The following is a 57,333-nucleotide window of genomic DNA, read 5'->3' as shown; positions in this document are numbered from 1 at the left end:
GACCTTGCCGAACAGGCGCCGGGCCATCGCCTGACAGACTGTGTGGTCGGAAATATGGGTAAACAGAGTTGGCCGCGTCACCTTGAGCGAACCCTTCTTTGCCAACACTCCGATATCCATCAACGGCACAGGTCCCGACGCATTGCCGAATGAGATCATCATTCCCAAAGGCTTCAGGCTGTCCAACGAACCGTTGAACGTATCCGCCCCGATCGAGTCCATCACCACATCCACGCCCTTGCCACCGGTGATCTCGGCTACGCGGTCGGCAAAATTCTCTTTGCGGTAGTTGATGCAATGGGCGGCTCCGTTGAACTGCGCCAGGCTGCATTTTTCATCTGTCCCGGCGGTGCCGATCAAGGTGATCCCCTCGGACTTGGCCCATTGGCAGGCGATCAAACCCACCCCCCCGGCCGCCGCGTGAAACAGCACGGTATCGCCACGTTTCAGCGGCGTGGTGCGGTGAAACAGGTATTCGACCGTCATCCCCTTGAGCATCATCGCTGCCGCCGCATCAAAGGAAATCCCGTCAGGCAAAGGGCAGACCTGCGCTGCAGGCATCACTCGCGCATCGGCATAAGCGCCCGAGGGCGCAGCGGCATAGGCGGCGCGCTGGCCGGGTACCAGATGGGTCACACCTTCGCCGACGGCCTCAATCACCCCGGCGGCCTCCATGCCCAAAGCGTGCGGCAGCTCCATCGGGTACAGCCCTGTGCGTTGATAAACGTCTATGAAATTCAGCCCGCAAGCGTGATGGCGGATGCGCACCTCTCCGGGGCCGGGATCACCCACGAGGCGGTCTTCAATCTTCAGAACTTCGGGGCCGCCGTGTTCGTGAATGACGACGGTTCTTGCCGTTTGCTGCATTCTGACCTCCTGTTACTTCAACCCAAGCTAACACGCCTGAAAATAAGGGCAATCGGCACGATTCTGCGCCACGCAACCACAACGCGAAAAAATGTGCTATACTGGGGATCAGGCGTTGCCGGCTGGTCCGGCCACGGGCAACCGATGCCGGATCCACCCTGCTGCGCAGCTACGCATAGGGAGGGGATGACGATGGCCAAGACGATTGGAAATCCGATCAGCTGGACCGCCCAGCATATCGGGGCGACTAGCGATCATATTGCAGAAAGCGTTAACCGTATCGGCAGCGCAGATACACGGCATTTGCCAAAGGTCCAGACTTTGACAATGCAGGATCTGCGCGCCTGTTTGCGGGCAGGCTATAACGATTTTCTGGAAACACGGGCCGATGCCATATTCATCGTGCTGATTTACCCCATCGCAGGATTACTGATGTTCGGGTTAGGCCTGAACCGCAACATGGTGCCGCTACTGGCACCGCTGATTCTGGGGTTCGCCCTTATTGGCCCGATTGCCGCCGTGGGCTTGTATGAAATAAGCCGCAAGCGCGAACAGGGGGGCGAGGTGCACTGGCTGGACGCCTTCGGGGTGTTCCAGTCGCCATCCTTCGGCGCAATCCTAATGCTGGGCTTTTATCTCGTCATGTGGTTGCTGATCTGGTTGATGGTCGCACAGAGCATCTATGTCCACACGCTCGGCCCTGACCTGCCCACATCGCTGGGAGCGTTTATGGCACAGGTTTTCACCACCGGAGCGGGCTGGACGATGATCATCTTTGGAAACGCGGTCGGGTTCCTGTTTGCCCTTGTTGCACTGGCGATCAGCGTGGTCAGCTTTCCGCTGCTGCTGGATCGCAAGGTGGGGCTGCCGGTGGCTGTTGTAACCTCGGTCCGGGTGCTGCGGCACAATCCCGGCGTGATTCTGGCATGGGGGTTCATAGTTGCTGCCCTGTTGGTCCTTGGCGCGATCCCGATGATGCTGGGGTTGATTGTGGTGATGCCGGTTCTGGGCCACGCCACATGGCATCTGTATCGCCGCGCAGTGGCCTGACGGGTGGTGCGCGGGACAGGCCCGCGCAGCCCTGTTACCCCGCGACTTTCAGAACGATCTTGCCGATATGGCCCGAGCTTTCCATCCGTGCATGCGCCGCTGAGGCCTCGGCCAGATCGAATTCGCTGTCCATGACGGGGGCAACCTTCCCGGCCTCCAACAATGGCCAGACCGCTTCGCGCAGTTCCTGAGCGATCTTCGCCTTGGCCAGATCGCTTTGCGGCCGCAGAGTGCTGCCGGTAAGGGTCAGGCGTTTGACCATCATCAACGCGAAGTTCAGTTCAACCTTCGGGCCCTGCAGAAAGGCAATCTGCACCAGACGACCATCCTCGGCCAGCGTTTTGACGTTGCGGGGGATGTAATCCCCGCCCACCATGTCAAGGATCAGGTTCGCGCCGCCTTCCGCCCGCATGGCACCGACGAAATCCTCATCGCGATAATTGATCGCCCGCTCGGCACCCAGTTTGACGCAAGCCTCGCATTTCTCATCTGATCCGGCAGTGGCAAAGACCCGGGCGCCAAACGCATTAGCCAGTTGGATCGCCGTGGTGCCAATACCGCTGGACCCGCCATGGACCAAAAACCGCTCACCAGCTTTCAGCCCACCGCGCATGAAGACGTTGGACCAAACGGTAAAAAAGGTTTCGGGCAGGCACGCAGCCTCTTTCATGCTCATGCCCTTGGGGACCGGCAAACAATGCGCGGCAGGGGTAGCGACGTATTCGGCATATCCACCACCGGGCAGCAACGCGCAAACCTGATCACCAACCGAAAGCCCTTCGACCCCTGTGCCCACGGCGATCACTTCGCCCGAGGCCTCAAGTCCCGGAAGATCGCTGGCGCCCGGAGGCGGGTCGTATGCCCCAGCCCGCTGCAACGCATCGGGGCGATTCACCCCTGCATACGCAACTTTAAGGACCACCTGGCCGTTTTGCGGCTCGGGCACCGGGCGTTCGGTCTGTTGCAGAACATCCGGGCCGCCGGGCTGCGAGATTTCTACGGCGCGCATCGTCTGGGTCATGGGCAAATCCTCCTTTGCCCAATGCCTAGCAGGCAAAATCAGGAAGGCCCAGACGCTTACTTGCGGGGGTTTAGCATCCCGGGCAGATCGGCACGCATTTTCATCGGCGGCTTCACCTGACTGGCGAACCAGTTCGGCACCGCAAGGAACGGCTTAAACAGCGGGTTGCTATTCACCTGTGCTTTGAGCTTTTCGAACTGCATGACGTTGTCGATACGACGGTCCAGAAACGCCCATGTTTTCTCGTGATCGGGCGAATCATCCCCCAGCCAGAACAAAAGGGTCGAGGAATACACCCCCGACAGCGTCGCGCGTTTGGTGTACCAGTTCACATCGTCCGAGGTATCGCCCAGCGTATCCCAGATCAGATCACAGGTCTGCCAAAGGGCCTTGGCCCCGTCCGCCGCATGTGTCGGAAGGGAAAACAGCGTCATACCCCGACGCACCAGTTCCTTGTCCGGTACGGCCTCAAGCCGGAACCGGACACCGGCCGCCACGCGGTCGCGGAATTTCATCTCACTCAGGTCAGTAGATTTCAGGCGCTCCACCATGGCCGCATCGCCCCGCGCATGAAACGCCAGTGCCAGATCGACCGCCCCCCTAGGGCAGATTGCACGCGCCAGACCGTCATCCAGATCGCAATCGGTGATCGCGGCGCGAAAGCTGGCCTCGGACCAGCCATCAAACGGCACATGGATCAGAATGGCATCCAAAAGCTGTTGTTTTGCATCTTCATAGGTGACAGTCATGGCGGTTCTCCGGTTCTCGGGGCCAGTACTAGACAAGATAGACCGGCTTTGCTATACGGCCAACTCCTGCAATTTCCTTGCAACTCTATCTAGAAAGGTGGTGACAACCACATGCAGGTTAGTGTTCGCGACAATAACGTCGATCAGGCGCTTCGTGCCCTGAAGAAAAAGCTGCAGCGCGAAGGCGTGTTCCGTGAAATGAAGCTGAAGCAACATTTCGAGAAACCGTCCGAGAAAAAAGCGCGCGAGAAAGCTGAAGCGATCCGCCGTGCCCGTAAACTGGCACGCAAGAAAGCCCAGCGCGAAGGTCTGCTCTAAGCACCTGACGCTCGTCCAGCTTTGGATGACACTATTTGACGACCCCCGAGGCCCCGCCCGGGGGTTTGTCGTTTCAGACACCGGTTGTATTTCGCCGAATCGGTACCGCGTTAAGCGACAAGCTGCCAGATTTGACCCAGCAACATTTTGCCCGGCATGTTGCAGCGCAGCGAATCTCTAACAGGCAGCACGCCCCTGCCGGATTTCGCCTGAATCACTGCCTCCTCTGTCCGTCCGTTTGGTGCCGCTTGTAACTGGCCCCGTCGAAACAGACGACCACTCAAACCGGAGGCTACCATGTCGACTGCAAGTACTTTCGAGCAACAAATGCTGGCGCTGATCAACCAAGAGCGCACATCCCGCGGATTGGAACCGCTACAACTGGAAACCCGTCTGAACGATTCATCCGAGGATCACAGCGCCTGGATGCTGAACGCGGACACATTCAGCCATACCGGATCGGGCGGCTCAACCGCGACCCAACGTATGCAGGCAGCTGGTTTCGACCTGTCCGGCAACTGGCGCACCGGGGAAAACATCGCCTGGCAATCGGAACGGGGCGCCCCCGGTATCAGCGATGATGTTCAGCAGCTTCACCAAAGCCTGATGAACAGCCCGGGACACCGCGCAAACATCCTGAACCCGGATTTCCGGTATATCGGCATTGGCATCGAAACCGGCGATATGCAGGGTTACGACGCCGTTATGGTGACGCAGAACTTTGCGACAACAGACGCTGAGGTGATGTTGGATTCCGGTGGGAACACCACTCCACCTGCCCCCACTACTCCTGCACCAACACCGCCGGCACCTGCACCTGAAACCCCTGTAGCGGAAACACCGGACACTGAGACCCCTGCTCCGACAACTCCGGAAACGCCTGCACCGACACCTGTCGCAGAAACTCCGGATACCGACACCCCTGCAACGCCGGAACCGGAATCCCCTGCACCAACGCCCGTCGCTGAAACACCGGTGCCCGACACCCCCGCAACGCCGGAACCGGAAGCGCCTGCTCCAACGCCCGTCGCGGAAACGCCAGTGACAGACACACCCGCGACACCGGAACCGGAAACGCCAGCCCCGACGCCCGTTGCGGAAACACCAGTGACCGATAACCCAGCAACTCCGGATGCCGAAGTACCTGCTCCGACACCTGTCGCGGAAACGCCCGACGTCGAACAACCCAGCAATGGTTGCTTTGACATCGAGAGCTTCTTTGCCGAAATCGAAGCGTTCGTTAACTCTCAGTTGGCGCAGCTTGAACAGTTCGACTGGAACACAAATCAAACGAACCAAACTATGTCTGAAACGGATGACTTCATGCTGAGCTGGGGCATGGGGAACGAGCTGCCACCCGAACCCGAAACGTCACCGGAAATGGGCGCGAATCTGCAGAACGATTTGTGGAACATGTTCTCCGTCGATGACGGCTGCATGATGGACTTCGTCTAAACTTGATACCGAGTGGTGGGGCGCCTTCGGGCGCCTCAACTTTACGTGCAGGTTAATCTGCGCGAGATTCCGCACAAATGGGACAGAACCGGCGGTAACAAATTGCTCAGCAGGCAGAAGTGTCCGGTTTGTGACCTTATCCTGCCAAAGTCTCGCCATTAATGTCCCGCCAAAATAACGCGATCCACTGGAGGCAGAATTATGGCAATCGCTAGCAATCTAGAACGGCAAATGCTTGCGTTGATAAACCAGGAACGGACAAGCCGCGGACTTCAGCCTCTGCAGCTTGAACAACGGCTGAATGACTCGGCTGAAGATCACAGCGAATGGATGCTGCAAACAAACACGTTCAGCCACACGGGTCAGGGCAACTCCAGCGCAACCCAACGGATGAGAGATGCGGGTTTCAATTTTTCGGGCAGTTGGGCATCAGGTGAGAACATCGCCTGGCAGTCTGAACGTGGACCGAACGGCGCCAGTGACGATGTCGTGCAGCTTCACCAAAGTCTGATGAACAGCCCCGGCCACCGAGCAAATATCCTCAACCCCGACTTCCGGTATATCGGGCTGGGCGTCGAGGAAGGTAACTTCAACGGTTGGGATGCCGTGATTGTTACCCAGAACTTTGCCGCGACATCCGCACCGGTTGTATTGGACAACGGTAGCCCCGCACCTGCGCCTGCCCCTGCACCCGCGCCTGTAGAGCCGGGACCTGATTATGTGAATGCTGGCACTGTCGGCGATGACGGGGACGACTGGTTCGCCCTGAACCTCGACCAGGCCGGCGCGCTGGAAGGGCGCGGCGGCAACGACACGCTTACCGGTGCAAACGGCGGCGACTTCCTTCACGGCGGTACGGGCAATGACACGGTGATCGGATATGGCGGCAATGACGTCCTGATCGGCGGTCAGGGAACTGACTTGCTCAGAGGTGGTGACGGAAACGACTTTATCCAGGGCAGCCGGGGCAACGACAGGCTGCATGGTGGCAACGGCAATGACATAATGTTGGGTGGCACCGAGGACGACCGGATCCAATCGGGCAACGGCAACGACGTCCTGAGGGGCGAACGTGGTGAGGATGACCTCTTTGGCGGCGCTGGAAATGACATTCTGTTTGGCGGCCGCGATAACGACAACCTGACCGGCGGGTCCGGTTCAGACCTGTTCGTCTTCACCACCGGGACGGACACAGTATTGGACTTCACCAGCGAAGACTATATCGACCTCCGCGGACCGACCTCAATCACGAATTACAACGACCTGATGAACAATCACGTCTCGCAATCCGGCAGCGATGTTGTAATCGACGACGGCAACGGCAACAGCCTTATCCTTGCGAATACGCAGGTGTCAGACTTGGCGCAGGAATACTTCCTGTTCTGATTTTTTGAACAGCGATATGTGAGAACGCCCCCGGTTTTCGGGGGCGTTTTTTTGTGATCAGTAAATCTTAGGCACGTGCAACTCATCCGGCAGAATCCGGCGTTCGTATTCCGGGTTATAGCGCCTGTCCGGCAGGTTGACCTTTTCCTGTGGCACATCCGTATAGGGGATCTTGGTCAACAGATGTTCGATACAGTTCAGGCGTTCGCGTTTCTTGTCATTGCCTTCGACAATGTACCACGGCGCTTCGGGGATGTTGGTTCGGAACAGCATGTCTTCCTTGGCCTTGGTATAGGCCTCCCAGCGGATGCGGGACTCCAGATCCATCGGCGACAGTTTCCACTGTTTCATCGGGTCGTGGATACGCATGAGGAATCGCAACTGCTGCTCCTCGTCAGTGATCGAGAACCAGTACTTCAGCAGAATGATCCCGGACCGCACCAGCATCCGTTCGAATTCGGGAACGTCCTGAAAGAATTGTTCAACCTGATCGTCGCTGGCAAAGCCCATGACCCGCTCGACCCCGGCGCGGTTGTACCACGAGCGGTCGAACAGAACGATTTCACCCGCCGCAGGCAGGTGTGGAACGTAGCGCTGGAAATACCACTGGCTTTGTTCACGACGGCTGGGCGCAGGCAGCGCAACCACGCGGGCCACACGTGGGTTCAGGCGCTGGGTGATGCGTTTGATCACACCCCCTTTGCCCGCACTGTCGCGACCTTCGAACAGGATGCACACCTTGGCACCAGTATGTTGCACCCAATCCTGAACTCTGATCAGCTCAGCCTGCAATCGCAGCAGGTTTCGGAAATAGACTTTGCGATCCAGCATGTCCGGGTGCTGATCTTTGTAGATCTTACGGACTTCCATCGAGAGCATGGGCTCGCTGAACTCAATCTCGAAATCTTCGTCCAGCGTGTCTTCCAACTCGGCTTCCAGCCAGTCTTTGGGGGCATCATTGTTTTCGTAAGCCAAGGTTACATCCTTATCGTCTATCGGGTCCGGACCGTACAGGGCGCGTGTAACCGCCTGATGTCATCAGAGAAATTGATGAAACCCTCGCCAATTATGCGCTGCGGACGCTGATACATGCAACGCAGGCGGGCGTTCGGCCTTCCCCTATTTGAACGCGCAAGCGTTAGGATACAAGCGTCAGAATTGACGCATTGCCAACGGGTTGGTGTAAAGCTGCCGTTTCCACCCTTGCCACGGGCCACAATCCAACGGCAAAAATGGCCCGTCAAAGCATGAGACCACCGTGGCGCATTTTCTGTCCCTTCTGCCCGTTATTTGGCCCTGGTTCATCCTGATTGCCGCGCAAACGAGCGTCGCGTCAGGCTGGCAGAGGCTGGGCCTGACCCTTCTGGCCATGCTTGGCTGCATCACACTGGCGCTTGGGCTGGTCACACCGCTGGCGGTTGGGATTGCAGGCCTTGGGTTGCTGGGGGCCGCAGGACTGCGACACCTGTCCGGGCCGATGGCGCTGGCGGGGCATCTCGCGTTCATTGTGTGGTGCCTTGCGCTTGGGGCGCATCTGGTTCCCGGGTTTCACAACCTGCTGGTTCTGGATCAGTTGCAGGCCGGATCAGACAGCACCTCCTTCACCATGTATCTGAATCTGGACAAGCCGCTGGTATTGTTTGCCGTCCTACTGGTGTGGCCCGGCATGATCCAAAACGCAAAGCCGACCAATACTGCACCGCTGCTGGCCGGCCTGCTTCTGCTACCCGGGTTATTCATTTTGGGACTTGCCACAGGCACGGTCCGACCCGAGATCGGCCTGCCCTATTGGTGGGTGGTTTTCGCCTTATCGAACCTGTTTTTGACCTGCCTGACGGAAGAGGCTTTTTTCCGCGGCTACCTGCAGTCGGCATTCACCTCAAAGTTCGGGGCGATCGTTGGGATCGCAGCCAGCAGCCTGTTATTCGGCCTGGTCCATGCGGGCGGAGGTCCGGCGCTGGTGGTGTTTGCATCACTCCTAGGGGCAGCCTGCGGGTTGGGTTACTATGCCACTGGGCGGCTTTGGGTCCCGGTTCTGATGCATTTCAGTTTCAACGCCCTGCATCTGGCCCTGTTCACCTATCCAGGTCCAGTGTGAACGTCACACCGGCAGTGCGGTGGTCTTGAACACCGTTCGCAACGCGAATGAGCTTTGCATCTGCGCCACACCAGGCAGGCGTGACAGATACTGGCGGTGAATGCGGGCAAAATCCTCGGTGTTTTCGGCAACGACCTTCAGGATGTAATCCGCAGTGCCCGCCATCAAATGGCACTCCAACACGTCAGGAATACGGGCCACGGCTTTTTCGAACGCATCCAAAAGCTCTTCGGCCTGCCCTTGCAAAGTGATCTCGACGAAGACCGTTGTTGGCACATTCATCTTGCGCGCATCCAGTAGTGCCACGTAGTTGCGAATAAAGCCATCCGCTTCCAGTCGCTGTACCCGACGGTGGCAGGCTGACGGCGACAGATTCACCTGCTCGGACAATTCGGCATTCGACATACGACCGTCCCGCTGAAGGGCAGCCAAAATCTTTTTATCGGTCGTATCCAGGCTCATCGACGCAAATCCATTGCAAGTTTTAGCTAAGATACCGGATAATCTCCTGAACAAAACCCCAATAGCGGGCAGAGTTTCACAGAAATTGCGCTCAAAAATGCCCATTATTTAAGCAGTTTATGAATGGAGGAGCAAAATGAAGATCGGTTGCCCCAAGGAAATCAAACCCCAGGAATTCCGCGTCGGCATGACGCCCAACGCCGCGCAAGAGGCCGTCGCGCGTGGCCACGAGGTTCTGATCGAAACCGGTGCCGGGATTGGTGCTGGCTTTGACAACGATGCCTATATCGCCGCTGGCGCTCGCATCATTGATACCGCCGAAGAGGTATTCGCCACCGCCGACATGATCGTCAAAGTCAAGGAACCGCAGGCGGTTGAACGCAAGATGCTACGCGAAGGCCAGTTGCTGTTTACCTATCTGCATCTGGCACCGGACCCGGATCAGACCCATGACCTGCTGGAATCGGGTTGCACAGCTATCGCATACGAGACCGTAACCGACTCAAGCGGCGGCCTGCCCCTGCTGGCCCCGATGTCCGAAGTCGCAGGTCGTCTGGCACCTCAGGTCGGATCTTGGACTCTGCAAAAGGCCAATGGTGGTCGTGGCGTTCTGATGGGCGGTGTTCCCGGTGTTGGCCCGGCCAAGGTGGTCGTGATCGGTGGCGGTGTTGTCGGCACCCATGCGGCTCAGGTTGCGGCGGGCATGGGCGCGGATGTCACCGTGCTCGACCGGTCGCTGCCACGCCTGCGCTATCTGGACGATGTGTTCGGTCGCCAGTTCAAGAACCAGTACTCGACCGCTGGTGCGACCGCCGAACTGATTCAGGATGCGGATATGGTCATCGGTGCGGTGCTGATCCCTGGTGCCGCAGCACCCAAGCTGATCAGCCGCGATCAATTGTCGACCATGAAACCCGGGGCAGTTCTGGTGGATGTAGCCATCGATCAGGGCGGCTGCTTTGAAACCTCCAAAGCCACCACCCACGCCGATCCGATCTATGAGGTCGATGGCGTCATGCACTATTGCGTGGCCAACATGCCGGGCGCTGTCGCACGTACATCCACCATCGCATTGGGCAACGCGACGATGCCGTTCATGTTGTCCCTGGCCGATAAGGGCTGGAAGCAAGCGTGTCTGGATGACGAGCATCTGCTGGCCGGACTGAACGTCCACGCAGGGCAACTGACCTACTATGCCGTCGGCAAGGCCTTGGGGATCGATGTCGTGTCCCCCAACGTGGTGATCAAGTCCTGAGGCACTTCCGCCGCTGAAAGCGCCCTCTGACGAGAGCGTTTGCAGCGTTGAGCCGGGCGCCGCACCTGCAGAGCGGCGTAGTGGCGTGAAGTGCAACCATTCCCACAAACAAAGTGGCGCCGCGCAATTCGCGCGGCGCCTAGCCCAACTGGAGGATGGCGTTTCAATGCCCGATCGACGGGCGGGAGGCTTACGCCTCTTTGTGGATCTCCACCGAATGCGGATACGGGATCGACACACCTTTGGCGTCGAACGCCTCTTTAACCGCTTTGGTAATCTCGAACTTCACGTCCCAGTAATCCGCCGCAGCACACCACAGGCGCGCGGTCAGATCGACTGAGCTGTCGCCCAGATTGGTCACCCGTACCCAGGGCTCTGGGTCGCTGTGAATCCGCTCATCCGCCTTGGCAACGTCCAGAATGATCTGCATCGCCTCATCCGCGTTGTCGCCATAATCGATGCCGAACACCAGATCGACGCGGCGTGTATCATGTGCCGAGTAGTTGGTGATGATTGATCCCCAGCTTTGACCGTTGGGCACGATGATTTGCACGTTATCCGGCGTCACCAGTTCTGTGGTGAACAGGTTCAAATCCTTCACCGTGCCAGCCGTACCGCCAATATCTACATATTGGCCCAGCTTGTAGGGACGGAAAACGACCAGCATGACACCGGCCGCCAGATCGCTGAGTGTGCCCTGCAGCGCCAGACCAATGGCCAGCGATGCAGCACCCAGAATGGCGACGATACTGGTGGCTTCGATCCCGAAAATTCCCAGGACGGCGACCAGAACCATCGCAAGGATGACCCATTTGACCAAGCTGGCTACAAAATTGCCCAGCGTCGGATCGATCTGTGGGGTCGCGTTGATCCGACGGCGCACCATCCCGCCAATTGCTCCGGCTACGATCCACCCCAGGATCAGAACGATCAGTGCCTTGACCGCATTCATGATCAGCGGTGCATACGCATTCACCTGTGTTACGACCTCATCCACGCGTCTCTCCTTTCCACAACAAGAAACCCGCGTCTTTCGCGCGGGATTTTCCGAAGTCTTAGCGAAAATAGCGTTTGGGTCTAGGTGCCAGTTTCCACGGTTTTCCCCGTTATGGGCGAAGGACACCTTCCGAAGGGCCAGATCAACGAGACTGTTTCTGGCCGAACTGGCCGACCAAAGACTGTGTTTTACGCCTCTCAGCCCGGCAGTTTCCCGGTCAGCACGTAACGCAGAACCTCAACCACCTGCGAGGGTTCTTCCGCCACCGCAAGCGCCGCGGCGTCGACCTCTTTCAGCGCGTGCTGGTGATCTGGGCCGTGCAGCACGATCAGAGATTTGCCCAGCGCCGCCGCATAACCTGCATCGAAGGCCGCGTTCCACTGTTTGTACTTCTCGCCAAACCGGACGACGACCACATCGGCATCCGCGATACCTTTGCGAGTACGGATCGCGTTGACCATCGCGCCCTTGTGGTCGTGCCAATACTTGTTCGGCTCGGTGCCCAGAATGGCTACGCCGCAATCATCGCTAGCAGCGTGATCGGTGACCGGGCTGTTGAAGGTGATATCCAGCCCTTGCGCGCCATCGATGATCTGCTCGCGCCAGTCAGTGTGAATTTCGCCAGACAGGTAAACGTTCAGGCCCATGACAATCTCCGCTTTTGTTCCCAAGCCTACTTATGACGTCGTGCGGAAAAGCCCAACGAAAAACGCGCCCGAAGGCGCGTTGATCTGTTTCCGGAAATCAAACTTTAGCCGCGCAGAACGCCGCCGGTCGCCTTAGTGACCTTGGCGATGATCTTCTCAGCCACCGCTTCGATGTCTTTTTCCTTCAGCGTCGTGTCTGTTGGCTGCAGGCGCACGGTGATGGCCAAAGATTTCTTACCCTCACCCAGGCTGCCGCCAATGAATTCGTCAAAGACGCGCACATCTTCGATCAGTGCTTTGTCGGCTCCTGCTGCGGCGTTGACCAGCGTCAGCGCCTCAACGCCCTCGTCCACGACAAAGGCAAAGTCACGCTCGACCGCTTGCAGATCACGCAGTTCCAGCGCGGCGCGGGTGGCGCCTGACTTACGGGGTAGAGGCACCTCGTCCGGCCAGATGGTAAATGCCATCGCCGGACCTTTGATGTCCATCGCCTGCAGAATACGCGGGTGCAGTTCACCGAACACGCCCAGCACCTTCTTTGGGCCAAGGCAGATCTTGCCGTGACGACCCGGGTGCCACCAGGCATCGCCGTCGCGCAGAATCTGAACCTTGGCCGGCGCGCCGATGGCGGCCAGCACTGCCTCGGCGTCGGCCTTGGCATCGAACACGTCAACCGCGCGCGACGCGCCGTGCACATCCTTGGGACCGTTGCGGCCAACCAGAAGACCGGTGATCTGTGTTTTCTGATCGCCGGGCTCTCCGTCATGGAAGACCGGGCCAACCTCGAACAGTGCCACATCTGCATAGCCGCGCGCTTGGTTACGTGCAGCCGCCTGCAGCAGGCCGGGCAGCAGATCGGGGCGCATATGGCTCATCTCTGACGAGATCGGGTTTTCCAGCTGAGTCGCCGCGTCCCCGCCACCGAACAGCGCTGCCGAGGCCTGATCGATGAACGTATATGAGACACATTCGTTATACCTCAGCGCTGCGCAGGTGCGCCGCGCCATAGATTGACGACGCTGCGTCGGCGTCATCACCGGTTTCGGTATACCGTCAGTGATACGCGGCAGTGGCTTGCCTTGCAGCTTGGTCAGGGACGCGATCCGCGCGACCTCTTCGACCAGATCGGCCTCACCCATGACATCCGGGCGCCAGCTGGGCACGTGGGCCATCTCACCTTCCAGCCGGAAGCCCAGACGAGTCAGGGTCTGGCGTTGCTCGCTTTCGGGAATATCCATCCCGACCAGAGACTGAACACGCTCGGCATCCAGCTTGTAGGCGCGCGAGTGATCCGGGGCTTTGCCCGCCTCGACCACTTTCGACACTTCACCACCGCAGATATCCAGGATCATCTGGGTCGCCTGCTCCAGCCCTTCCAGCGTGTATTCGGGGTCGATACCCCGTTCGAACCGATAGCGCGCGTCCGAGTTGATCTTGAGCGCACGACCGGTCAGCGCGATCTGCACATGGTCCCAAAACGCGCTTTCAAGGAAGACATTCACCGTGTCCTCGGTACAGCCGGTTTCTTCGCCGCCCATGATACCGGCGATGGATTCCGGGCCTTTGTCGTCCGAGATCACCATCATGCCGGGCTGCAGGGTGTATTCTTTCTCATCCAGCGCCACCAGCGTCTCGCCACCTTTCGCGCGGTGCACGCGCAGGTTGCCCTGCACCTTGTCTGCATCAAACACGTGCAGCGGGCGGTTCTGGTCGTAGGTCATGTAGTTGGTGATATCCACCAAAGCCGAGATCGGACGCAGACCAATTGCCTTCAACTGGTCCTGCAGCCATTGCGGGCTGGGGCCATTTTTGACGCCTTTGATCAGACGTCCGGTGAAATGCGGCGCGCCGTCCAGCGTGTCCTCGTCAATCGTCACCTTGATCGGGCTGTCGAAATCGCCCGGCACCGGCGCATAATCACGCTGTTTCAGCGTACCCACACCGCGCGCCGCCAGATCGCGTGCAATACCCGCCACGCCCAGAGCATCGGGGCGGTTCGGCGTGATCGCGATCTCGATCATCGGATCGACCTTGGACGGTTCATTCTCGGCCAGCCAGTCGACGAACTTGTCTCCGACTGCGCCCGAGGGCAGCTCGATGATTCCGTCATGCTCGTCGGAAAGCTCCAACTCGCGCTCAGACGCCATCATGCCAAAGCTTTCGACACCCCGGATTTTGCCGACGCTGATGGTCAGGTCCAGACCCGGGATATACATGCCCGGTTTGCAAACCACGACGGTGATGCCCTCACGCGCGTTCGGCGCTCCGCAGATGATCTGCAGTTCGCCCTCATCTGTGTCCACCTTGCAGACACGCAGCTTGTCGGCGTCAGGGTGTTTCTCGGCATGCTTCACGTAGCCCAGCGTAAAGTCCGCCAGCCGGTCCGCCGGGTTCACGATCTCTTCGACCTCAAGCCCGAGATCGGTCAGCGCCTCGGCGATCTCATCAACCGAAGCGTCAGTGTCGAGGTGGTCTTTCAGCCAGGACAGAGTGAATTTCATTGCACGGGGCCTTTTTTGGCAGATATCCAGTCGGCACAGGCAATGGCAAAGATTGCGCCGGGGTGCAAGCGCTGCGCGTCAAGGATAGGTGGGGGTGCGGCCCAAAAGCTCGTCCAATTGCCAGCCGATCCAGCCATGGGGGATAAAATGGCCTCCCGGATGGGTGTCCAGCACCACCAGCCCCTGCGCACAATCGGTCCATTCCACACGGCTGAGCGTCAGGAAGGGTCTCACGCTCCAATCCCCGCGCGGGGTGGCACCGTTGCAGTTGTATTTCTCGCGCCAAAGCGACACCGGATAGGTCGTATCGCCACCCGGGCCAAAAGGGAAATCCATCACCGTGTCGTCCAACCCGTGCACATGGCGCACCTCGCGCGGGGCTTCGGGGCAGACTTCCGTCTGGCGGATGCTGCCCGCAACGGCCAGCAGCGCCGCCGTGTCATTGCCCGACTGGCAGACATAGCGCCACGCCATCGCGCCACCGTAGGAATAGCCTGAGACATAGATACGATCCGGGTCAATTGGATAGCGTTTGGCCACATCTTCCAGCACCCGGTCGGCAAAAGCCACATCGCCGGTATCCGCCGACCAGAAGTTCCAGCTTTTGCCCAGCCCGTTCGGGGCCACCAGCAACACGCCGCGCAGTTTCGTTGCCCCGGCGATGCGTTCATGGTTCACCACCACCGTCCCCTGCCGGGACCAGCCATGGAAATGCAGTAGCACGGGCAGAGCGCTTTGCCCGTCCCAGCCATCAGGTTCCAGCACATGATAAGAACGGTCGCCCAACACACAGGCGGCATCGCCATGACACTCCCGCGCAGCCAACGCCGGAGAGGCCATCAGCATCAGAAAACAAATCAGTCGGTACATCATAGGCCGGAGCCTACCGCCCCCACGCCCGCTGTCACCTCACAACCCCGTGGGGGCGTATAACAAGCCGCGCTGTCGCCAGACCGCGGGGTGGCGATCCTCGGGTTATGGTGGGCAATTCATACTAGCCAAATCCGCGTGACATTCAAACGGAGCGCTTCCGGAGAAAAATCGCCAGCCCGTGCGGGCGGTGTCGTCCATTGGGCTTGAACCAATGGCGCCGCAATAAGCGACCGATAGCGCGGCGGCCTATCGGCCTTTGCTCCGCGCCTTTTTGTGATCAATTGCGCCTTGCACTCTTACAATCTTCTTTAGTTCTTCCCGCTCTTGTCTGAACTGAATCCCCAATCGGATGAATCCTACAAAAAGGCCAGGATAGACAAAGACAATAAGTACAAAGCCTAGTAGCGCCAAAATGACCCCAAACGCCGGCACGGCGGGTACCATGGTTGGTGCCAAAGACAACAATACAGGACCAATAAATAACGCAAAAATCCACCGAACCGGAGCGCTCGCTATTCGATCGCTCCACCAATCGAAGTAGCGCGCCAGATATACACCCAGCGGATACACTTACCTGCTCAAACCACCATGCAGGTTCGGCATATCCAGCGCCGCAAACCCATAGTGCCGCAGCCAGCGCAGGTCGCTGTCAAAGAACGCCCGCAAATCCGGAATGCCGTATTTCAGCATTGCCAGACGGTCGATGCCGATGCCAAAGGCAAAGCCCTGATAGACCTCGGGGTCGATGCCACCGGCGGCGATCACCTTGGGGTGGACCATGCCCGAGCCCAGAATCTCCATCCAGTCGTCGCCCTCGCCGATCTTCAGCTGGCCGTTGTCCCAAGAACAACGGATATCGACCTCGGCCGACGGCTCGGTGAAGGGGAAGTGCGAGGCGCGGAAGCGCAGTTCGACATCGTCGACCTCGAAGAACGCCTTCACGAACTCTTCCAAAACCCATTTCAGATTCGCCATCGAGATGTCCTTGTCGATGGCCAGCCCTTCGACCTGATGGAACATCGGCGTGTGGGTCTGGTCATAGTCGGCGCGGTAGACGCCGCCCGGACAGATCACGCGGATCGGCGCGCCCTGTTTCTCCATCGAGCGGATCTGCACCGGCGAAGTATGGGTCCGCAGGACATGCGGCGGGCGATTGTCGCCCTCGGCGCGGTGCATGTAGAACGTGTCCATCTCGGCGCGCGCGGGGTGGTGGCCGGGGATGTTCAGGGCGTCGAAATTGTACCAGTCATCTTCGATCCGCGGCCCTTCGGCCACCGAGAAGCCCAGTTCGGCAAAGATTGCAGTCAGTTCCTCGGTCGCCTGGCTGATCGGGTGGATCGAGCCCTGACGGCGCGCGCGGGTCGGCAGGGTGACGTCCAGCCATTCGGTGCGCAGACGCTCATCCAGCGCGGCATCGGCCAGAGCCGATTTCTTGGCGGACAGGGCCGAGTTGATCTCATCCTTCAAGGCGTTCAGCGCGGGGCCTGCGACCTGACGCTCTTCGGGGGTCATTTTGCCCAGCTCGCGCATCTTCAGCGCGACCTCGCCTTTTTTACCTACGGCGGCGACTCGGATCGCCTCAAGCGCGTTTTCGTCGCCAGCCTCGGCGATTTGGCCCAGATATTTTGCCTTAAGATCGTCCATGACGCCCTCTGAATTTGGTCGCCAACCTGCTATCGGGCCAGTCCCGCGATTGCAAGCGGGACCGGGCGGATCAATAGCTGTATTCGGGGAAAATCCGGGTCAGATCGCCGTTCCAGTCGCCGTTGTAGTGTTCCAGCAACTCATCAGACGGAACCTTGCCGGTCTCAAGGCTGTCTTTCAGCGCGTTCAGGAAATGCGTTTCATCGGGGACCAGACCGCCCGCACCGGGGAAGGCACGAGATTTCAGACCGGCCTCAGAGATCGCAACAACCTCACGCGCCAGATCGTGCATGTTGATGTTGCCGGCCTGCGCTTGCAGCCCGTCTTTCGCGGCCTCAACGCGAAGGGCCTCACGCGTTTCAGCATCCCACCCTTTGACCAGATCCCACGCCGCATCCAACGCGCCCTGATCGTAAGTCAGACCAACCCAGAAGGCGGGCAGTGCGCACAGGCGACGCCACGGGCCGCCATCGGCGCCGCGCATCTCCATGAATTTCTTGATCCGTGCTTCGGGGAAGGCAGTTGTCAGATGGTCGGCCCAGTCGGACAAGGTCGGCGTTTCACCCGGCAGCGCGGGCAGTTTGCCCTGCAGGAAGTCGCGGAAAGACATGCCTAGCGCATTGATATACTGGCCGTCGCGATATACGAAGTACATCGGCACATCGAGCGCGTATTGCACGTAACGCTCGAACCCAAACCCTTCTTCGAACACGAAGGGCAGCATGCCTGTACGCGCGTCGTCCAGATGCCGCCAGATATAGCTGCGCCAACTTTTCTGGCCGTTCACCTTGCCCTCGAAGAACGGAGAATTCGCAAACAACGCTGTCGCCACCGGCTGCAGGGCCAGCGCCACGCGCAGTTTCTGCACCATGTCGGCTTCGGAGCCGAAGTCAATATTGACCTGAACCGTACATGTCCGCCGCATCATGGCGCGGCCCATGGTTCCGACCTTCTCCATGTAGTCATTCATCAGCCGGTAACGGCCCTTGGGCATCAGCGGCATCTCGTCATGGGTCCAAATGGGAGCCGCGCCCAGACCGATGAACCCCACGCCGATCTCATCAGCGATATCCTTCACCTCGCGCAGGTGGGTGTTCACCTCGTCGCAGGTCTCGTGAATCGTCTCCAGCGGAGCGCCTGACAGTTCCAGCGCGCCGCCGGGCTCCAGGCTGACATTGGCGCCGTCTTTTTCCAGACCGATCAAGTGGCCACCCTCGCGCACTTCGGCCCAGCCGTGGCGATCGCGCAGACCTTCAAGCACCGCCACGATGGAGCGCGTGCCTTCAAACGGCAGCGGTTTCAGGGTGTCTTTGCAATAGCCGAACTTCTCATGCTCGGTCCCGATGCGCCAATCCTGCTTGGGCTTGCAGCCCGATTCCAGGTATTCGGCCAGTTGCTCATGGCGTTCGATCGGCCCGCCGCCGGATTGGGGGATGGACATGAATCGCGCTCCGATCCTGATGTGTCTGTCTAGTTGGTCAGTGGTGGGGGCAAACCGCGCCAGTGTCAATGCAGCCTGAGGTGTGCAGGGCGCGACGGCGTCCGTTCCCAGATCACCACCGGATGGGCCGCGCTGCCGTTCAATTCGGCCAACATCTGTTCGGTTTTCAGCCCCGGCAGAGCCGAAAAGACATCGAACAAAGCCTCAGCCCCTTCCGCATTCACAGGAATGTGAAGCAACGGTTGGCCTGGTTGTTCCAACACCCAATGCGCAGGCGACGCGGTCGGGTCCAGCGCCAGGCGTTCGATTTCCCGCGTGGCGACCATACCGCCATCCAACGGGCCGAGATAGGTGATCTGGCCTTCATCGATGGTTACCACTCCGGGACCGCCGACACCGGTGCGGAATCGGGCGCGCTGAATGCCAATCACGGCCAGCGCCACCGATACGGCCACCAGCACCCAGCCCAGCCAGCCCAGCAGCCCGCCGGGGCCGCTGATCCAGCTTAGGCCGACCAGCAGCACAAGCCCCGCCACCAGCACTTCGCGCCAGCGCCACAGGGTCAGTTTGGCTTCGGGTCGGATGAAACTCATGCCGGGTCCTCGGGGTTGGTGAACAGGATCAGTGAAAACTGCCCTGCGGGTTTGAATCCAATACCCATATAGGCACGCGCTGCGGAATCAGAAGCCGCGAAAAGAACCGCACGAGATGCCCCGGCGTTGCGCGCCTGGATCAGATGTAACCCGACTGCCAACCGGGCATATCCGCGCCCGCGCAGGCTGGGCGGGGTATAGACCCCTCCGATCTGCACAACTTCGGGTAAGCGGGCGTTGAACCCGGTCATCGCAACGGGCTGGTTGTCGACCAGTAAAACCCGGTGCGAGTCGCGATGCTTATAGGCTTCGATGTCTTTTTTTGCCTGCACCTGGGCGCGTTCCGGAGCAAAATCCATTGCCTCGACCAGATAACTCTCGCGCCAGTCTTCGGGAATAGAACGGTGAACATCGCCCAGCGGCACCAAGGTCGCGCCGGTGGTGTCCGGCAGTTCAAGGTCATCCAGTTGCAGGGTAAAGCCGGGTTCATCACTATTCAGGGTGGCGGGACGGTCCTCCCACCCGGCCAGTTGCATGATCCGGCGCGCCTGTGTCGCCTCGGACGCCACCCCGAACAGTTTGCGACCCCGGATCAGATCAATTGCCGCTGCAAGCTCAGCGTCCGAACAATCGGGGCATTGCGCCATCACCATGCCTTCGTTGGTAACCGAGAAGATGGCGCGTGGGCCATCGCCCAACACCCAGATGTTCACCGCGCGCGGATCTTCACCCCGCAGACCAAAGTCGCGCAGATTGGCCAATGGGAACATTGAGGTCTGGATGTGCTGCGACAGGAACGCGTCGATCTTTGGCACGTCGGCATCCGTTGCCAGCCTCCAATTCAAGACCAATCCCCCAACGCCTGTTGCCACATGGTAAGCGAAGCCACCGCCGCCGTATCTGCCCGCAGAATACGCGGGCCCAGACTGACCACATGCGCATAGGGAAGCGCCGTCAGGCGCGCGCGTTCCCGGTCCGAGAATCCGCCCTCGGGACCAATCAGAATCGCCCAAGGCAGACCCTTTTCATTCGCAGCCAAGCGCAGGGCCGAGCCAACCTCAGCCTCGTTGCAGAACATCAGTTGGCGGCCTTCGGGCCACGCGTCCAACACGCGGTCCAGCCGCTGCAGATCAGCGACCTCGGGCACGAAAGTTCCGCCACATTGCTCGGCCGCCTCAACGGCATGGGCCTGCAGACGGTCCTGACGGACGCGTTCGGAATTGGTGAACTCGGTCTGCACCGGCATGATCCGCGCAGCGCCCATTTCCGCCGCTTTTTCAACGATGAAATCGGTGCGCGCCTTTTTGATCGGCGCAAACAGAAACCACAGGTCGGGCGGCAATTGCAGCGGTTTGGTCCGTTCCACACAGCTCAGAACGCCGCCGCGCTTGCCCGCTTCGGCGACCTCGGCCAACCATTCTCCGTCCTTGCCGTTGAACAGGGCCACCTGTCCGCCCACGGCCAGACGCATAACGCCGAACAGGTAATGCGCCTGCTCGCGCGTCAAATCTACCGATTGCCCCTGACCCAGAGGGTGCTCTACATACAGTCTGATCTTTGCACTCATGAGACGTTACATATGCAAGGCAACGCCCCAACACCAGACGGTCAGGTCGCAGATGCGGTCAGTGGCAACTGGGTCGACACATATGCGCCCGCTTTCGCCCGCCCCTATCTGCGGCTTTCCCGCGCGGACCGGCCTATTGGCACGTGGCTGCTGCTGATTCCCTGTTGGTGGGGTCTGGCGCTTGCGATCCTCAGCGATGGCAATCCACGGTGGGAGGATCTGTGGATCGCCATCGGTTGCGCCATCGGCGCCTTCCTGATGCGCGGCGCGGGCTGCACGTGGAACGACATCACCGACCGTAAGTTCGACGGACAGGTCGAACGCACACGGTCGCGCCCGATTCCGTCCGGTCAGGTCAGCGTGCGTCAGGCAGTGATCTGGATGGGCCTACAATGCCTGCTGGCGCTGGGAATTCTACTCAGCTTCAATCAGGCCGCCATCGCCATGGGCGTGCTGTCGCTGTTGCCGGTGGCGGTGTATCCCTACGCCAAGCGATTCACCTGGTGGCCGCAGGTGTTTCTGGGGCTGGCCTTCAACTGGGGCATCCTGCTGGCCTGGGCGGCGCATACCGGCACGGTCGGCGTGCCGGCAATCACGCTCTATCTGGCCGGGATCGCCTGGACGCTGTTTTATGACACGATCTATGCCCATCAGGACGCCGAGGATGACGAGCTGATCGGCATCAAGTCCACTGCCCGCCTGTTTGGCACCGATACCGCACGCTGGCTGAAATACTTCCTTGTAGCCACGGTCTTCCTGATGGGGCTGGCGATCATCGACGGAGCGCTGGCGCAGGCCTCGGTGCTGGCTTTGGCCGTTGCCTTGGGTGGGCCTTGGGCAATGGGCTGGCACATGGCATGGCAATTGCGCGGACTGGATATCGAAGATAACGCGAAACTGCTGCAACTGTTCCGCGCAAACCGGGACACTGGCCTTATTCCGCTGATCTTCCTCTGCGTCGCGCTTCTGCTCTGATTGCACCTGACCGCGCGCCTCTGTATGAGTTCGCATTATCGCTTGAGGAGTCGATAACCCGCACATGCGTTTGCCCTATTTCTTTGCCGTTGGTCTTATCTTCCTCGTGTCGGCGGGTGTTTGCCTGCTTGCCGCCAGCTTTGCGGTAACCAAGGTCGAAGAGACCTCCGAATTCGCAGTGCGCCGGGCGCTGGACCTGAAAGGCCATGACTGGGCCGAGGTGCATTCCGACGGCTTGCGCGTCGTGCTGACAGGCACCGCCACAGATGAGGCAACCCGGTTCAACGCGCTGACCGCGGCCGGCACCGAGGTCGACACCTCGCGCGTGATCGACGAGATGCAGGTGGCCCCGACAACCGAGCTGGCCGCCCCCCGTTTTTCCGCCGAGATCTTGCGCAATGACAGCGGCATCTCGGTGATCGGCCTGATCCCGGTCGGCGAGGACCGCGAGGCGCTGATGGAGCGGCTCAGCGATCTGGATGGCGGCGCCCCGGTTTCGGACCTGATGGAAACCGCGGATTATCCCAAGCCCAAAGGCTGGGACGACGCGATAACCTATGCTGTTGACGCCTTGACGCGCCTGCCACGTGCCAAAATCTCGGCCAGCCCCGGTCTGGTCAAGATCACCGCGATTGCCGACAGTCAGCAGGAGAAGGAACGACTTGAACAGGATCTGACCCGCGCTGCGCCGCCAAGCCTGCGGATCGGTCTGTCGATCTCGGCCCCGCGCCCGGTGATCACGCCCTTTACCCTGCGCTTTTTGATCGACGAGAATGGCGGCCAGTTCGACGCCTGCTCGGCGCAAGACGAAAAGGCGCGCGAGGCAATCATAGCCGCCGCGCAAGAGGCTGGTATGACCAACACCTATAGCTGCACTATTGGCTTGGGCGTACCCTCGCCCCGTTGGTCTGAGGCTGCCGTGCTGAGCATCAACGCTCTGGCCGATCTGGGCGGCGGTTCGGTAACTATGTCGGATGCGGATATCACACTGGCCGCTGCGCAAGGCACCGACGCCGGGGCGTTCGATCGTGTGGTGGGCGAGCTTGAAAGCGCTTTGCCTCCGGTATTTGCTCTGCACGCCATTCTGCCGGAACCGGAAGTTGAAGGCGAGGCTGGTCCGCCCGAATTCACCGCCACACGCAGCCCCGAAGGCCTGGTACAAATACGCGGGCGTCTGGGCGACGACACCCAGCGCGACATGGTCGACAGCTATGCCCGCGCCGCTTTTGGCTCGGAACAGGTTCACACTGCAACCCGCATCGCGCCCGACGGCCTGCCGGTGGGTTGGCCGGTACGTGTATTGACCGGGCTTGAAGCGCTGGCCCAGCTGCATAACGGTGCGCTGACTGTCACTCCGGACGACCTGGTTCTGAACGGCATCAGCCATGACCCCGAGACAAAAGCACAGATCGCCGGGCTGTTGTCTGAAAAACTGGGTGATGCGCAGGAGTTCACACTGTCCATCATCTATCAGGAACCGCCTGAACCCGCCGACAAACTGCCTGACCCCGAGGTGTGCGAAGAACGCATCGCCGAAGTTCAGGCTGGCACCAAGATCGCGTTCGAGCCCGGCTCGGCCACCGTCGCCGCCGACTCGCGCGATACGGTGAATCAGATTGCCGACATCCTGCGCGAATGCGGCCCGATCCGGCTGGAGATTCAGGGCCATACCGACAGTCAGGGCCGCGAAGAGATGAACCAGCAGCTCAGCCAGTCGCGCGCTCAGTCCATCCTGAACGAGTTGCGCGGGCGCCGTGTGCCCACTGCCAGCTTTACCGCAATGGGCTACGGTGAAACGCAACCGATCGCCGACAATGGCACCGAAGAAGGTCGCGAGGAAAATCGCCGGATCGAATTCCGCCTGATCCGTCCCGAGCCGGTGGAAAACACCGAAACCGGGCTGGACGCGATCGAGGCCGAGACGATCGAGGCCGAACAGACGGACACACCCGCCTCAGATGCGGATGCAGGGGACCAGTAAGTTGAACAGAATCGAATTCATCATCGCCACCGCCGTCATCCTTTTCGCGGCGTTCTGCATGGGGTGGTTTGCGAACTGGCTGGCGCATCGCCTGTCCCGCGTGCGTCAAAGCGACGTGGCCGATCTAGACCGCATGAGCCAGGAGTTGCACGAGGCCGAAGAAACCCGCGATCAGGCGATCACCTACCTGCAACAGCGCGAGGCCGAGTTGACCAACCAGCTGACCCAGGCCGAGGCCGAACTGGCCGCTGCCATGGACGGGCTGCGCGCCGCAAGGCAAGAGGCCGAAGAACTGCGCGGACGGATCAACAACGCAGATTGACCCTTACCAGCGGGTCAGCGCGTCCTCATCTTCGTCCTTGGCGGCAACCCATTCCTCACCGGATTTTGTGATTTCCTTCTTCCAGAACGGCGCGCGGGATTTCAGGTAATCCATCAAATATTCCGCCGCCTCGAACGCGTCCTTACGATGCGGAGCTGCCGTGGCCACCATCATGATCCGATCCCCCGGGGCCAGCCGCCCGTGGCGGTGGATCACCAGTACATCCCCAAGCGACCAGCGCATCTGCGCCTCTTGGGCGATCTTGGTCAATGCACGCTCGGTCATGCCGGGATAATGCTCGATCTCCATCACGTCCAGATCGCCGGACGCCAGATCGCGCACGACGCCTGTGAAAGTTACGATCGCGCCGTTGGCTGCGTTGCCCGACGCAAATGCGTTGGCCTCGGCCCCCAGATCGAACGCCTCTTTCTGAACTGCGATGCGCACCTTAGCCACCAGTCATCGGCGGGAAGAACGCAACCTCGCGCACACCAGAAAGCGAAGCATCGAAATCCGACAACTCCTGATCCAGCGCGACCCGCAGCGCGGACAGATCGGCAAAAGCCGCAGCGTACCGGTCTTCACGCGCGCTGAGTTCGGCGACCAGATCGGATACCGTCTCAGCCTGCGTTTCGACCTTTTCTTTCGGCAGGCCGATCCGTTCACGCACCCAGGCGAAATACAGCACGTCCATCGGTTAGCTCTCCTTCAGGTGGGGCATGGCTTTACGTAGGTAGTCATAGCCGGTGATCAATGTCAGGGTCGCGGCAATCCACAACAGCCACAAACCAACGCGGCCCGCCCAGAACATCCCCTCCAGATGCCAGCGGATGTGATTCAGATCCTCGACCTGCCCGGTCAGAACCTGATCAATGATCGTGGGGTCCATCCCGAAGGTGGCCATGACGAAATAGTGTTCGAAGATTCCTTGCGAGAATAAGACCGCAATAGCAAACATCTGCGCGGTGGTCTTCCACTTGGCCAGTTTCGTCACCTTCAGCGTGCCCGCCGTATCACCCAGATATTCACGCAGGCCAGAAACAAACACCTCGCGGAACAGGATCACGGTGGCAGGCAGCACCAGCCACGGCGTCCAGTGTTCAGTCGAATAGCCCACAAGGATCATCAGCGCGATTACCACCATCGCCTTGTCGGCAATCGGGTCCATCATTGCGCCGATCTTGGTTTCCTGTTTCCAGGCGCGGGCCAGATAGCCATCGAACCAGTCGGTGATCGCCGCTGTCATGAACAGGATCAGCGCAAACCAGTCGGCATACGGGCGGGTAAAATACAGAAACATCACGGCCAGACCGGGGGCGGCTAACAGACGCAGCACGGTCAGGATATTGGGCAGGTTCCACTTCATGGACCGACACTACATCGCCGGTTCAGGACAGAAAAGACAGGCAGGTAAAAAACTGACCCGATCACAGGCAGTTGCAGGGCCAAAAGGCAAAGGGTCGCAACCGGGAACTCTCAGCCAGATACTGCTTGGCGCGCGGCGGCTTTGCGGTCAGATTGGCGGACGGCTCAGGAGTACCCAAAGATCATGACCGCACATATTCAAACCGACCCCCGATCCAACCTGATCGGCAGCGCATGGATGATCGCCGGAATGGCGCTGTTCGCGCTGGAAGATGCGCTGTTGAAGGGCGCTTCGGCCACTTTGCCGATCTGGCAGATACTGGTCCTGTTTGGCGCTGGCGGAACGGTGATCTTTGCGGCGGTGGCCTTGCTGCGGGGCACCAACCTGTTTCACAGGGACGTGCTGTCACGCCCGATGAAAGTGCGGGTGTTGTTCGAGATTCTGGGGCGGTTGTTTTATGTGCTGGCCATTACGCTAACACCTTTGTCTGCGGCGACCGTTATCCTGCAAGCTACCCCCTTGGTCGTGGTCGCAGGCGCAGCACTGTTCTTCGGCGAGGCGGTCGGCTGGCGCCGCTGGAGCGCCATTCTGATCGGTCTGATCGGCGTTGTGATCATCATCCAACCGACCGGAGACAGTTTCTCGGCCCTGTCGATCCTTGCGGTGTTGGGAATGCTTGGCTTTGCCGGGCGGGATCTGGCCAGCCGCGCGGCGCCTGCGACACTTGGAACCGAGGTTCTGGGGTTCTACGGCTTTCTCTGCATCATTGTCGCGGGACTGGCCTATCAGTTCTGGGAAGGCGCGCCGTTGGCCTCGCTGGACTCGCACACCAGCCTGCATGTAGGCGGCGCAATCCTGATGGGCACGGCGGCGTATGCAGCGTTGATGAAAGCCATGCGGACCGGGGAGGTCTCGGCCGTTACCCCATTCCGCTATTCCCGTTTGTTGTTTGGCGTCGGTCTGGGCGTGGTTATGTTTGGTGAGCAACTGGATCAGACCATGTGGATCGGCAGCGCGCTGATCGTCGCCTCGGGCCTGTATATCCTGTGGCGCGGACGTAAGACTTAACCCTTGTCGTGGAAGAAATCATAGACCTTTTGCGCCAGCCCGGCTGAGATTCCATCCACCGCTTTCAAGTCCGCCAGATTGGCGCGACCGACAGCTTTCGCACTACCGAAATGGGCCAGCAAGGCACGTTTGCGCGCCGCGCCTACACCGGGGATTTCGTCCAGCGGCGTTGCCCCCACGGCCTTGGCGCGTTTCGCGCGATGCGTGCCGATGGCAAAGCGGTGCGCCTCGTCCCGCAGGCGCTGGATGAAGTACAACACGGGATCGTTGCGTTTCAGCGCAAAGGGGCGCTGACCGATGCGGTGAAACTCTTCCTTGCCGTGGTCGCGGTCGACACCTTTGGCAACACCCACCATCGGGATGTCTTCGACACCATGCTCGACCATAATCTCATTCACCGCACTCACTTGCCCGGCGCCACCGTCGATCAACAGAAGATCGGGCCACATACCCTTGTCGCGATCCGGGTCTTCCTTTTGCAGGCGGGTGAAGCGACGAGTCAAAACCTCTTTCATCATCCCGAAGTCATCGCCCGGGGTCAGGTCGTCACCGCGAATGTTGAACTTGCGATAAGCATTCTTCATGAACCCTTCAGGACCTGCCACGATCATACCGCCCACCGCATTGGTGCCCTGAATGTGAGAGTTGTCGTAGACCTCGATCCGGCCGGGCGGGTTATCCAGATCAAACGCTTCGGCCACACCACGCAGCAGCTTGGCCTGGGTCGCGCTTTCCGACATGCGGCGGGCAAGCGATTCACGCGCATTGCGCAGAGCTCCTGCGACAAGCTCTTGTTTCTCACCCCGCTGCGGAACAAGGATTTCGACTTTGCGCCCTGCTTTTTCAGACAAAGCTTCTTCCATCAGGTCGGCATTCTCGATCCCGTCCGACAGGATCAGCTGCCGTGGTGGCTCCTTGTTGTCGTAGAACTGCCCAAGGAACGCCTCCATTGCCTCAGCCGGGGAAACATCGGCACCAACCCGAGGGTAGAAATCCTTATTCCCCCAATTCTGGTTCGCGCGGATGAAAAACACCTGCACACAGGCCTGACCACTATCCATATAAAGGCCGATCACATCCGCCTCGGCCACACCGCGCGGGTTGATACCCTGCGAGGTCTGCACCTGCGTCAGCGCCCTGATACGGTCGCGCAGACCTGCGGCACGCTCGAATTCCATCGCCTCAGAGGCGGCCATCATCTGCTCGGCCAGTTCCTCTTGCACCTTGGTTGAACGGCCCGACAGGAAACGTTCCGCATCCTTGACGCTTTCGCGGTAGTCGTCCTCGGAAATCAGCCCGACACATGGCCCTGAACACCGCTTGATCTGGTACAACAGACAAGGCCGCGTCCGGCTGTCGAACATAGAATCCGAGCAATTGCGCAGCAGAAACGCCTTTTGCAGCTGATTCAGCGTCCGGTTCACAGCACCGGCACTGGCGAAGGGGCCGAAATAGGCGCCCTTCTCTTTCTTTGCGCCTCGATGTTTTTTGATCTGCGGATAGGCGTGGTTCTTGGCGACCAGAATATTGGGGAAACTCTTATCGTCCCGCAGCAACACGTTGTACTTGGGCTTGAGTTGCTTGATCAGGTTCTGCTCAAGCAGTAGCGCCTCGGTCTCGGTCCGCGTTGTCAGGAACATCATCGAGGCGGTTGAGGCGATCATCTTTTCGATCCGCCCCGAATGACCGGGCCGCGTATAATTCGACACCCGCGCTTTGAGGTTCCGTGCCTTGCCCACATACAGAACCCGGCTGTCTGCATCCAACATCCGGTACACACCGGGTGAGCCGTCCAGCGTTTTCACATGGCGCTGGATGCATGCATAGCCGGTGGGCTGAGTGTCCGGATTCGATTCGTCTTGGGTCGTCATGGGCCTGAGATATGATTCCCTGTCTATGGCTGCAATCTTGAGGGCTTCAGTTCAAGAGAAAACAAATCCACGGTTTCTGTGGATAACTATGAAGATAAGTTTCCGGCAGCGGCCAAATCCCCTTGTATACTTAGGGATTCATTAAATTGCCCAAAAAATAGGCACATACTTAAGACATTGATTTTCAACAATTTTATTTTGTGCACAAGGCAAGTATATGAAAAAAAAGACAATTTTGTAACGGGCAGGTAACAGAAACGCGAGCAGTGCAAAACTTGCAGCAAAATTACCTATTCTACCCCAAGAACGTCCGGCGTTTGCCAGCCCAGATGCTGCCCGCCATCCACGCAAAGAAGCTGTCCAGTTACGGCGTGTGCGTCCAGAAAGTACCCCAGCGCAGCGGTGATATCCGAGGGGTTCGCACCACGCTCCAGCACCGTGTTGGCGCGCTGTGTCTTGAAGTGGTCTTCGGATTGCCGGTGCCCCTGAATCGTCGGGCCCGGGCCGATGGCATTGACACGGATCGCAGGCGTCAGCGCCTGCGCGGCAGTACGGGTAAGCGCCCACAGACCCATCTTGGCGATGGTGTAGGACATAAACTCGGGCGTAAGCTTGCGCACCCGCATATCGACCATGTTGACGATCAGTCCAGTGGCGACGGGTTCGCCCGCCTCGTCCGTGTCGGGCTCTAGACCTTGTTCGGCCATGGCCTGCGTCAGCACGAACGGCGCGCGTAGATTGCTGTCCATATGCCGGTCCCAGCTTTGCCGGGTGGCCGTGCGAATGTTGTCGTATTCGAAGATTGAGGCGTTGTTGACCAAACAGGTAATCTCACCGCCCAGCGCCTCGGCCGCGCGAGGTAGTAACGCGCCAACCTGCGCCTCGTCTAGCAGGTCAGCTTGCAATGCCACAGCCTTGCGGCCAAGCGACTGAACCTCGGTTACGGTTTCCTGTGCAGGCTGTTCTGAAGTGGCGTAATGCACCGCAACGTCATAGCCTCGGTGCGCCAAATACAGGGCCATGGCCCGGCCAAGGCGGATTCCGGCACCGGTCACTAACGCACGGGTCATGGATGCTTCCTCTCAGTCAAATCCCGCCAGCAATACGACGACGTAGACCGCATACAACAGAGTCAACACAATACCCCAGGTCCGCGTGATGTCTCGCTTGAAAAACACAAACGGCACAAGCAGCAGCGACGCACCCAGCATGACCCACAGGTCGAACCGCAGGAATTCCGGATCAACCGGGATCGGGCCGACCAGCGTAGCAATCCCGACGATTGCGAGCAGGTTGAACATGTTTGACCCAATCACGTTGCCCAGCGCCACATCTGCCTGTCGCCGCATAGCGGCCATCACCGTGGTAGCAAGTTCCGGCAGAGAGGTCCCGACCGCAACCAGCGTCAAGCCGATCACGGTTTCACTGACGCCATAGGTGAGGGCGATCACCGTGGCGTATTCGACCAGCAGATGCGCGCCCATCGGCAGGCCGATCAGACCCAGCACCAGATAGACTGAAATTTTCCAGTAGGCCATGTTGGGGTCGGCCTCTTCCAGACCGTCCAACTCTTCATCATCTGCACACGCTTCACCGCAGGCTTTTCGATGGGCTTTGGCCTCGCGAAAGGCATTCCACAGCACCAGCGCCAAGGCCGCCAGCAGAATTGCCCCACTGAACAGGGTGAACACACCACAAAAGGCCAGACCGATGAACAGGACCGAGGCCAGCAGCATGAAAACATAGTTCCTGCGGCTGTTGCATTCGCTGGTGTGTAGTGTCGACAGAATGGCCGGCACGCCAAGAACCAGCAGGATATTCGCCGTATTCGACCCGACCACGTTACCCAGAGCAATGCCCGGAGCATTCTCCTTGATCGCGCTGATGGCAATCAATAGCTCGGGCGCCGAGGTGCCAAAGGCCACGATCGTCAGACTGACGATCAATGCGGGCACGCCCAGACGCAGGCTGAGGTTCACCGCACCGCGTACAAGCGCGTCACCTGCCAGCAGCAGGATCAGCAATCCAAGGCCGGATAACAGCCATGCCGTCATGTACGGCCTCCTTTTTCGCAGGCGCAGGGGCCTTTACCGATCCTGAACCGTCCGCAGCGCGGACATCTTTGCGATTGCAACCGCTTTTGCCCCGGAAAGCGCAGCTTTCCGAACATCGCCAGGACGCCCATGGCAATCAGGAAAAGGGTGACAATCTTGATAATCACGTCACAAACCGAAACGCGCGTAGGCTGCACGCTCCTCAAGCCCGGCGATTGCGTCCTGCGCCAACGAGGCACCAAAGCGCGACCATATCGGTTTGCGCAGACCGTAGCGACGGAACTTGACCTTATCGCCAAAGCGTTCCTGCATCTTCGGCTTCAGATGTGCGATACCGTCGATCAGGCCCAACTCTTGCGCGCGCCGCGCCAACCAGATTTCCCCGGTGAACAGGTCCTGACTTTCGTCCAGTTTGCCACCGCGCCGAGATTTGACATGAGTGATGAAGTTTTCGTGGATATCAGCCAGCAGGGTTTCCAGCCGTGCGACATCTTCTTTCTTTTCAGGCGAGAACGGGTCGAGCATGGATTTCGACTGCCCTGCTGTATGCACCCGCCGCTCGATCCCCTGCCTTTTCAGCAGGACATGTGCACCAAAACCGGACGAAATCACCCCAATCGACCCCAGCACCGAGCTGTCATCGGCGTAAATCTCATCCGCAGCGGCCGCCAGCCAATAGCCACCCGAGGCTGCCACATCCTCGACAAACGCGATGACGGGCACATTCAGTTCCTCAGACAGGCGTCTGATACGCGCACCGATCAGCGAGCTTTGAACAGGCGATCCGCCGGGCGAGTTGACCTCAAGCGCGACGGCAGCGGGCTTGCCCTTGCGAAAGGCTTTTTCTAGCACAGGGGCCAGCGCGGTATCGGACATCGATCCACGCCCGGCCATTCCGATGGCACCGGACAGGCGCACAACGGCCACGCAGGGTTGCTTTTTGAGAAACGGCAGGCTGAGTTTCATGGATGCCGATGTAGAGTGCACCCAACCGGTAAACAAGGGACCGCTTGGCCGATAGACGTGACGTGAACACATTTCCCGGGGTCGGTGGGCAAAAATGCAACGCCCGATACAACCTAGCTGCGAATGCGCCACCCGGTTTTGAAGATCCACCAGATAATGCCCAGACACAGGCCGGTAAACGCCACAATGGCCAACAAGCTGAACCCGATCGGCACATCCGCCAACCCGTAGAACGACCACCGGAACCCCGAGATCAGATAGACCACCGGATTGAACAGAGTAATGGTCTGCCACAACGGCGGCAGCATAGAAATCGAATAGAACGTGCCCCCCAGAAATATCAGCGGCGTTACTACAAGTTGCGGTACCAGCGACATCTGTTCAAAGTTGCTGGCCCAGATGCCGATGATAAACCCCAGCAGCGAAAAGCTGAGGCAGGACAGGATCAGAAAAGCCGCCATTGCAAACGGGTGTTCGATACGTAAATCCACAAAAAATGAAGCTGTTACGAGAATGACCAGCCCTACAAACAACGACTTGGTTGCCGCAGCCCCAACATAGCCGATCACAATCTCGATAAAGTTCACGGGGGCCGACAGCAGCTCGTAGATCGTGCCTAGGAACTTGGGAAAATATATCCCGAAGGACGCGTTCGAAATCGCCAACATGACCACCGACAACATGATCAACCCCGGCACGATGAACGCGCCATAAGACACGCCCTCGACCTCTTGAATTCGGCTGCCGATTGCGGTGCCGAACACCACGAAATACAGCGAAGTCGACAGGACCGGAGACAGAAAGCTCTGCGCAAGCGTACGGAAGAACCGGGCCATTTCGAACCGGTAGATGGCGGCAATGGCGGACCAGTTCATGCGTGCTCTCCGGACACCAGATTAACGAATATCTCTTCCAGGCTCGACTGGCGGGTTTGCACGTCACGCAACACCAGACCCGCCTGCGCCACGTCATTCAACAACGTGGTGATCCCGGTGCGATCAGCATGGGTGTCATAGGTATAGACCAGCGCATCCCCATTTCCATTCAATGCCAGATTATGCGTTGCCAGACTGTCCGGGATGGATTGGATCGGCTCGGTCAGCATCACCTCGAGCTGTTTTTTACCCATCTGCGCCATCAGCGTGGTTTTGTCTTGCACCAACAGCAGCTCACCCTTGTCGATGACACCGACACGATCGGCAATGGCCTCGGCCTCTTCGATGTAATGCGTGGTCAGGATGATGGTGACACCCGCCTGTTTCAGCTCGGCCACGATCTCCCACATGTCCTTGCGCAGCTCGACATCCACACCGGCGGTCGGTTCGTCCAGAAACAGGACACGCGGTTCATGTGACAGAGCCTTGGCGATCAACACCCGGCGTTTCATGCCGCCTGAAAGTTCCTTGATCGCGTTCTTGCGCTTGTCCCACAGGGACAGTTTGCGCAGAATCTCTTCAATCCGCGCATCATTGCGCCCCAGCCCGAACAACCCGCGTGACAGCCGAACCGTGTTCCAGACCTTCTCGAACGGCTCAAGTGCTATCTCCTGTGGCACAAGGCCGATCATCCGGCGCGCGGCGCGGAAATCGGTCTGGATGTCATGCCCGCCCACCGTGACCGAGCCCGAGGTCGGCGTGGTGATTCCGCAGATGGTTGAAATCAGCGTCGTCTTGCCCGCACCGTTCGGACCAAGCAGCGCCAGAATCTCGCCCTGTTCGATATCCAGAGACACGCCTTTCAGCGCCTCAAATCCGTCAGCATAGGATTTGCGCAGTTCCTTGATCGAAAGAATGGTTGTCATGCAAGTTCCCTGTTCTGGCGGCGACCCTAACCCGCCCCACCGGCGCAGAACAGGCCAATTTCGCACAACGTTCTGCGCTTTTTTGCGGGTATGGCCTTAGGCCTTGCAATTTAGCGGTGATCCCCGGACCCTGCGTGGAAACAGGGGGGCACAATGCTGAACGGTATCCGGATCATCGAGGTCGAAGGGCTTGGCCCCGCCCCCTTTGCTGCCATGCTGCTGGCGGATATGGGCGCCGATGTCATAACAATTCACCGCAAAGGTCAGGCAGCAACGCCAGGTATGCCGGAACGTTCAATCCTCGATCGCGGCAAACGGTCGATTGACCTTGACCTGAAAGACACCGCCGATCTTGGGATCGCAAAACGCCTTATCGCCTCGGCCGATGCACTGATCGAGGGCTTCCGCCCTGGCGTGATGGAAAAGCTCGGGCTTGGCCCGGAACCCTGCCTCGAGATAAACCCCAAGCTGATATATGGCCGCATGACTGGTTGGGGGCAGGACAGCCCCTTGTCTGACGCGGCTGGGCACGACCTGAACTACATCGCCCTGTCGGGAGCGCTTTGGTATGCGTCTCAGCCCAAGCAAGCACCGCAAACGCCGGCAACGCTGGTCGGTGACATTGGCGGGGGCGCCATGTATCTGGTCGCAGGTATCCTTGCTGGGCTTCTGAACGCGCAAAGAACCGGAAAAGGCGCCGTGGTGGATGCCGCGATATATGACGGCTCAGCCCATATGATGAATCTGTTGATGAGTATCGGCCAATCCGGCAACTTCTCGGACACTCGGGGCCAAAACCTGCTGGACGGGCCGCATTGGAGCCGCACCTATACCTGTTCCGATGGCGGCTTTGTGACGGTTCAATGCCTCGAACCCAAATTCTACATGCTGTTTCTGCAAAAGATGGGCCTTTCGGACGAACCTGACTTTCAATCGCAATTCGATCCCGCGACCTGGCCTGCCCTCACCCAGCGCCTGTCTGACATCTTCGCTGGCAAACCCCGCGATCATTGGGCGGGTCTATTTCAGGGCAGCGATGCCTGCGTCGCCCCGGTCCTCAGCCCGACGGAAGCGCAAGCCCACCCGATGAACACCGCACGCCAGACATGGCGCACGGCAGATGGCGCCCTGCAAGCCGCCGCTGCCCCGCGATTCTCAACCGCTGAATGGCACCCCAGACCCAGCCCAGCCCGCGGAGAGCACCGTCAGGACATCCTGAACGAACTCAACGCGAAGCAGGTTTCCGCCTCTTCATCTGGCTAAAAAAAATTTCGGGGTATGAATTGGCCGCAGGCTATGAAGGGGCTGACCCCCTTCCCCTGTTTACCGCCCGCGCACCGTGTCGATCATCAGTTGCACATTCTCCGGATCCGCATCCGGTGTGATCCCATGGCCAAGATTGAAGATATGCGGCCCTTTCGAAAACGCCTCAACGATCTTCCGCGTCTCATCAACCAAGGCCTGCCCGCCCGTCACCATATGTGACGAGGCCAGGTTGCCTTGAACACAGCCATCCACCTGCACATGCTCGGCTGCCCATTCCGGCGACACCGAGTTGTCCAGCGCCACGCAATCCACACCGGTTGCCTTTGCAAACCCGATGTACCCATCGCCCGCCTCACGCGGGAAGCCGATCACCGGAATGCCGGGATGGCGTTCCTTGACAGCTTGCGTGATCACCCGGCAGGGCTCGACCGCGTATTTCTGGAAGGCGCCGCCTTTCAGCGACCCGGCCCAACTGTCGAAGATCTTGACCACCTCGGCTCCGGCCTCGATCTGAGCAGAAAGGTATTCGATGGTCGCCAACGTAATCCGCTCCAGCAGCGCCTCGAATAGGACTGTGTTTTCCTCGCGCAGCGCATGAGCCGGGCCTTGGTCAGGCGTGCCGCGCCCGGCGATCATATAGGTCGCAACCGTCCATGGCGCGCCCGCGAACCCGATCAGAGTCGTCTCGGCCGGCAATTCCTTCGACAGGATGCGGACGGTCTCATAGACCGGCGACAGGGTCTCGTGAATGGCGTCCACCGGTTTCAACGCATCAAATTCCGATTGCTGCGTGATGGTCGACAGACGCGGGCCTTCGCCGGTGACAAACCACAAATCCGCGCCCAGCGCCTGCGGCACCAACAGGATGTCAGCAAACAGGATCGCCGCATCGAACCCATAACGGCGGATCGGCTGCAGGGTCACCTCGGCCGCCAGTTCCGGATTGTAGCATAAGGAAAGAAAATCCCCCGCCTGCGCCCGTGTCGCCCGGTATTCCGGCAGATATCGCCCGGCCTGGCGCATCATCCAGATCGGCGGCACGTCCTGCACCTCACCCGCCAGCGCCCGCAGCAGTTTCTTTGTCTCGGCCATCTTTGCCCCCAATCATCCGGTTTGCCGCAACGGGTCATCCTTCGGCGGCAATTTGTCAAGGTGTGCCCCCATTGTCAGGGCAATGTGACGCGACTAAAGCTGTGCGCATGACACTGAACCTGCCCACACCCGCCTCACCGCTGAAGATCGGCACACGTGGTTCGCCTCTGGCGCTGGCGCAAGCCTATGAAACCCGGCAACGGCTGGGCGCGGCCTTCAATCTGCCCGAAGACGCGTTCGAGATCGTGGTGATCAAAACCACCGGCGACAACCGCGCCATGATCGACGCGGATCGCCCGCTGAAAGAGATCGGCAACAAGGGCCTGTTCACCAAGGAAATCGAAGAGGCGATGCTGCGCGGCGATATCGACATTGCGGTACACTCCACCAAAGACATGCCGGTGGAGCAGCCCGAGGGTCTGGTGCTGGATACCTTCTTGCCGCGCGAGGATGTGCGGGATGCGTTCATCTCACCTAGCCTGAGCTCGATCCACGATCTACCACAGGGGGCTGTGGTTGGCACTTCGTCGCTGCGCCGCAAGGCGCAACTGCTGAACCGGCGCCCAGACTTGAACGTGGTCGAGTTTCGCGGCAACGTGCAGACCCGCCTGAAGAAACTGGCTGACGGCGTAGCAGATTGCACTTTTCTGGCCATGGCCGGCATCCGCCGCTTGAACATGGACGACGTCCCCGCCACCGCAATCGCGCCCGAAGACATGCTGCCTGCTATCGCACAGGGCACAATCGGTATCGAGCGCCGTAGTGGCGATTCACGCTCTGCGGGAATGCTGGACGCTATTCACCACGCTGAAACTGGTCAGCGTTTGGTTGCCGAACGCGCGCTGTTGGCCGCATTGGACGGTTCGTGCGAGACACCTATCGCGGGGCTGGCTGAAGTGCAGGGTGATCAGCTGCGCCTGCGCGGCGAGGTGCTGCGCCCCGATGGTTCTGAGGCGATTGCAGAAGAACTTACCGGCGCAATTTCCGACGGTGCCGAAATGGGCCGTGCAATGGCGCATTCGCTATTGAAAAAAGCTGGTCCGGGCTTCTTCGACTGGAGAAATTAAAGAAAATTCGCGTAATGTGACTTACTTCACTGTAGGTTGCATTCCGATCTGGCATCAAGGTGTCACACCGATGAGATGAAGGAACAGTCTCGATAAAGTCGAAAGTTTTTTCAGTATATTCGCTTAAGTGGTATTCGAGGGGGCGAGACTGAACTAAATCACTGATCGGTTAGGGCCGCTGTCATATTTCGACAGCGGCCTACTTCTTTTCAGATCAGGGTATCAGACAGTGCAGATCGCCTGCACGGCCTGATCAACGGCCATCCGGGTCACTTCCAAATCAGCTTCTGTCACAGCCAAAGACGGATAGAGCTTGCCCGGGGATTTGAAAATTCCATGCGCACGCAACGTATCGTTGTAGAGCGCATTGCGGCTGGGGTCGTCATGTTTGGCGTTGCGGTAGTCGCGACAGGCGGCATCGGTAAAGTAGATGTCGAACAGTGTCTCATCCCCGACGATCTGATGCGGAATACCGGCCTTGTTTAAGGCATCCACTTGCATCTGCTGCAACGCCGCACCGGTGGCGCGAAGCTGGTCATAGACGCCGTCCCGCCTCAGGACCTCCATGGTTTTCAGACCCGCGACCGAGGCCACCGGGTTGCCCGAGAGGGTGCCCAGCTGCATCAGCCAGCCTTCCTCACCCACCTGCGCCTTGTCGAAATGCTTCATGATCTCGGCACTCGCGCCCAGCGCGGCCAACGGAAAACCGCCGCCGATGATCTTGCCCAGCGTGCAGATATCGGGCGTCACCCCGTATCTTTCCTGCGCGCCACCATAGGCCAGCCGGAACCCGGTGACGATCTCATCGAAAATCAGCAGGACGTTGTGCTTGTCGCACAGATCACGCAGCCCCTGAAGATAGCCGGGCATCGGCGGGATGATCCGCTGCAGCGGTTCCACCATGATCGCAGCGATGTCGTCATGTTCGTCCAGCAGGGCCGCTACGGCCTCGAGATCGTTATAGGGCGCGATCAGCATCTGTTCGGCCACGCTGTCGGGGATACCGGCACTATCCGGCACTGCCTGCGGAAAGTTGACCCGACGACTGGGGGCGAGGCTCATCTGCGCCTCTGCGCTCATGCCATGATAGCCGCCTTCGAATTTCAGGATCTTGTTGCGCCTGGTATAGGCGCGGGCCAAACGGATGGCATACATATCCGCCTCACCACCCGAGGCAACAAAACGGACCTGTTCGCAGCAGGGCACAGCCTCGACGATGGCCTCGGCCAGTTCGATGCCTTTGGAGTTGTTGGCAAAAAATGTCATGCCCTTGGGCAATTGCTCCAGCACAGCCTCCATCACCTCGGGGTGGCCATGGCCCAGCAGCATCGGTCCGGAGCCGATCAGATAGTCGATATACTCGGTGCCATCCTCATCCCAGACGCGACTGCCTTCGCCGCGGGCGATGATGATACCGGGGTCGAAATTGCCAAATCCCCCGGCGGGCAGAACCTCATTCGCGCGGGTGATCCATTCGGATTGAGTGTTGATCTTCAGCATCTCACACGATCTCCAATATCGGGGAACCAAGGATTTCGGGGTCGGGGGTCACACCTAACCCCGGACCTTCGGGCGGGGCAATCCGACCCTTTTCACGGTTTGGTGCGTCCGGACATATGCGCGGGGCCACATAGGACGACAGATCGCAGGTGTTCAGCAGCGATCCATGCGAGGTCGAGGCAGCAAAATGCAGTGACGCGGCGGTTACAATATCCGAGCCCCACGTGCATTCGGCGCAAATCTCGGCCCCCAGATGCACGGTCAGGTCGCGGGCCCGGCGCATCGCCGACAGCCCTCCGAATTTCGACAGTTTCAGCGCCACCGCATCCATGCAGCCCAGCTCATGCGCGCGCAGCAGCGAGGCCAGATCATGGGCGTTCTCGTCGATCTTCATTGGCAGACCGGCGGCCTGCCTTACGGCGGCGCAATCTTCCAGCGTTTTGCAGGGCTGTTCCAGCATCACGTCCAGATGCGCCACAGCACGCCCTGTTCGCGTTGCCTGCAAGCGCGACGCGCCGCAGTTCCAGTCGCCATAGACCAACGGCCCTGGACCCACGGCCTCACGCACTTTGATCAGACGCTCGGCATCGGCTTGCCAATCAGCCTCAACCCCCAGCTTGACCTGAAATTGGCGAATGCCGGTCTGATAGGCGGTTTGTGCGATGCGTGCCATCTCATCCGGGGCAATGCAGGTGATCGAGTGGTAGAGCGGCATGTCCTTGCGCGTCCGACCACCCAGCAGAGCATAAACCGGCTGGCCGGTTCCCTTACCGAACAGGTCCCACAAGGCTATATCGACCATGGATTTGGCATAACGATGCCCCTGCAGAAACCCGTCCAATTTGCGCATCGGCGCGTCGGCACCGAACGGAGACATGCCCAAAATTTCCGGCCCCATTTCAGTGATCGCGGCCGGTACACCACCGGCATAGGCAGGCAGGTAATGCGGGATCGGACAGACCTCACCCCAGCCTTTCAGCCCGGTATCCGTCTCAAGACACAGGATATGAGAGGTCACGGTGGCGCAGGTTTTGCCCTCAGCCATGTGATAGGTCTCATGGCTGGTCAGGTCGACGGACCAGAGGGTTATCTTGTTGATCTTCATTCAACCCGTCCTTTGCGTTTCGTCGTGGCGCTTTCAGATGGGCCAGCCCCTCTCTTGGCCTCCGGCCAATTCACTCCCCGGGATATTTTTGGCCAGATGAAGAGGTGGACCATCATGGGGCCTCGTAGGTTGCGATTGGCTGACCCAGCGTATCTTCGTCTGGGTGTACGCCGAGGCCGGGTGTATCCGGCAGGTGCAGGTGGCCCTCGATGTTGCGTGGCCCGCGACCACCGGCGATATCGACGGTGATCATGTCCTGACAGGCCCAAACCGCATGGCAATTGTCATCCGGGATGGTGGCGGCCAAATGCAGCGCTTCGGTATCGGCCAGAACTGTGCCACCGGTCGCCATCACGAACATGTCGATCCCATGCGCCAGCGCGATATCCCGCATCCGTGCGGCTTTGGTCAGGCCGCCGACTCGGTTCAGCTTGATCCCGAATATCTCGGCCAGACCGTCGCGGGCAATGCGGGCAGCATCCTGCAGGGTGACAAGACTTTCATCCACCGACACGGGTGAGGCATGACGGCCGGCGATTGCGGCGATATCATCCAGCGTCTCGCCGGGTTGTTCGAACATAACGTTCAGGTCCTCGCAGGCGCTCATCACCCGCAGGGCCTGTTGCCGGGTCCAGCCGCGATTGACGTCGTAGAGGATGATCTCACCCGGACGCCGGATGCTTTCCACGTCGCGGACGCGGGCAATGTCGCGCTCCACATCACCGCCTATCTTTACCGAATGGGCGACGTAGCCCCGGTTGCGATAGCGTTCCATCACCTCCCGGGTTTCTTCGATGGTTTTCGCCCCCACAGACGAAGCAATCGGGCGGGGCGTTCGCGACCCACCGCCCATCAGATCGGCAATCGGCAGGCCCGCCGCCTGCCCGGCGATATCCCAGCAGGCCATGTCGATCGGGCTTTTGGCGTAGAGGTGCCCGGGCAGCGCGAGGTCCATCGCGCGCTCCACCTCCAGCACCTTACGCGGATCAAAGCCCAAAATGAACGGTGCCATCGTTTCAATTCCCGCGCGGATACCCGGCCCGTGTGCGGGCACATAGGTATGGCCCCAGGGGGTACCCTCGCCCCAACCGACCAACCCTGCATCGGTTTCGATTTTCACCAGCGTCGCGTCGAGCGTTTCGAACCTTAGCCGCCCGGCGGACAGCCAATAGGGATGCTCCAACGGCAGATCGACTTGGAAAACCGAGATCCGCGTGATCTTCATTTCAGTTCCACTTCGACAAAGGACATTGGAGTGTCTGCCGCGTTGATCACGTTGTGTTCGACCCCTTCATCGCGTCGATACGTTGTTCCAGCGGGAACCGTTACGTCACTGACCGACCCATCGGGCAATTCCAGACGCATTTGGCAGTCGGTGATGGCCGTAATGACATAATCCATCGTATGGCGGTGCCATCCCGTTTCTGCACCGGGCGCAAAGTCGAACCGCGTCACGCGAACCCGCGCATCGTCAATCATCTGAGTAGCGACCGCTTGCTGTCTCATAAGCTGAACTCCTCAATCGGTGGGCCAAGGCTGTCGAAATCCGGGGTCACGCCCAGACCGGGTGTATCAGTGGCATAGAGTTTGCCATCCCGCGTCTCAGGGCCGCCGATCCCGGTGGACCGGGTGTTATAGTTCATCAGGTCAGTGGTGTTCTGCAGAAACTCTTCAGGGGTCGAAGCCGCGAAATGCGCCACGATCGAGGTGGTGATCTCTCCGCCCCAGGTGTCCTCACTGACAACGGGAATGCGGTTTTCAACCAGGTAATCCCGCACCCGCCGCGCCTTGCTGAGCCCGCCGAGGTTCGAGATTTTCAGGCAGCAGATCTCGGCCCCGCGGTCGGCGACTATGCGCTGAGCTATATGCATACCGGTGACGCATTCATCCAGTTTCATCGGCTGTTCGGCCACGCGGCGGACCTGCTGGCATTCCTCATAGGTGCGGCAGGGCTGTTCCAGAATGAAATCCAAGTCACGCGTTTCCCGCGCCACCCGGATCGCATTGTCCACCCGCCAGCCCTGATTGGCGTCGGCCATGGCTTTTTCACCCGATTGCAGCAAAGGCACCGTGGTGCGGATGCGATCAATGTCGGTGACCCAATCGCCGCCGACCTTGATCTGAAACTGGCGATAACCCTGATCGCGGTAGACATTCATCTCGGCCACGGTCTCATCCACGGCCTTTTGCGGCGCCACCCGGTACATCGGCGCGCCATTGGTTAGTTTTCCACCTAGCATCATCCAGACAGGTTGATCACAGGCCTGCCCGAGTATGTCCCAGCACGCCGCGTCGAACGGGGCTTTGGCGTAGCCGTGCCCTTGCACCAGATGGTCCATCATCTGTTCGATGCGCCCTACCTGCCGTGGGTCCTCTCCCAACAGTTTCGGAGCCACCAGCCGTGCCAATGCCGCCACGCCCTCGGAATGGGCCACCATGTAGTTCTCGCCACACGGCGTGAACTCACCACATCCCTGCAGCCCGGCATCAGTGTCGATGACTACAACTGAGGCGATGGCCGTTTCAATCGCATTGCCCGCACCCCAGACATAGGCCCCGCCCACATAGGGCAGCCCGGTCTGATAGATACGGATGCGGGTGATCTTCATGCGGCGTCCATCCGTGGCAGATCGTCCATGCCTTCGCCACGCCAGAGGACAAAGGTCAGGATCGGTTGGTCAGTTGTGGTCATCGCGTGGCTCTGCCAGCTGTCATGATGGCGCGTCTGGTTCGGCCCGACAAAGCTGTCATCGCCCGCGATCCGGAACACAGCCCCTCCGGCCAGCGTCAAATACAGCTCTTCGGCCTGATGGCTGTGCCAGTCATAGTTCAGACCCGCCCCCCAATAGGCCACGTAACCCCTCAATTGGGTCGAGTGGAAATGACCGGTCGGGCCGAACAACTCATAATAGCCATAGCGTTGCAGGAAGTCGGCACCGACTTCATCCTCGGTATAGGTCACCTTCCAATGGGCCAGATGCGCCGTGGCCTTGATCGCGTCGGACAAGGCTTTGGTCGTTTCGCTGCAACCTGCATCGAAATTGCGTACCAGATCGACTGCGGGAATTGGGCTCGGCTCTAGTTGGGTTGTGGTCAGGTCTGTTGGCCACGTCCCGAACTCCGAAAGATCGGGATGCGCCTGATGCAGTTGTCGTGCGGCCACTAATACATCGTCCAGAGTCATGGGATCACCACTATATTCCCGGTGTGCTGTTTCGCGATGAAGGCAGCTTGCGCCTCGCGCAACTCCTCCAGCGGATAGGTGGCGGCGAGGGCGGGTTTGATTTCTCCGGCCTCAATGTATTTTACGAGGTTCCGCATCACCTGCGGGTCAATCACGGTTGACCCGGTGAAGGTCAGATCGCGCAGGTAGAAGGTCCGCAGGTCGAAATCGACCATCGGGCCGGCGATCGCTCCGGAACAGGTATAGCGCCCGCCGCGTTCCAAAATGTCGATCAGGTTCGGCCAATAGGGGCCGCCAACCACATCGGCCACCACGGAGATCATTTCATCGCCCAAAGCCGCGCGCAGGTTTTCAGGTGCACGCGACAGGATCATGTCCGGGCCCAGCTCCGCCACATCCGCGTGTTTCGCCTCGGACGCCAGCGCAATCACACGTGCGCCGCGCCGTTTGGCCAGTTGCACCAGCGCGCCGCCGACCCCGCCCGAGGCGCCGGGGACCAGCACCGTATCCTTGTCGGTCACATTGGCGCGGGTCAGCATCCCCTCGGCGGTGGAGTAAGAACACGAGAAGGTCGCCAGTTCCGCGTCCGACAGGTCAGACGTGATCGGCACGGCATTTACCGCGAGAGTCGTAGCGTATTCTGCGAAGCCGCCATCCCGTTCCGAGCCATAGTACCCGGTCTTGTCCATATTGCCGGGATCGTCCGGGTCACGCAGCCAACCATCGGTGATGACGCGTTCTCCGATGCGGCCACTGTCCACGCCCTCACCCACGGCCACGATTTCACCGCAGATATCGGCCCCCTGAATGCGCGGGAAGGTGATCGGGTTGCCGCCCCAAGTGGGATCGTCTTCACCCACCTCTTCGAACGCACCTCCGGTGGTCGCATCCGAGACCGTCTTAGAATACCAGCCTGAGCGTGTGTTCACATCGGTGTTGTTCAGACCGCAAGCAGCAACCTTGATCAGAACCTCTCCGGCCTTGGGTTCCGGGCGCGGCCAGTTTTCATGCAGCACCATTTGCTCCAACCCACCATGGCCCATCGTGACCATGGCTTTCATTGTGTCCGGCAGAGTCATCACGCGGTCTCCAATGCAGCGTCTGTGCGCGGCAGCTGGCTTTGTGGGTCATAAGCGGGTTCGCCCAGCACACGCGCTGCGCGGGGTGAGCCGTGGACCACGACCTGAAGGGCAGTTCCGGGTGTTGCAGCCTCGGGCTTGATATATGCAAAGGCGAGGATTTTACCGACCGTATGCCCATAAACCACCGATGCTGTTGATCCGACAACACGCCCGTCCAGCATCACCGCCTCACCACCGTGACCGTCAATCTCACCGTCGGGCTCAATCTCCAGATAGGCGCAGACCCATGGCAGGTCGGTGTTCAGGGTCTTGTCCTTGCCCAGATACTCCTTGTCGGTGCGGGCAAAGCGCAGCACGTCAGCCTCGGCCAGTGTGACCTCATTGGTCAATTCGCCTGCGCCTTTAAAGCCCTTCTCCATCCGCATCACGTTCATGGCAAAGCTGCCATAGTCGGTGATGCCGTGCGGCTCACCTGCCGCCCAGATCGCATTGTATACGTCGAGGCAGGCGGCGTCGGGCATATGCAGCTCCCACCCCAACTCACCAGCGTAGGACATGCGGAAGGCCCAGACTTTGTGACCCGCGATGGTGATCTCTTGCGCCGAGAGCCAGCGGAACCCGGCATTGGTCAGATCAGCATCGGTGCAGCGCACCAGCACGTCACGCGACCGAGGGCCGTTCAGTGAAAGGGCCGACCAGTCGGCGGACAGAGCAGTGATCTGCACATCCTCATCCACGCGCTGCTGCGTCAGATGATCCAGCAGGCGCTGTTCGAAGAAGGCGGCACAGACAAGATAGAAGCTGTCATCGGCCATGCGGACAATCGTTGTTTCCAACTCGATCCGGCCCCGGCGGTTCAGCATATGGGTCAGCGTGATCGAACCGACCTTTTGCGGCATCCGGTTGGCGGTCAGCCGGTCCAGCAGGGCATAAGCGTCCGGCCCCGAGACCTCGACTTTGGTGAAGGCGGAGACATCCATGATACCGACGCGTTCGCGCACCGCCTTCACCTCGGACGCGACCATGTCGTCGGCGCGGGTGCGACGGAAGGAGTAGTGATCGCACTGCTCGACCCCATCCCGTGCAAACCAGCGGGGACGTTCGAAACCATAAACCTCTTCATGCACCGCGCCCTTGGATTTCAGCAGTTCATAGAGCGGCGAGGGCTTGATCGGACGCCCCTCCAGACGGTTGAAATGCGGGAACGGGATTTCGTGGCGCAGGCAGTAGTCTTCCTCGGCCTTGATCACCTGCCAATCCTTGGTGGCATAGCTGCCGAACCGGCGCGGATCGAACTCGCGCATCGAGATATCGGCAGCCCCATGTACCATCCAACGCGCCAGTTCGCGTGTCAGACCCGGCCCCCAGCCAATACCGATCTGCGTCCCGCAGCAGCACCAGTAATTCTGCACACCCGGCGCAGGCCCGATCAGAGGGTTGCCATCCGGCGGATGCGAAATCGCGCCGTGCACGTCTCGCTGAATGCCCAGCTCGGCAAAGATCGGCATGCGGTTCAGGCTTTCCTCAAGCCACGGCATCACCCGGTCGTAATCCGCGTCGAACAGCCAGTTTTCATATTCCCACGGGCAGTGGTCATGCCAGACCGAGTTCGGGTTCTCTTTCTCGTAAATCCCGATCAGACCGCGCTGCTGCTCCATCCGGATATAGCCCGAAACCTTGCGGTCATCGCGGATCACCGGCAGTTCCTTGTCCAAATTCTGGAACTCGGGCACTGGCTCGGTCACGAAGTAATGATGTGTCATCGAGGTCATCGGCAGTTGCAACCCGGACCACTCGCCCATCTGACGAGCATAGGTGCCGCCCGCGTTCACCACATGCTCACAGGTGATGGTGCCCATCTCGGTTTCGACCACCCACTCGCCATTCTCGGCCTGCGTGATGTTGGTGGCGCGGCAGTTGCGGAATATGCGAACACCCTTCTGTCGCGCGCCCGTCGCCATCGCCATGGTGACATTGGTCGGGTCAACATGTCCGTCATCGGGCGTGTGCAGCGCGCCCAGGACGCCTTCGAGGTTGTAGAACGGGTGCAGCTCGGCCACCTTCTCGGGTCCGACCAGTTCGATGTTGAACCCCAGCGACCGGCCCACCGACAGGGTGTGGCGCAGCCAGTCCATCTCATCCTCGGTATAGGCCAGACGGAACGAGCCGCAGCCATGCCACGTCACGGGCTGGCCGGTTTCGGCCTCCAACTGACCAGAATACAGGCCAATGTTGTAATCCACGCACTTCCCAAGCCCAAAGCTTGAGGTCGAATGCGTGATCTGGCCCGCCGCGTGCCATGTGCTGCCACTGGTCAGTTCGGCCTTTTCCAGCAGGACAGTGTCACCGCCCCAGCCTTCATGCGCCAGATGGTAGGCCAGACCGACCCCCATGACGCCGCCTCCGACAATGACCACGCGGGCGTGGGTGGGCAAATTCTTCTCGGACATGACATTTCCTCTTCCCGAGTCGCTTTTCTGCTCGACAGGCTAATTCCACATTTGTACCATCGTCAATCATGAATGACACAAATGTATCATCAATCGTTCTCGACCGCCTCACAGAGGAATGGGATGCCTTGACGCCTGAGGCCCAGAAAGCCGCGCGTTACGTGCTGGAAAACCCAACGGATGTTGGGGTTTCAACCGTGCGCGAGATTGCCGAGGCGGCGAAGGTCAAGCCCAACACTTTTGTCCGAATGGCACGGCAGGTGGGGTTCGAAGGCTATGAAGATTTTCGCGCCCCGTTCCGCGACGCGATTCGGCAAGGCAACGTGTCGTTTCCCGATCGCGCCAAATGGCTTCAGGACATCGGCAAGTCCGGCGAATTGGGAGGCCTCTATGCGGATATGATCGGGGCAACGATCCGCAATATCGAGGAAACCTTCGCCGGAATCGAGCCCGCCCGCTTGGAGGCTGCAGCCCAAGATATCTGGAAATGCCGCCAAATTTTCACACTGGGCGTCGGCGTCAACAACGCGAACGCGCGCAATTTCACCTATCTGGCGTCAACCGGGATGAAACAGTTCCACGCCATCCCGCGTCCGGGCTCGACCCCGGTGGATGATCTGGCTTGGGCCGATGATCAGGACGTACTGATCGCCATGACCTGCCACCCCTACCGGACCGAAGTGATCGAAGCCGTGAAACTGGCCCGCGAACAAGGCCTGACTGTTGTTGGCATCTCAGACAGCCCGGCAAGCCCGGTGATCCTCGGCGCGCATCATGGGTTCGTCATTGCCGCCGATACACCGCAATTCTTCCCGTCCTCTGTCTCGACCATCGCGCTTCTGGAAACGTTGCTATCCTTCGTGATCGCCGTCGCCAGCGATGAGATTGTCGAGCGGGTGGAACGGTTTCATCAACGCAGACACCAACTCGGCATCTACGCGGAGGAGCCCGAATGAACGCCCCCCTGACCCATTCACTGGACGCGCGCTATTACACCGACCCTGCGGTTTTTCAGCAGGAAATGCAGGGGCTTTTGGCCCGAACGTGGCAGTTCGCAGGCCATGTGGCGCAGGTGCGGGAAACCGGCGATTATTTCGCCTTTGAAATCGCCGGGCAAAACCTGTTCTGCATTCGCGGCCGCGACGGGGAAATCCGGACCTTCTACAACGTCTGCCAACACCGCGCGCACGAAATGGTCACCGGCGCAGGCAACACTCGAGTCGTGGTCTGCCCCTATCACGCCTGGACCTATGAGCTATCCGGCCAATTGCGCGCCGGTCCCAATATCAAATCCGTCCCCGGCTTTGACCGTAGCGCTATCTGCCTGACCTCGGTGCGCACCGAAGTGTTCAACGGCTTCATCTTCGTCAATCTGGATAATGACGCCGCTCCGATGGACGAGTGGTATCCCGGTGTGCGCGAGGAAATCCGGGCCTTTGTGCCTCATATTGACGATCTGGAACCGCTGGAATGGGTCGAGATTGCTGAAAACTGCAACTGGAAGGTCAGTATCGAGAATTACTCGGAATGCTACCACTGCCCAACCAATCATCCGACCTTCGCCGAAGGCGTGGTCAAACCTGAAACCTACGATATCCAACCGGATGCCGACGGCGGCTATGTGCTGCGCCACACGACCGAGTGCCAAAGCCTCGACAAGATGACCTATCCCGTCGACCTGTCAGTGCCTCATGCGGGCGATTACCAGTCATGGTTCCTTTGGCCGATGTTCTCGTTCCAATGCTATCCGGGCAATGTGCTGAACACCTATCACTGGCGCGCAAACGATGCCGATCACTGCACCGTCTGGCGTGGGTGGTACACCGAAGGCGGCTCAGAAAGCGCGGTGATCCGGCAACTGGCCGTTCAGGATCGCGAAACCACGGTCGAAGAGGATATTCACCTGGTCGAATCCGTCCATCGTGGCCTCAAATCCCGCGGCTATCGCCCCGGACCGCTGGTACTGGACCCCGGTTGCGGCGTGATGTCAGAACACTCGATTGCCCGGCTCCAGCAATGGATGCGTGAGGCGGTGGACTGATGACCGTGGTGATCCGCCCATGCTGATGCCCGAAGAGTGGCGGTCGGAACATAAGCTGTTCCCGCATCAGGTGGGTTTCACCTGCCCGCCCTTCGATTTTGATGCGGCACCGTCGGATTTTCTGCGGATGTGCCCCGAGACGGTAGGGGTTCACGGGTGGATGCTGCATGTGCCGGACTATGTGCACGGGCTGGACCAGCGAAAGCAAAACTTCGGGATGCTCGAGGATTTCGTCAACTGCATGTCCCGCAACGGCGTCGATGTCTGCGGGCAGGTCGGATCGAACTGGGTCCATGCCTGCGGGTTGGGGGTTGAGGGCGTGCGTCAACACTGCACCGACCTGTCCGACACATACGGAACCCAGTTTCACATGGCCGGTTACGCCATGGTTGAGGCGTTGCGTGAGATGAATGTTGAAAAGGTCGCCCTGAACGCGGCCTATCACTGGCCCGAATGGTGGCAAGGCACCGTCGGCTTCCTGCGTGAGGCCGGGTTCGACGTGCTCTATGCGGGCAATTTCCACGATCAAGGATGGTTCGCCAGCCAGGAAGAGGTGAATAGCTATCGCTGGGTCTTTGACGGTGAGTTGGCGCTGAAAAGTTTTGAATACGTGGCCGAACGGGCACCCCAGGCCGATGCGATCCTGATCAACGGGATGTGCAATTTCCGAACCGGTCCGAATGGTTTGCCACAACGTCCACTGCATCTGGTGGATATGCTGGAATCTACCCTTGGTAAGCCGGTGATCGGTCACGACATCGCGCTTTATTGGCGCATCTTCAAATCGCTTGGTCTGTCGCCAGAAACACCGCGTGGACAGCTTTTGAAGCGGCTCTAACCCGGAGGTTCCAGACACATGCACAAAATCCTCGCGCTCTGGGCGGTGCCCCGGTCCACCTCAACGGCCTTTGAATGGATGATGCGGCAACGCGGTGATATGGATTGCCTTCACGAACCTTTCGGCGAGGCCTGGTATCAGGGCGAAGACCCTTTATGGCACCGGTTTAAGCCGGGTGATGTGACGACGCCCGGGCTGACGCTGAACAGTGTGTGGCAGGATATTCAAGCGCGCGCCGAAAAGGGACCAGTCTTCATCAAAGACTTCCCCCATTACATCAACCACATGTGGGATGCTCAGTTCCTGTCGCATTTCAACCACGCCTTCCTGATCCGCGATCCGGCGAAAACCATCACCTCGATGTACAAACGCTGGCCCGATTTTGCCGAGGGCGAAGTCGGCTTTCCCGAACAGCGCGCCCTGTTCGACTTGCTGACCGCGCTGAACGGTACTCCACCACCGGTGATCGACAGCGACGACCTGCTGGAAGACCCGCACGCCATGACGCAAACGTTCTGCGATGCCGTCGGAATTCCCTTTGTTGAAGACGCTCTGAGCTGGGAGGCAGGCGGCGACCCCTCGGCCCACAGTTGGTGGGATGGCGGGTCTTTCCACGCCAACCTTGCAAACTCGACCGGCCTTGCACCACAGCCCCGCAAATACGTGGAAATCGACGATGCCCCAGACCGGGTGAAACAGGTGCATCGCCGGATGAAACCGCATTATGATCACCTCTACAAACACCGCCTGACGCGCTGAAGAACCGGAGACTCCACATGGCAGATATTTTCGACGAAGACCTTTTCCTCAAAGGCTTGGAACAACGCAAAGGCACTCTGGGCGCCGAATACGTGGAAAAGAATCTCGCGGCTGCGGATGATTTCACACGCCCGTTTCAAGAGGCTATGACTGCCTGGTGCTGGGGCTTTGGCTGGGGCGACGACGTGATCGACGCGAAAACTCGGTCGATGATGAACCTCGCGATGATCGGCGCGTTGGGAAAGATGCACGAGTGGGAAATTCACTGCAAAGGCGCGCTGAACAACGGCGTGACCAAAGAAGAGATCCGGGCCATCATCCACGTGGTCGGCATCTACTGCGGTGTACCCCAGGCACTGGAGTGCTTTCGGGTTGCGCGCAAGGTACTTGAGGCAGGCTAGGCTTTTATAGGCTTATAGCCATTGCGCGTCGCTCTGAACATCGGCGGTGCGGGCCAAGGCCCGAGGCTGCAGGGCCGCCCCTTTCCATTCGTTCTGGAACCCCGATCCGTTCCAGCTCGAACCGGCCAACCGCACGCCCTACCCCCTTGCCCGATCTAACCAATCGGCGCACAATGGAGGTTCACACACTTGCGCCCTAGTTGCGCACCGTCACACGTTTCGCGACCGGGACGCCTTCGATGATACGGAGGGCCAAATGACCATTGCGACTCGTCTAAAACATCATCTGGATGCCCAAGGGCTTCCGTTTGACACCGTTCCCCACCCTTACGCTGCAACTGCCGCCGAATGCGCCGAAGCGGCCCATGTGCCCGGCGATCACCTCGCCAAATCGGTTCTTATCCACATGGAAGAAGGCCCGTTGCTTGCGGTTCTGCCCAGTAATCATCGGGTTGACCTGACCGCGCTGCAATCGATGATGAACCGCCGCCTCGGCTTAGCTCCAGAATCTGAAATGGATGGGCTGTTCGATGATTGCGCCTTGGGCGCAGTGCCGCCTGTGGGCGAAGCCTATGATCTGCCGACCGTCGTCGACGACAGCCTGACCGGCTTGGACAAAATTTGGTTCGAAGCAGGTGACCACAAAACCCTGATCGAAATGCGCGGCAAGGATTTCGATACGTTGATGAAAGATGCGCCGCATGGGGCCTTTTGCTGTATGCACTAGGTTCCGCGCTAAGCCACTCAAAGGCGATGATCCCCTTGACCAAAGCCAGATCGGCGTACTTCATTGAGGAATAGGGGTTGGAAACTTCGTCAACAACCACGGGGTGTCCAGAAAGACCACGAAATTAGGGGGATGCACGCTGGCAGGACGCAGACAATTGGTCTGCCGCAACAGCGGGTAAAACGATCAAATATGTCCGATATCGCGACCTGGCTCGAAAAAAACGGTCTATCAAAGTATGCGGGGGCCTTTGACGAGCACGAAATCGAGCTCGGTGATCTGACGGAGTTGACCGACGAGGACCTTGTGACCATCGGGCTTCCTCTTGGTCCGCGGCGGCGTTTCATGAAAGCAGTTCGTGCCAGCGCCGCAGACGGGCGTCATCCGCAAAACACGGCGCTCGGCCCGGCCATTGTGGCAGAGCGGCGGCAACTCACTGTCATGTTCATCGATCTGGTCGGGTCCACCGAAATAGCCCAAAGTGTCGATCCCGAAGATCTGGCCGAAGTTCTTCGATTGTTCAAGGAAACATGCGCTGCATCTGTTGCCGCCTTTGATGGTCACATTGCCAGCTATTACGGCGACGGGATCATGGTCTTTTTCGGATTTCCCCATGCCCACGAAGATGACCCCGAGCGTGCAGTTCGTGCAGGTCTGCGGATCATCAATGAAATCCCGGCCATCCGCACCCATGCGAAACTGAACGTCCGCATTGGGATCGCGACCGGCTTGGTTGTCGTTGGTGATCTACGCGGAGAAAAGATGTTTGAGGACGGCACGGCGATGGGCGAAACGCCAAACCTAGCCGCGCGTCTTCAGGCAATGGCGGATCCGGGCACACTGATTATCGCACCCACAACGCATCAGCTGGCAGGCGATGCTTTCGAATATGAATTGCGCGGCGCATTCAAGCTCAAGGGTTTTGCGAAAGAGGTTGAAGCCTGGCAAGTGACCGGCACGCGGGAGACCGTAAGTCGGTTTATGGCGTTGGACGATGTGTTGTTAAAGCCTTTGATCGGCCGTGCCTCTGAATATGAAACCCTGAATGAAAAGTGGATGTTGGCCAGCGCTGGTCAGGGGCAAGTCGTTCTGGTGTCGGGAGAGCCGGGAATTGGCAAGTCCCGGCTGGTTGAAGAGCTGCGCCAAAACACGTCGGGGGTGTCGCACACGCAAAACCGATATCAGTGTTCGCCCTACCATTTCGCGAGTGCGTTTTACCCTGTCATTCGCCAGTTCGAGATCGTGGCGGGACTTCGTCCTGACGATTCAGACGAAACAAAGCTCAAAAAGATTTCCTCGGTTCTGGGGGATCCGTCAGACCATGTGTTGAAACTGGCAGCGTCTTTGCTGTCTGTACCTTTCGAAGACCGACTGGGCCCACTGGATTTGACGCCGCAGAAGATCATGGATCAAACGCTGGGGATGTTGCTGAAAATACTGGCTTCGATGGCGGCGGAAAAACCAGTGCTTCTATTGTTTGAGGACGCGCATTGGGTGGATCCGACAACCAAATTGCTGTTGGACCGGATCGTGAATCAGATCAAAGACCTTCCGGTGTTGGTTGTGATGACATTCCGACCCGAATTCGACCCTGGATGGGCGTTACAGTCAAACCTTACGAAAGTTGTCCTGAGGCAATTGGACTTCCACCAGGTCAAACGCATTGTGGATGAAGTTGCACCAGGTCAGCCCATTTCGGATGAGATGTATGAAGTGATCGCCGCCAGATCCGATGGTGTCCCGCTGTACGTCGAAGAGGTGACCAAAGACCTCTTGGAATCAGGTGCTTTGGTCGAAAGTCATGCCACCCACCCGGTTGGTGCATCTTCTCCGTCAAGCCCGGTTCCCAGCACGTTGCACGATGCTTTGATGGCACGTCTGGATCGCCTGAGCTCAGCTAAGGAAGTCGCCCAGATTGGCGCGGTCATTGGCCCTCAGTTTTCTTATCCGCTGATCGCTGAGATTTCACGCTTTGGAGAGAAAGCGTTGCGGTCCAGTCTGGAGCTGCTGGTAGACGCGGGCATTGTCACGAAGGCGGCGGCGGGAGATCTGGAAACCTTTAGCTATCGTCATGCTCTTATTCGGGACACCGCCTACAACAGCCTGTTGAAAAGCGAGCGCCGTGTTTTGCACGAGCGGGTCGCCGAGACGCTCAATCAGGACGCACCTCACACAGGGGATTCCAGCCCGGAAATTCTGGCGCACCACTACACGATGGCCGGGATGAGCAAGCAAGCAATCGACTGCCGTTACCTTGCCGGTCAGCGCGCCGTTCAGCGTTCAGCGAACATCGAGGCAAACACGCAGCTTTCCCTGGCCATCGAACAGTTGCAGGAGCAAAGCCAAAGTGACGACCGAGATCGAAAAGAAATCGAGATACAGGTTCTCAGAGCAGGTGTCCTGCGTTCAACGGCCGGGATCGCCGCCGATGAAACCGGCTCTGTCTACGAACGGATCAGGGACCTGTGTGAGCGCGTCAAAGAAACCGGGCAACTTTTCCCGGTATTGAACGGCTTGTATTCGTTTCATTTGGTGCGGGCCGAGTACGATTTGGCCCGCAACGTCGCCGGAGAATTGCTGAATTTAGCAGATTCGACCGGTGAAACTCAGCACCGGATGGTGGCTCATCGGGCCATGGGTGCGGTGCTGTTTCACATAGGTGAGCTGAACCCAGCTTACGAGCACTTGAAACAGGCGCTCGAACTTTACAGTCGGGAACGGGATGGACATCTGGCGTTTATTTACGGGTCGGACCATGCCGCGATTACTTCGTGCTTCCTGAGTCTGGCCATGTGGATTCGCGGCGCCCCGGATAAGGCATTGGACATCCAGAATCAGGCAGTTGCCGCAGCCAGAAAGCTTGAGCATGCCCATAGCATCGCGCAGTCCCTCACCTACCTGTGCATGTTGCATCTGCTGCGCCGTGAACCCGATCAGGTGATTGAGGTTGTGGATCAACTTGAAGACTTGGCCTCAAAGCACTCATTTACGTTTATGTCCGTAACTGCAACGCTCTGGCGAAGCTGGGTGAATGCCTATGTGTCTTCCAACCCGGCCACGATCCGAGCCTTGCGAAATGCAGCAGAAGCCTGGTGGGCAAGCGGCGCGGGTAATTACAAGCCGTTCTTCCTGACGTTGATTGCGGAGGTCACTCTGAAAGCGGGTGACCGTAAATGCGCCTTGGATTTATTGACCGATGCGCGCGAGCACCAAGACCTGACAAAGGAAGGTTGGGCACAAGCCGAGACGGACCGGGTTTACGCGCTCGCGCGTTCCGGGCACGCACCGGCCGAGAACGAATTTCATGACGCTTTGCAATCCGCGCGACGACAGCACGCTAAGATGTTCGAGCTTAGGATTTCAGTAGATTATTTTAATCAATGCAAGAAAGTCTCGCTTGCGCCCGCTGCCGGTTTCGAACTTCGGACAGTTTTAGAAGCCGTGGAAGGAGGGGAGCGTACGACCGACGTTACTGATGCCCGTGCATTGCTGAATGAAGTAAGCGCTGGCTAGCTTTCAATTGGTCAGAACATGGCTATCCGAAAGGTTGAACGACGTATGGGCCCTCCCCAATTGATTTTTCAAACCGGGAAGAGATTCCAAACTGACCAAAAGCGCCATTGAGGTCACGCCTGTTGAAGCGAAAGACTACTTCGTATGGGACGGCCAGATGGCCGGGTTTGGGGTCCGCTTAATGCCCCTTCGGGGCTGAGACCTATCATGCGCAGTATCGCAGGCTTTGACAGACGCGGAATTGGATGGCTCGGAGTCATCTTTTGTCGTTGACGCCTTTCGATTGCTGGTTCTGTCCAGGCGTATCCATCACCACCATCGTCGCGTTTTGCAGGGTCCGGCCTGTGCCAAACTATTCTCTTGTGCTTCACTGGAAAATACAGTTAAGTATTTAATCTTCAATCGAAATTAGGCTTCGAGTCTGGGAGTTTGTATGTTTACAATCTACCCTTGGTTGAATACGAATTTGAGAACTGAATTCTGAGATGAGCACATGATGTTTATTCTGGCCCTTGTGGTCTACTTTGTCGCCTTGTGTATCGCTAAGGCCCTGTTCGACCCAAAGGTCATCAAGGAAAACGGTAAGATCATGCTCAGTGTCTTGCCGCTTTTCATCGTTCCTGCCGGGATGACGGCCTACATGGCCATTTACGGCATTAGTGGCGCAGGGCCTTACTGGGACGCTTGGATTACCAATCCCAATGACCGCGCGTATACCGACAAAATGGGCATCTTCATCATCGACGATGCGGTTGAAGAATTCTTCGCTATGTGGGTCGGTATCGCCTTTGGTTGGTATGATGGTCTGATCGGCTACGTGGTCGAGAACACTGAAATCGGCCGCCAATGGTGGGCTTCATTCCCGATGTATGAGGAAGCGTTTTTCGTAACGGCATTGGTGGCTTACGGCGTTCCCGTTGTTACGCTCACACTCCTGTTTGTGATCGCTTGGTTCTCGAAAGGCAACTGGTCTAAAATGGTTATCGGGGTCTATGCGTGGATGTTTATGGCCATCATCTCGGCGTCGGCCGGTGCCGCGCTGGGCTTCCTGACCGTGGCCATGTTCGCGGACGGCATTAAGCTGCTACTGATCGCCTTCTGTATCGCCATTGCAGTTGTTTTCCTGAATGGATTCGGTCGGACGCGCGTGGCTGTCGGCGTTCGCCTCCCGAAGTAGCTCTTCGTCGACATGGCACACTCAGAGTCCGCTAACCCCTTTTATTTCCGACTGATCCGCGCATTTTCTTGGGGATATTAGTGTCAGGGAATTGAGGTTTGGGATTCCGAAACGACCAGCCAGAAGAGCTTTGAAGTGAGAATAGGGCGTAGCAGTGAGCAAGGTAACCACAGGGTGAATTCGCTCCGGCTTGCTTCCACAGTGTTTTCCTTGGGGATGGCACAAAGCAAAAAGCCCCGCGTGATGCGAGGCTAAGTGTTTGATTTCCGACCTGTAAGATTGGTTGCGGGAGTAGGATTTGAACCTACGACCTTCAGGTTATGAGCCTGACGAGCTACCGGGCTGCTCCATCCCGCGTCAGGGTCGGAAAGTGTGATATCGTTTTAGAGAGATGGGGATTTTTCTAGGTTTGGCGGTGACCTACTCTCCCGGGGCTTAAGCCCAAGTACCATTGGCGCGGCAGTGCTTAACTTCCGGGTTCGGGATGGGACCGGGTGTTTCACTTGCGCTATGACCACCAAACCGAGGAAAATCCCCGTCGCGACTTTTGCGGAGCAAAAGCGCGACGCGCGGCAGGCAGCGTCTTTATCGCAGATAAAGGCGCGTTGCCGCACGGTTGTTGTCTCAATCAACATCGCGGCTAGGTGCTGCGACGCTATCCTTAGTCAAGGTCAGTGTATGCTTTTGGTGATTTGTCTTTCTGTTACTGGATCAAATCAAGCCTATCGGGCGATTAGTACCGGTCAACTGAACGCATTACTGCGCTTACATCTCCGGCCTATTGACGTGGTGGTCTTCCACGGCCCTCAGGGAGACCTTGTTTTGAGGGGGGCTTCCCGCTTAGATGCCTTCAGCGGTTATCCTGTCCGATCATAGCTACCCAGCACTGCCGTTGGCACGACAACTGGTCCACCAGTGGATCGTTCACCCCGGTCCTCTCGTACTAGGGGCAACTCCTCTCAAGTCTCCTACACCCACGGCAGATAGGGACCGAACTGTCTCACGACGTTCTAAACCCAGCTCACGTACCTCTTTAAACGGCGAACAGCCGTACCCTTGGGACCTGCTCCAGCCCCAGGATGAGATGAGCCGACATCGAGGTGCCAAACACTGCCGTCGATATGGACTCTTGGGCAGTATCAGCCTGTTATCCCCGGCGTACCTTTTATCCGTTGAGCGATGGCCCTTCCACTCGGGACCACCGGATCACTATGGCCGTCTTTCGACTCTGCTCGACTTGTCAGTCTCGCAGTCAGGCTGGCTTCTGCCATTGCACTCAACGAGCGATTTCCGACCGCTCTGAGCCAACCTTCGCGCGCCTCCGTTACGCTTTAGGAGGCGACCGCCCCAGTCAAACTACCCGCCACGCAGGGTCCCGGATCCGGATAACGGACCGCGGTTAGACATCAAGAGTGCGAAGGGTGGTATCTCAAGGGAGGCTCCACCGCGACTGGCGTCACGGTTTCAAAGCCTACCACCTATCCTGCACATCACAATCCTGATGCCAGTGCGAAGCTGTAGTAAAGGTGCACGGGGTCTTTCCGTCTAACCGCGGGAAGCCTGCATCTTGACAGGCAATTCAATTTCGCTGAGTCGATGTTGGAGACAGCGGGGAAGTCGTTACGCCATTCGTGCAGGTCGGAACTTACCCGACAAGGAATTTCGCTACCTTAGGACCGTTATAGTTACGGCCGCCGTTTACCTGGGCTTCAATTCAAGGCTCTCACCTCTCCTTTTAACCTTCAGGCACCGGGCAGGCGTCAGACCCTATACGTCGTCTTGCGACTTCGCAGAGCCCTGTGT

Annotated in this window: 53 protein-coding genes, 1 tRNA gene and 2 rRNA genes (2 of these 56 only partly in view); 20 read left to right on the top strand and 36 right to left on the bottom strand. The window is 59.1% G+C overall.

From position 1 onward, the window contains the following. On the bottom strand, positions 1-867 hold the 5' portion of the coding sequence (locus tag ACXAGD_RS00745) for a quinone oxidoreductase family protein (RefSeq protein ID WP_475207909.1). Its footprint begins 117 nt before the window's first position; only the first 867 of its 984 coding nucleotides appear in the window; the start codon lies at positions 865-867; its stop codon lies beyond the left edge, outside the window. Positions 868-1,059: 192 nt separating this feature from the next. Between ACXAGD_RS00745 and ACXAGD_RS00740 the strand changes: the two genes are divergently transcribed. Then, entirely contained in the window at positions 1,060-1,917 is an 858-nt protein-coding gene (locus ACXAGD_RS00740; protein ID WP_475207907.1) for a DUF2189 domain-containing protein, read from the top strand. Between the two features lie 34 nt (positions 1,918-1,951). Here the strand turns inward: ACXAGD_RS00740 and ACXAGD_RS00735 are convergent, their stop codons facing one another. Both ACXAGD_RS00735 and ACXAGD_RS00730 read right to left on the bottom strand, forming a co-directional pair. Next, a complete protein-coding gene (locus ACXAGD_RS00735) occupies positions 1,952-2,938 on the bottom strand; it encodes an NAD(P)H-quinone oxidoreductase (RefSeq protein WP_475207906.1) in 987 nt (328 codons plus the stop codon). Positions 2,939-2,994: 56 nt separating this feature from the next. Then, positions 2,995-3,687: a COQ9 family protein gene (locus tag ACXAGD_RS00730; RefSeq protein WP_475207905.1), complete on the bottom strand. Its 693-nt coding sequence runs from the start codon at positions 3,685-3,687 to the stop codon at positions 2,995-2,997. A 111-nt stretch (positions 3,688-3,798) separates the two neighbouring features. Between ACXAGD_RS00730 and rpsU the strand changes: the two genes are divergently transcribed. The 3 genes from rpsU to ACXAGD_RS00715 all read left to right on the top strand — a co-directional run bounded on the left by rpsU (position 3,799) and on the right by ACXAGD_RS00715 (position 6,846). Further along, the gene (gene rpsU, locus ACXAGD_RS00725) at positions 3,799-4,005 is read left to right on the top strand and encodes a 30S ribosomal protein S21 (RefSeq protein ID WP_005614280.1); all 207 of its coding nucleotides are present in this window, start codon (positions 3,799-3,801) and stop codon (positions 4,003-4,005) included. A 297-nt stretch (positions 4,006-4,302) separates the two neighbouring features. Next, positions 4,303-5,460, top strand: coding sequence for a CAP domain-containing protein (locus tag ACXAGD_RS00720; protein WP_475207904.1), 1,158 nt, complete (start codon positions 4,303-4,305; stop codon positions 5,458-5,460). Between the two features lie 231 nt (positions 5,461-5,691). Then, positions 5,692-6,846: a CAP domain-containing protein gene (locus ACXAGD_RS00715; RefSeq protein WP_475207903.1), complete on the top strand. Its 1,155-nt coding sequence runs from the start codon at positions 5,692-5,694 to the stop codon at positions 6,844-6,846. Between the two features lie 57 nt (positions 6,847-6,903). Here ACXAGD_RS00715 and ppk2 read toward each other — a convergent pair whose 3' ends face one another. Then, complete coding sequence (ppk2, locus tag ACXAGD_RS00710; RefSeq protein ID WP_475207902.1) at positions 6,904-7,821, bottom strand: polyphosphate kinase 2; 918 nt, start codon at positions 7,819-7,821, stop codon at positions 6,904-6,906. 283 nt (positions 7,822-8,104) lie between these two features. Here ppk2 and ACXAGD_RS00705 point away from each other — a divergent pair, with 283 nt between their 5' ends. Beyond that, positions 8,105-8,944, top strand: a complete 840-nt coding sequence (locus tag ACXAGD_RS00705) for a lysostaphin resistance A-like protein (protein WP_475207901.1) — start codon at positions 8,105-8,107, stop codon at positions 8,942-8,944. Between the two features lie 3 nt (positions 8,945-8,947). Here the strand turns inward: ACXAGD_RS00705 and ACXAGD_RS00700 are convergent, their stop codons facing one another. Continuing rightward, the gene (locus tag ACXAGD_RS00700) at positions 8,948-9,406 is read right to left on the bottom strand and encodes an Lrp/AsnC family transcriptional regulator (RefSeq protein ID WP_475207900.1); all 459 of its coding nucleotides are present in this window, start codon (positions 9,404-9,406) and stop codon (positions 8,948-8,950) included. A gap of 136 nt (positions 9,407-9,542) precedes the next feature. On the opposite strand from ACXAGD_RS00700, the gene ald reads away from it, so the two are divergent. Next, complete coding sequence (ald, locus tag ACXAGD_RS00695; protein WP_475207899.1) at positions 9,543-10,661, top strand: alanine dehydrogenase; 1,119 nt, start codon at positions 9,543-9,545, stop codon at positions 10,659-10,661. 190 nt (positions 10,662-10,851) lie between these two features. Here the strand turns inward: ald and ACXAGD_RS00690 are convergent, their stop codons facing one another. The 10 genes from ACXAGD_RS00690 to ACXAGD_RS00645 form a co-directional block, all read right to left on the bottom strand. Continuing rightward, the gene (locus ACXAGD_RS00690; RefSeq protein WP_475212453.1) at positions 10,852-11,613 is read right to left on the bottom strand and encodes a mechanosensitive ion channel family protein; all 762 of its coding nucleotides are present in this window, start codon (positions 11,611-11,613) and stop codon (positions 10,852-10,854) included. Positions 11,614-11,855: 242 nt separating this feature from the next. Next, positions 11,856-12,305, bottom strand: a complete 450-nt coding sequence (locus tag ACXAGD_RS00685; RefSeq protein WP_475207898.1) for a YtoQ family protein — start codon at positions 12,303-12,305, stop codon at positions 11,856-11,858. A gap of 104 nt (positions 12,306-12,409) precedes the next feature. Then, on the bottom strand, positions 12,410-14,806 hold the full coding sequence (pheT, locus tag ACXAGD_RS00680) for a phenylalanine--tRNA ligase subunit beta (protein ID WP_475207897.1): 2,397 nt from the start codon (positions 14,804-14,806) through the stop codon (positions 12,410-12,412). Positions 14,807-14,884: 78 nt separating this feature from the next. Continuing rightward, positions 14,885-15,679 carry a CE1 family esterase gene (locus ACXAGD_RS00675; RefSeq protein ID WP_475207896.1) on the bottom strand — a complete coding sequence of 265 codons (795 nt, stop codon included), beginning with the start codon at positions 15,677-15,679 and terminating at the stop codon, positions 14,885-14,887. Between the two features lie 246 nt (positions 15,680-15,925). Beyond that, positions 15,926-16,249, bottom strand: coding sequence for a hypothetical protein (locus tag ACXAGD_RS00670; protein ID WP_475207895.1), 324 nt, complete (start codon positions 16,247-16,249; stop codon positions 15,926-15,928). Beyond that, the gene (gene pheS / locus ACXAGD_RS00665) at positions 16,250-17,323 is read right to left on the bottom strand and encodes a phenylalanine--tRNA ligase subunit alpha (protein ID WP_170327268.1); all 1,074 of its coding nucleotides are present in this window, start codon (positions 17,321-17,323) and stop codon (positions 16,250-16,252) included. A 70-nt stretch (positions 17,324-17,393) separates the two neighbouring features. Continuing rightward, on the bottom strand, positions 17,394-18,764 hold the full coding sequence (locus tag ACXAGD_RS00660) for a glutamate--cysteine ligase (RefSeq protein WP_475207894.1): 1,371 nt from the start codon (positions 18,762-18,764) through the stop codon (positions 17,394-17,396). A 65-nt stretch (positions 18,765-18,829) separates the two neighbouring features. Then, entirely contained in the window at positions 18,830-19,357 is a 528-nt protein-coding gene (locus ACXAGD_RS00655; protein WP_475207892.1) for a hypothetical protein, read from the bottom strand. Then, positions 19,354-20,172 (bottom strand): GNAT family N-acetyltransferase, encoded by an 819-nt coding sequence (locus ACXAGD_RS00650; protein WP_475207891.1) that lies wholly within the window; start codon positions 20,170-20,172, stop codon positions 19,354-19,356. Before ACXAGD_RS00650 ends, ACXAGD_RS00655 begins: the two co-directional genes overlap by 4 nt. Before the next feature lie 26 nt (positions 20,173-20,198). After that, positions 20,199-20,924, bottom strand: a complete 726-nt coding sequence (locus tag ACXAGD_RS00645; protein WP_475207890.1) for a 16S rRNA (uracil(1498)-N(3))-methyltransferase — start codon at positions 20,922-20,924, stop codon at positions 20,199-20,201. Positions 20,925-20,936: 12 nt separating this feature from the next. Between ACXAGD_RS00645 and ubiA the strand changes: the two genes are divergently transcribed. The 3 genes from ubiA (at position 20,937) to ACXAGD_RS00630 (ending at position 24,202) form a co-directional block, all read left to right on the top strand. Continuing rightward, positions 20,937-21,899 carry a 4-hydroxybenzoate octaprenyltransferase gene (gene ubiA / locus ACXAGD_RS00640; RefSeq protein ID WP_475207889.1) on the top strand — a complete coding sequence of 321 codons (963 nt, stop codon included), beginning with the start codon at positions 20,937-20,939 and terminating at the stop codon, positions 21,897-21,899. 64 nt (positions 21,900-21,963) lie between these two features. Then, the gene (locus ACXAGD_RS00635; RefSeq protein WP_475207888.1) at positions 21,964-23,880 is read left to right on the top strand and encodes an OmpA family protein; all 1,917 of its coding nucleotides are present in this window, start codon (positions 21,964-21,966) and stop codon (positions 23,878-23,880) included. Between the two features lies 1 nt (position 23,881). Then, positions 23,882-24,202: a hypothetical protein gene (locus ACXAGD_RS00630; protein WP_475207887.1), complete on the top strand. Its 321-nt coding sequence runs from the start codon at positions 23,882-23,884 to the stop codon at positions 24,200-24,202. A 3-nt stretch (positions 24,203-24,205) separates the two neighbouring features. On the opposite strand, the gene ACXAGD_RS00625 is transcribed toward ACXAGD_RS00630, so the two are convergent. From ACXAGD_RS00625 to pgsA, 3 genes are read right to left on the bottom strand one after another with little or no spacing between them, the layout of a single operon-like run. Next, on the bottom strand, positions 24,206-24,649 hold the full coding sequence (locus ACXAGD_RS00625) for a molybdenum cofactor biosynthesis protein MoaE (protein WP_475207886.1): 444 nt from the start codon (positions 24,647-24,649) through the stop codon (positions 24,206-24,208). Between the two features lies 1 nt (position 24,650). Beyond that, positions 24,651-24,896, bottom strand: a complete 246-nt coding sequence (gene moaD, locus ACXAGD_RS00620) for a molybdopterin converting factor subunit 1 (protein ID WP_475207885.1) — start codon at positions 24,894-24,896, stop codon at positions 24,651-24,653. Positions 24,897-24,899: 3 nt separating this feature from the next. Beyond that, positions 24,900-25,568, bottom strand: a complete 669-nt coding sequence (pgsA, locus tag ACXAGD_RS00615) for a CDP-diacylglycerol--glycerol-3-phosphate 3-phosphatidyltransferase (RefSeq protein ID WP_475207884.1) — start codon at positions 25,566-25,568, stop codon at positions 24,900-24,902. Between the two features lie 183 nt (positions 25,569-25,751). On the opposite strand from pgsA, the gene ACXAGD_RS00610 reads away from it, so the two are divergent. Further along, complete coding sequence (locus ACXAGD_RS00610; protein ID WP_475207883.1) at positions 25,752-26,636, top strand: DMT family transporter; 885 nt, start codon at positions 25,752-25,754, stop codon at positions 26,634-26,636. On the opposite strand, the gene uvrC is transcribed toward ACXAGD_RS00610, so the two are convergent. The 6 genes from uvrC to ACXAGD_RS00580 all read right to left on the bottom strand — a co-directional run bounded on the left by uvrC (position 26,633) and on the right by ACXAGD_RS00580 (position 33,328). Further along, the gene (uvrC, locus tag ACXAGD_RS00605) at positions 26,633-28,507 is read right to left on the bottom strand and encodes an excinuclease ABC subunit UvrC (RefSeq protein ID WP_475207882.1); all 1,875 of its coding nucleotides are present in this window, start codon (positions 28,505-28,507) and stop codon (positions 26,633-26,635) included. The two genes, ACXAGD_RS00610 and uvrC, sit on opposite strands and share 4 nt — an antisense overlap. 290 nt (positions 28,508-28,797) lie before the next feature. Further along, on the bottom strand, positions 28,798-29,577 hold the full coding sequence (locus ACXAGD_RS00600) for an SDR family oxidoreductase (RefSeq protein ID WP_475207881.1): 780 nt from the start codon (positions 29,575-29,577) through the stop codon (positions 28,798-28,800). Positions 29,578-29,589: 12 nt separating this feature from the next. Beyond that, entirely contained in the window at positions 29,590-30,561 is a 972-nt protein-coding gene (locus tag ACXAGD_RS00595) for a calcium/sodium antiporter (RefSeq protein WP_475207880.1), read from the bottom strand. A gap of 168 nt (positions 30,562-30,729) precedes the next feature. After that, on the bottom strand, positions 30,730-31,527 hold the full coding sequence (locus ACXAGD_RS00590; protein ID WP_475207879.1) for a S49 family peptidase: 798 nt from the start codon (positions 31,525-31,527) through the stop codon (positions 30,730-30,732). A 113-nt stretch (positions 31,528-31,640) separates the two neighbouring features. Then, a complete protein-coding gene (locus ACXAGD_RS00585; protein WP_475207878.1) occupies positions 31,641-32,402 on the bottom strand; it encodes an ABC transporter permease in 762 nt (253 codons plus the stop codon). Continuing rightward, the gene (locus ACXAGD_RS00580) at positions 32,399-33,328 is read right to left on the bottom strand and encodes an ABC transporter ATP-binding protein (protein WP_475207877.1); all 930 of its coding nucleotides are present in this window, start codon (positions 33,326-33,328) and stop codon (positions 32,399-32,401) included. The genes ACXAGD_RS00585 and ACXAGD_RS00580 overlap by 4 nt, the downstream gene beginning before the upstream one ends. A 153-nt stretch (positions 33,329-33,481) precedes the next feature. Between ACXAGD_RS00580 and ACXAGD_RS00575 the strand changes: the two genes are divergently transcribed. Continuing rightward, complete coding sequence (locus ACXAGD_RS00575; RefSeq protein WP_475207876.1) at positions 33,482-34,591, top strand: CaiB/BaiF CoA transferase family protein; 1,110 nt, start codon at positions 33,482-33,484, stop codon at positions 34,589-34,591. Between the two features lie 60 nt (positions 34,592-34,651). On the opposite strand, the gene hemE is transcribed toward ACXAGD_RS00575, so the two are convergent. Then, the gene (gene hemE, locus ACXAGD_RS00570; RefSeq protein ID WP_475207875.1) at positions 34,652-35,686 is read right to left on the bottom strand and encodes a uroporphyrinogen decarboxylase; all 1,035 of its coding nucleotides are present in this window, start codon (positions 35,684-35,686) and stop codon (positions 34,652-34,654) included. Positions 35,687-35,793: 107 nt separating this feature from the next. Here hemE and hemC point away from each other — a divergent pair, with 107 nt between their 5' ends. Continuing rightward, positions 35,794-36,753 (top strand): hydroxymethylbilane synthase, encoded by a 960-nt coding sequence (hemC, locus tag ACXAGD_RS00565; RefSeq protein ID WP_475207874.1) that lies wholly within the window; start codon positions 35,794-35,796, stop codon positions 36,751-36,753. 222 nt (positions 36,754-36,975) lie between these two features. On the opposite strand, the gene ACXAGD_RS00560 is transcribed toward hemC, so the two are convergent. From ACXAGD_RS00560 to ACXAGD_RS00525, 8 genes are all read right to left on the bottom strand, one after another. Further along, the gene (locus ACXAGD_RS00560) at positions 36,976-38,253 is read right to left on the bottom strand and encodes an aspartate aminotransferase family protein (protein ID WP_475207873.1); all 1,278 of its coding nucleotides are present in this window, start codon (positions 38,251-38,253) and stop codon (positions 36,976-36,978) included. 1 nt (position 38,254) lies between these two features. Then, positions 38,255-39,358, bottom strand: coding sequence for a mandelate racemase/muconate lactonizing enzyme family protein (locus ACXAGD_RS00555; protein WP_475207872.1), 1,104 nt, complete (start codon positions 39,356-39,358; stop codon positions 38,255-38,257). Between the two features lie 112 nt (positions 39,359-39,470). After that, positions 39,471-40,583 carry a mandelate racemase/muconate lactonizing enzyme family protein gene (locus ACXAGD_RS00550; protein ID WP_475207871.1) on the bottom strand — a complete coding sequence of 371 codons (1,113 nt, stop codon included), beginning with the start codon at positions 40,581-40,583 and terminating at the stop codon, positions 39,471-39,473. After that, entirely contained in the window at positions 40,580-40,864 is a 285-nt protein-coding gene (locus ACXAGD_RS00545; protein ID WP_475207870.1) for a cupin domain-containing protein, read from the bottom strand. The genes ACXAGD_RS00550 and ACXAGD_RS00545 overlap by 4 nt, the downstream gene beginning before the upstream one ends. Then, positions 40,861-41,967: a mandelate racemase/muconate lactonizing enzyme family protein gene (locus ACXAGD_RS00540; protein WP_475207869.1), complete on the bottom strand. Its 1,107-nt coding sequence runs from the start codon at positions 41,965-41,967 to the stop codon at positions 40,861-40,863. The genes ACXAGD_RS00545 and ACXAGD_RS00540 overlap by 4 nt, the downstream gene beginning before the upstream one ends. Continuing rightward, a complete protein-coding gene (locus ACXAGD_RS00535) occupies positions 41,964-42,542 on the bottom strand; it encodes a dimethylsulfonioproprionate lyase family protein (RefSeq protein ID WP_475207868.1) in 579 nt (192 codons plus the stop codon). The genes ACXAGD_RS00540 and ACXAGD_RS00535 overlap by 4 nt, the downstream gene beginning before the upstream one ends. Further along, the gene (locus tag ACXAGD_RS00530) at positions 42,539-43,621 is read right to left on the bottom strand and encodes an alcohol dehydrogenase family protein (RefSeq protein ID WP_475207867.1); all 1,083 of its coding nucleotides are present in this window, start codon (positions 43,619-43,621) and stop codon (positions 42,539-42,541) included. The genes ACXAGD_RS00535 and ACXAGD_RS00530 overlap by 4 nt, the downstream gene beginning before the upstream one ends. Beyond that, the gene (locus ACXAGD_RS00525) at positions 43,621-46,074 is read right to left on the bottom strand and encodes an FAD-dependent oxidoreductase (RefSeq protein ID WP_475207866.1); all 2,454 of its coding nucleotides are present in this window, start codon (positions 46,072-46,074) and stop codon (positions 43,621-43,623) included. The genes ACXAGD_RS00530 and ACXAGD_RS00525 overlap by 1 nt, the downstream gene beginning before the upstream one ends. Positions 46,075-46,142: 68 nt before the next feature. Here ACXAGD_RS00525 and ACXAGD_RS00520 point away from each other — a divergent pair, with 68 nt between their 5' ends. From ACXAGD_RS00520 to ACXAGD_RS00485, 8 genes are all read left to right on the top strand, one after another. Then, entirely contained in the window at positions 46,143-47,030 is an 888-nt protein-coding gene (locus tag ACXAGD_RS00520; RefSeq protein ID WP_475207865.1) for a MurR/RpiR family transcriptional regulator, read from the top strand. Beyond that, positions 47,027-48,115: an aromatic ring-hydroxylating oxygenase subunit alpha gene (locus ACXAGD_RS00515; protein ID WP_475207864.1), complete on the top strand. Its 1,089-nt coding sequence runs from the start codon at positions 47,027-47,029 to the stop codon at positions 48,113-48,115. Before ACXAGD_RS00520 ends, ACXAGD_RS00515 begins: the two co-directional genes overlap by 4 nt. 19 nt (positions 48,116-48,134) lie before the next feature. Continuing rightward, complete coding sequence (locus ACXAGD_RS00510; protein ID WP_475207863.1) at positions 48,135-48,953, top strand: aspartate racemase/maleate isomerase family protein; 819 nt, start codon at positions 48,135-48,137, stop codon at positions 48,951-48,953. Positions 48,954-48,971: 18 nt separating this feature from the next. Further along, the gene (locus ACXAGD_RS00505; protein WP_475207862.1) at positions 48,972-49,712 is read left to right on the top strand and encodes a sulfotransferase-like domain-containing protein; all 741 of its coding nucleotides are present in this window, start codon (positions 48,972-48,974) and stop codon (positions 49,710-49,712) included. 17 nt (positions 49,713-49,729) lie between these two features. Beyond that, positions 49,730-50,113: a carboxymuconolactone decarboxylase family protein gene (locus ACXAGD_RS00500; protein ID WP_475207861.1), complete on the top strand. Its 384-nt coding sequence runs from the start codon at positions 49,730-49,732 to the stop codon at positions 50,111-50,113. A gap of 256 nt (positions 50,114-50,369) precedes the next feature. After that, positions 50,370-50,840, top strand: coding sequence for an aminoacyl-tRNA deacylase (locus tag ACXAGD_RS00495; RefSeq protein ID WP_170327301.1), 471 nt, complete (start codon positions 50,370-50,372; stop codon positions 50,838-50,840). Positions 50,841-51,032: 192 nt separating this feature from the next. After that, on the top strand, positions 51,033-54,353 hold the full coding sequence (locus ACXAGD_RS00490; RefSeq protein WP_475207860.1) for an ATP-binding protein: 3,321 nt from the start codon (positions 51,033-51,035) through the stop codon (positions 54,351-54,353). Between the two features lie 493 nt (positions 54,354-54,846). Next, positions 54,847-55,530, top strand: coding sequence for a hypothetical protein (locus ACXAGD_RS00485; RefSeq protein WP_475207859.1), 684 nt, complete (start codon positions 54,847-54,849; stop codon positions 55,528-55,530). A 280-nt stretch (positions 55,531-55,810) separates the two neighbouring features. Here the strand turns inward: ACXAGD_RS00485 and ACXAGD_RS00480 are convergent. The 3 genes from ACXAGD_RS00480 to ACXAGD_RS00470 form a co-directional block, all read right to left on the bottom strand. Next, positions 55,811-55,887: transfer RNA gene (locus ACXAGD_RS00480), tRNA-Met, on the bottom strand. A gap of 50 nt (positions 55,888-55,937) precedes the next feature. After that, positions 55,938-56,052: ribosomal RNA gene (gene rrf, locus ACXAGD_RS00475) — 5S ribosomal RNA — on the bottom strand. A gap of 190 nt (positions 56,053-56,242) precedes the next feature. Next, a 23S ribosomal RNA gene (locus ACXAGD_RS00470) occupies positions 56,243-57,333 on the bottom strand (it continues 1,736 nt past the right edge of the window).

It is taken from the genome of Ruegeria sp. ABF4_144 (assembly GCF_056160045.1).
Note: the sequence above shows the minus strand (reverse complement) of the source record. Positions and strands in the feature narration are given on the sequence as shown.

Coding starts and splice junctions, on each gene's coding strand:
- pgsA (WP_475207884.1), bottom strand. CDS start 25,568: ATGAAGTGGAACCTGCCCAATATCCTGACCGTGCTGCGTCTGTTAGCC.
- pheT (WP_475207897.1), bottom strand. CDS start 14,806: ATGAAATTCACTCTGTCCTGGCTGAAAGACCACCTCGACACTGACGCT.
- ACXAGD_RS00590 (WP_475207879.1), bottom strand. CDS start 31,527: ATGAAACTCAGCCTGCCGTTTCTCAAAAAGCAACCCTGCGTGGCCGTT.
- ACXAGD_RS00655 (WP_475207892.1), bottom strand. CDS start 19,357: ATGAGTTTCATCCGACCCGAAGCCAAACTGACCCTGTGGCGCTGGCGC.
- ACXAGD_RS00735 (WP_475207906.1), bottom strand. CDS start 2,938: ATGACCCAGACGATGCGCGCCGTAGAAATCTCGCAGCCCGGCGGCCCG.
- ACXAGD_RS00520 (WP_475207865.1), top strand. CDS start 46,143: ATGAATGACACAAATGTATCATCAATCGTTCTCGACCGCCTCACAGAG.
- ACXAGD_RS00730 (WP_475207905.1), bottom strand. CDS start 3,687: ATGACTGTCACCTATGAAGATGCAAAACAACAGCTTTTGGATGCCATT.
- ACXAGD_RS00495 (WP_170327301.1), top strand. CDS start 50,370: ATGACCATTGCGACTCGTCTAAAACATCATCTGGATGCCCAAGGGCTT.
- ACXAGD_RS00535 (WP_475207868.1), bottom strand. CDS start 42,542: ATGACTCTGGACGATGTATTAGTGGCCGCACGACAACTGCATCAGGCG.
- ACXAGD_RS00580 (WP_475207877.1), bottom strand. CDS start 33,328: ATGACAACCATTCTTTCGATCAAGGAACTGCGCAAATCCTATGCTGAC.
- ACXAGD_RS00550 (WP_475207871.1), bottom strand. CDS start 40,583: ATGAAGATCACGCGGATCTCGGTTTTCCAAGTCGATCTGCCGTTGGAG.
- ACXAGD_RS00555 (WP_475207872.1), bottom strand. CDS start 39,358: ATGAAGATCAACAAGATAACCCTCTGGTCCGTCGACCTGACCAGCCAT.
- uvrC (WP_475207882.1), bottom strand. CDS start 28,507: ATGACGACCCAAGACGAATCGAATCCGGACACTCAGCCCACCGGCTAT.
- ACXAGD_RS00585 (WP_475207878.1), bottom strand. CDS start 32,402: ATGAACTGGTCCGCCATTGCCGCCATCTACCGGTTCGAAATGGCCCGG.
- ACXAGD_RS00500 (WP_475207861.1), top strand. CDS start 49,730: ATGGCAGATATTTTCGACGAAGACCTTTTCCTCAAAGGCTTGGAACAA.
- ACXAGD_RS00515 (WP_475207864.1), top strand. CDS start 47,027: ATGAACGCCCCCCTGACCCATTCACTGGACGCGCGCTATTACACCGAC.
- ACXAGD_RS00635 (WP_475207888.1), top strand. CDS start 21,964: ATGCGTTTGCCCTATTTCTTTGCCGTTGGTCTTATCTTCCTCGTGTCG.
- ubiA (WP_475207889.1), top strand. CDS start 20,937: ATGCAAGGCAACGCCCCAACACCAGACGGTCAGGTCGCAGATGCGGTC.
- pheS (WP_170327268.1), bottom strand. CDS start 17,323: ATGGACGATCTTAAGGCAAAATATCTGGGCCAAATCGCCGAGGCTGGC.
- rpsU (WP_005614280.1), top strand. CDS start 3,799: ATGCAGGTTAGTGTTCGCGACAATAACGTCGATCAGGCGCTTCGTGCC.
- ACXAGD_RS00740 (WP_475207907.1), top strand. CDS start 1,060: ATGGCCAAGACGATTGGAAATCCGATCAGCTGGACCGCCCAGCATATC.
- ACXAGD_RS00660 (WP_475207894.1), bottom strand. CDS start 18,764: ATGTCCATCCCCCAATCCGGCGGCGGGCCGATCGAACGCCATGAGCAA.
- ACXAGD_RS00490 (WP_475207860.1), top strand. CDS start 51,033: ATGTCCGATATCGCGACCTGGCTCGAAAAAAACGGTCTATCAAAGTAT.
- ACXAGD_RS00600 (WP_475207881.1), bottom strand. CDS start 29,577: ATGACCCGTGCGTTAGTGACCGGTGCCGGAATCCGCCTTGGCCGGGCC.
- ACXAGD_RS00675 (WP_475207896.1), bottom strand. CDS start 15,679: ATGATGTACCGACTGATTTGTTTTCTGATGCTGATGGCCTCTCCGGCG.
- ACXAGD_RS00510 (WP_475207863.1), top strand. CDS start 48,135: ATGCTGATGCCCGAAGAGTGGCGGTCGGAACATAAGCTGTTCCCGCAT.
- ACXAGD_RS00610 (WP_475207883.1), top strand. CDS start 25,752: ATGACCGCACATATTCAAACCGACCCCCGATCCAACCTGATCGGCAGC.
- ACXAGD_RS00505 (WP_475207862.1), top strand. CDS start 48,972: ATGCACAAAATCCTCGCGCTCTGGGCGGTGCCCCGGTCCACCTCAACG.
- ACXAGD_RS00485 (WP_475207859.1), top strand. CDS start 54,847: ATGATGTTTATTCTGGCCCTTGTGGTCTACTTTGTCGCCTTGTGTATC.
- ACXAGD_RS00540 (WP_475207869.1), bottom strand. CDS start 41,967: ATGAAGATCACCCGCATCCGTATCTATCAGACCGGGCTGCCCTATGTG.
- moaD (WP_475207885.1), bottom strand. CDS start 24,896: ATGGACGTGCTGTATTTCGCCTGGGTGCGTGAACGGATCGGCCTGCCG.
- ACXAGD_RS00525 (WP_475207866.1), bottom strand. CDS start 46,074: ATGTCCGAGAAGAATTTGCCCACCCACGCCCGCGTGGTCATTGTCGGA.
- ACXAGD_RS00685 (WP_475207898.1), bottom strand. CDS start 12,305: ATGGGCCTGAACGTTTACCTGTCTGGCGAAATTCACACTGACTGGCGC.
- ACXAGD_RS00595 (WP_475207880.1), bottom strand. CDS start 30,561: ATGACGGCATGGCTGTTATCCGGCCTTGGATTGCTGATCCTGCTGCTG.
- ACXAGD_RS00560 (WP_475207873.1), bottom strand. CDS start 38,253: ATGCTGAAGATCAACACTCAATCCGAATGGATCACCCGCGCGAATGAG.
- ACXAGD_RS00690 (WP_475212453.1), bottom strand. CDS start 11,613: ATGAATGCGGTCAAGGCACTGATCGTTCTGATCCTGGGGTGGATCGTA.
- ACXAGD_RS00575 (WP_475207876.1), top strand. CDS start 33,482: ATGCTGAACGGTATCCGGATCATCGAGGTCGAAGGGCTTGGCCCCGCC.
- ald (WP_475207899.1), top strand. CDS start 9,543: ATGAAGATCGGTTGCCCCAAGGAAATCAAACCCCAGGAATTCCGCGTC.
- ACXAGD_RS00645 (WP_475207890.1), bottom strand. CDS start 20,924: ATGAGTGCAAAGATCAGACTGTATGTAGAGCACCCTCTGGGTCAGGGG.
- ACXAGD_RS00700 (WP_475207900.1), bottom strand. CDS start 9,406: ATGAGCCTGGATACGACCGATAAAAAGATTTTGGCTGCCCTTCAGCGG.
- ACXAGD_RS00545 (WP_475207870.1), bottom strand. CDS start 40,864: ATGAGACAGCAAGCGGTCGCTACTCAGATGATTGACGATGCGCGGGTT.
- ACXAGD_RS00530 (WP_475207867.1), bottom strand. CDS start 43,621: ATGACTCTGCCGGACACAATGAAAGCCATGGTCACGATGGGCCATGGT.
- ACXAGD_RS00720 (WP_475207904.1), top strand. CDS start 4,303: ATGTCGACTGCAAGTACTTTCGAGCAACAAATGCTGGCGCTGATCAAC.
- hemC (WP_475207874.1), top strand. CDS start 35,794: ATGACACTGAACCTGCCCACACCCGCCTCACCGCTGAAGATCGGCACA.
- hemE (WP_475207875.1), bottom strand. CDS start 35,686: ATGGCCGAGACAAAGAAACTGCTGCGGGCGCTGGCGGGTGAGGTGCAG.
- ACXAGD_RS00715 (WP_475207903.1), top strand. CDS start 5,692: ATGCTTGCGTTGATAAACCAGGAACGGACAAGCCGCGGACTTCAGCCT.